This window comes from Actinoplanes sp. NPDC026623 (assembly GCF_040638275.1).
Classification (GTDB): Bacteria; Actinomycetota; Actinomycetes; order Mycobacteriales; family Micromonosporaceae; genus Actinoplanes.
This window is the reverse complement of sequence record NZ_JBEZXZ010000069.1, coordinates 1-40,567: the sequence shown is the minus strand read 5'-3', so window position 1 is coordinate 40,567 and position 40,567 is coordinate 1. Positions and strand designations below refer to the sequence as shown.

Sequence of the window (40,567 nt, the reverse complement as noted above, 5' to 3'; positions counted from 1 at the left end):
TTGCCGAGGCCGTCGTTGGCGGCGAGCACGCCCTTGATGTTCTTGTTCTCGGTCAGCATCTGCTCGAAGATGGTGCCGCCCTGCGCGTTGTCCCAGTCCGGAACGGACTGGTCCGGGCCCTTCACGAAGTCACCCGACGCGAACTTGGGATCGAGGACCGAGTCGTAGCCCTCCTTGAACAGGGTGGCGTTGTTGTCGGTGGGCGAGCCGTTCAGCCGGGCCACGACGGGCTTGACCGCCTTCATTTCGGTCAGGCACTTGACCAGGCCGTCGCCCTGGAGCTTGCCGACCGCCACGTTGTCGAAGCTGACGTAGTAGTTCGCGTTGCCGCCGAGGGTGAGCCGGTCGTAGTCGATGGTCGCGATGCCGGCCGCCCGGGCCTTGTCGAGGACCGCCTTGCCGGTACCGGAGTCCAGGTTGACGATCATGAGCACCTTGACGCCGCTGGAGATCATGCCGTCCGCGATCGTCTGGAACTGGCTCTTGTCGCCCTGGGCGTTCTGGATGTCGACCGGCACGCCGGCCGCGTCGAACGCCGCCTTAAGGAACTTGGGGTCGTCGGTGCCCCACCGCTGGGAGCTTGCGGTGTCCGGCAGGATGACGCCCACCTTGCCGACGGACGAGCCGCCGTTGCTGCCTGAGTCGTCACCGCTGTCGTCACCGCATGCAGTCAAACTGCTGGTGGCCAGCAGGCCGACCGCGGCAAGGGCGAAGATTCCCTTACGCATTCCTCGAGTCCTTTCGGATCAATCCGGACCTTGCATCGGATCCTCGCGGATCAATCCGGACCTTGCTTCGGATTCTGGTGTGCGCTGCCGGGAATGTCACTCATCCGATCCGCTGCGGAATCGGACACTCTGTTGTATCGGAGCAGCGAAATTCCCGGTGCTGGACGTGGCGCGACGGGCCTGATCGCTAGGTCCCGCAGGCCGCGTAAACGGCTGCACGACGACGTCAGGTCACGTTCCGCCATGGAGTCGCTCCACAACGTGACGCTAGGTCACTTCGGGTCGCCGGAATGCCGGATCCGGATAACGGTGTCGTAACGGACGGTTCGGACACGGCTTCTGCCGCTCTATGTCCGAATCTTGGCGGTTTTTGCGTCCGTGAGCCGGATCAGGTCAGCCGGGGCCATCGAGACCTGCAGGCCGCGACGCCCGGCCGAGACGTACATCAGGTCGAGGCCGGCGGCCGAGTCGTCGATGACCGTCGGCAGCCGCCGGCGCTGCCCGAGCGGGCTGATCCCGCCGCGGACGTAGCCGCTGCTGCGCTCGGCCGCCGCCCGATCCGCCAGCGCCGCGCGCTTGCCGCCCGCGGCGCTCGCCAGCGCCTTGAGGTCCAACTCGCCGGTCACCGGGACGACGGCGACGGTGAGCCGCCCGTCGACCTCGGCGATCAGCGTCTTGAAGACCGCCGCCGGCGCCACCCCGATGGCCTCGGCGACCAGCGCGCCGTAGTCGTGGGCGTCCGCCGGGACGTCGTACGGGTGCAGCTCGTGCGCGACCCGCTGCGCGGTGAGCAATACGGTGGCCGGGGTGCCGGCAGCCTTCTTCGCCACGAGGAACAACCCTAAGGGCCGTCCCTACCGGCACAGCAGCACCGTCGGCGCTCCCGCAACGCGGGTCAGCACCAGCGACGCCGCGGCGCTGCCGCTGAGCCGCAGGTCCCGGCGGAGCTGCTCGGGCTCGAGCGCGGAGCCGCGTTTGCGGATCTCCAGCCGCCCGACGCCGCGCTCGCGCAGCAGCGACCGCAGCCGCTTCAGCGAGAACGGCAGCACGTCGGTGATCTCGAGTCGCCGGCCGAACACGGTGTCGACGGCGGCGTCGGTGTAGACGTACGCGATGTCGGGGTCGGCGATCCGGCCGCCGATCGCCTCGGCGAACTCGGCCACGAGGTGCGAGCGGACCACGGCCGGGTCCGGGTCGTACAGGAAGGAGCCGACCGGGCCGAGGCGTGCGGCCTCGACCCCCGAGCCGGTGAGCTCGGCCCCCGACGGCAGCAGGACCGCGCGCCGGGCGGACCGCGCCAGCGGGCCGCACCAGAACGCGGCCTCGACCAGATCGCCGCCGACGCTGACCCACTCGCCTTCGGCGCCCGGCGGCAGCAGCGCGTGGTCGATGCCGGGCGCCAGCTTGAGCACCGTGCGCGGCACCCGGCCGGGCAGGGCGGCGATGAAGTCCCACGGCGGCGACCACGAGCGCGGGTCCATCAGCCGGCCGCGGCCCGCCCGCCGGCGCGCCGGGTCGGCGAAGACCGCGTCGAACCGCTCCACCGGCACGCTCGTCGCGTCCGCGCACTCCACGGTCACCAGGTGGGCCAGCCCGGCGGCCTCGGCGTTCGCGGCGGCGAGCGCGGCCGTCAGCGGGTCGGCGTCGACGGCGTGCACCCGGATGCCCTGGCGGGCCGCGGCCAGCGCGTCCGAGCCGAGGCCGCAGCCGAGGTCGGCCAGGGTCCCCACGCCGGCCGCCCGCAGCCGCGCGGCGCGCCGGTCGGCCACCACCGCCCGCGTCGCCTGCTCGAGCCCGGCCCGGGTGAAGAACATCTCGGCGCCGGCCGCGCCGAACTTCGCCTCCGCGCGCATCCGCAGGTCGGCCTGCGTGAGCGCGGCGGCGGCCAGTGCGGGCGGCAGCCCGCGCGAGCGCAGGGCCGTGGCCGCGCTGAGCGGGTCCGTGCCGGCGACGCCGGCGGCGGCCGCCAGCGCGGCGGAGCCATCGGCGGTACGCAGGGCGGAGAGCAGTTCGAGGTCCACGGAAGTCATTCTGCTGGAAGCTGACGTGTTGGCACTCTGGTTGACGGAGTGCTAGTTCCGGCATAACCTCCGATTAGCACTCTCAACCTGAGGGTGCCAGCGTGCTCCCGTTTTTGGGGACGTGCGCTTGCGCCAGGCGGACCGGCACCCGCGACGACGGCCCCGCCCGGTGGCATGAGGCATCAGCCCGGCCTGTCAACTGGCCGGCGATAACACCTGTACCCAGGAGGGTATGCCCGTGACTACCGCGACAAAGGTTGCGATCAAGCCGCTCGAGGACCGCATCGTGGTCCAGGCGAACGAGGCCGAGACCACGACGGCGTCGGGCATCGTGATCCCCGACACCGCCAAGGAGAAGCCGCAGGAGGGCACCGTCCTCGCCGTCGGCCCCGGCCGGATCGACGACAAGGGCAACCGCGTTCCGATCGACGTGAAGGTCGGCGACGTCGTCCTTTACTCGAAGTACGGCGGCACCGAGGTCAAGTACGCCGGCGAGGAGTACCTGGTGCTCTCCGCCCGCGACGTCCTCGCGGTCATCGAGAAGTAGACCTGATCTGACAGTGCTGAGCGCCCTGGCCCGGCTCTTCCGGTCCAGGGCGCCGGTGCGTTGAAGGGACCATAAATGGCGAAGATTCTCAGTTTCTCGGACAACGCCCGGCACCTGTTGGAGCACGGCGTCAATACGCTCGCCGACACGGTCAAGGTCACTCTCGGGCCGCGCGGCCGCAACGTCGTCCTCGACAAGAAGTTCGGCGCGCCCACGATCACCAACGACGGTGTCACCATCGCCAAGGAGATCGAGCTCTCCGACCCGTACGAGAACCTCGGTGCCCAGTTGGTCAAGGAGGTGGCGACGAAGACCAACGACGTCGCCGGCGACGGGACCACCACGGCGACCGTGCTCGCCCAGGCGCTGGTCCGCGAGGGCCTGCGCAACGTGACCGCGGGTGCCAACCCGATCGCGCTCAAGCGCGGCATGGACCTGGCCGCCGAGGCCGTCTCCAAGGCCCTGCTGGAGAAGGCGGTCGAGGTCGACGACAAGAAGTCCATCGCGAACGTCGCCACCATCTCGGCGCAGGACGCCACCATCGGCGCGCTCATCGCCGAGGCGATGGAGAAGGTCGGCCGCGACGGCGTCATCACCGTCGAGGAGGGGTCCGTCCTGGACACCGGGCTCGACGTGACCGAGGGTCTGCAGTTCGACAAGGGCTTCATCTCCCCGAACTTCGTGACCGACGCCGAGTCGCAGGAGGCCGTCCTGGAGGACGCCTACCTGCTGATCACGACGCAGAAGATCTCCAGCGTCGAGGAGATGCTGCCGCTGCTGGAGAAGGTTCTCTCCGGCGGCAAGCCGCTGCTCATCGTCGCCGAGGACGTCGAGGGCCAGGCGCTGTCGACGCTTGTCGTCAACGCGCTGCGGAAGACCTTCAAGGTCGTCGCCGTGAAGGCTCCCGGATTCGGTGACCGGCGCAAGGCGATGCTGCAGGACCTCGCGATCGCGACCGGCGGCGAGCTCATCGCCCCCGAGCTCGGTTACAAGATCGACCAGGTCACCCTCGACATGCTGGGCACCGCCCGGCGGGTCGTGGTGGACAAGGAAAGCACGACCATCGTCGACGGTGGCGGCCGCAAGGCCGAGATCGAGGACCGGGTTTCGCAGATCCGCAAGGAGATCGAGGCCTCGGACTCCGACTGGGACCGCGAGAAGCTCTCGGAGCGGCTGGCCAAGCTCTCCGGCGGCATCGCGGTGATCAAGGTCGGCGCCGCGACCGAGGTCGAGATGAAGGAGCGCAAGCACCGCATCGAGGACGCCATCGCGGCGACCAAGGCCGCGGTCGAGGAGGGCACCGTCCCGGGCGGCGGCGCCGCCCTGGCGCAGATCGCCTCGACGCTCGACGGCAACCTCGGCCTCACCGGCGAGGAGGCGGTCGGCGTGCAGATCGTCCGCAAGGCGCTCGTCGAGCCGCTTCGCTGGATCGCGCAGAACGCGGGCCACGACGGTTACGTGGTGGCCGGCAAGTCCGCCGAGCTCGGCTGGGGCCACGGCCTCAACGCGGCCACGGACGAGTACGTCGACCTGGTCGCGGCCGGCATCATCGACCCGGTGAAGGTGACCCGCAGTGCGGTGTCCAACGCCGTCTCGATCGCCGCGCTGCTGCTCACCACGGAGAGCCTCGTGGTGGAGAAGCCGGCCGAGCCGGAGCCCGCCGCTGCAGGCGGCCACGGCCACGGTGGCCACGGCCATCAGCACGGCCCGGGTTTCTGAGTCGAAAGAGTAAAAAGGGCGCGTCGCATTCCGCGGCGCGCCCTTTCTCGTGTGTGATGCGGGGATTCGGGGAAAGAGGCGCGGGATGATCGTCGTGGTGGAAGGTCCGACCGCGGCCGGCAAGACGTCGTGGTGCCGGCGTTACGTCGGCCGTTACGTCGCCGAGTACGCCGCGACCGGCCGGGAGCCGACCGACGCGATGGCCCTGGCCCGGCACTGGGCGCGGGTCAGCATGAGCCGCTGGTCGCAGGCCACCGACCTCGAGCGCGCCGACGGCGTCGCGTTCTGCGACACCGACCCGGTGAAGCTGCACTACGCCTGGGGGATGGCGGCGCTGGGGCTGGCGCCGCGGGCCCGGTTCGATCGCGAGCTGACGGTGACCAGGGAGGCGTTCCGCGCGGGGCGGCTCGGGTTCGCCGACATGGTGCTGGTCGGCCTGCCCGAGGTCGAGACGCTGCAGCGGCGCCGCGACAGCGACGAGACCCGGCGGCGGCGCAACTTCGCGGCGCACGTACAGCTCCGCGAGCCCCTGCAGCAGTGGTACGCCACGCTGGAGCGGCTCGACCCGGGCCGGGTGATCTGGGAGCTGCCCGCCGAGGGCGTGCCCAAGCTGCCGGAGCCCCGCCCCGATCGCTGCGCGGCGGAGTTGCTGGACGAGCTGGTGGCCGCCCTGCCGCCGCTGCGGATGGCCGTCACCGAACCGTAAGGGCTGTTTCGGGTGCGCCGATGCAGGATGGAGGCGTGAACCTCTCGTCGCGGGCCGCGCTGGCCGGTGTCGCCGCGGCCGGTGCCGCCGTCGGCGCCGCCGAGATCGTCTCCGTCCTGACCGGCCCGCTCTCGTCGCCGCTGCTCGCCGTTGGCGGCGTGGTGGTCGACAACGTGCCCGCTTCGGTGAAGGACGCGGGCATCGCCGTCTTCGGTACCCACGACAAGACCGCGCTGATCACCGGCACGGCGATCCTGCTCTGCGGCTACGCCGCGCTGCTCGGCGTCATCGCGCTGCGCAGCTGGGCGCTCGCCATGGCCGGCGTCGCCCTGTTCGGCGCGATCGGGGTGACGGCCGCCGGCACCCGGCACGACGCCGGGTTCACAGCCGTGCTGCCGTCGATCGTCGCCGCCGTCGTCGCGGTGGTGGCGCTGCGCTACCTGGTGAGGCTCGCCGTCGAGGCGGAACCGGCCGGCAGCCCGGCGCTGGCCGGCAGCCCGGCGCTGGTGACGGCCCCCGGCGCGTCCCGGGTGGGCGGTGCCGTCGGGGACAGCCCCGCGGCCTCGGCGGATCCGGCGGCTCAGCCGGAGAGCCGGCGCCGATTCCTGCTCGCGGTGGCCGGCGCCGCCGCGGTGGCCGCCGTGGGCGGCCTCGGCGGCCGGTTCCTGACCTCGCGGCGCGCGGTGACCGCCGCCCGCAACGCCGTCGTGCTGCCGCTGCCGGTGCGGCCGGCCCCCGCCGTGCCGGCCGGCGCCCAGGCGCGGGGTGCGGTCGCCTACGTCACGTCCAACTCCGACTTCTACCGGATCGACACCGCGCTGTATCCACCCCAGATCGACCCGGCGACCTGGGAGCTGCGCATTCACGGAATGGTCCGCAACCCGATCACCATCACCTGGGAGCAGCTGCTGCGGCGCCCGATGGTGCAGCGGTACGTGACGCTGGCCTGCGTGTCCAATGAGGTCGGCGGCGACCTGATCGGCAACGCGCTCTGGCTCGGCACCCCGATCAAGGACCTGCTGGACGAGGCGCAGCCGCTGCCCGACGCGGACCAGGTGGTGCAGCGCTCGGCCGACGGCTGGACCTGCGGCAGCCCGACCGCGGTGCTGCGCGACGGCCGGGACGCCCTGCTCGCGGTCGGCATGAACGGCCGGCCCCTGCCGGTGTCGCACGGCTTCCCGGTGCGCATGGTCGTGCCCGGCCTGTACGGCTACGTCTCGGCCTGTAAGTGGATCACCGAGATCGAGCTGACCCGGTTCTCCGACTTCGACGCCTACTGGGTGCCGCGGGGCTGGTCGGCGCAGGCGCCGATCAAGACCCAGTCGCGGATCGACACGCCCCGCGACGGCGCCGGGCGCAAGGCCGGAGCCGTGACCGTCGCCGGCGTGGCCTGGGCTCAGCACCGCGGCATCGCGCGGGTCGAGGTCCAGATCGACGACGGCCCGTGGGCGCCGGCGACCCTCGCGCCGGCCGTTTCGGCGGACACCTGGGTTCAGTGGTCCTACGTCTGGCAGGCGACGCCGGGTGAGCACGCGGTGCGGGTCCGTGCCACCGACGCCGGCGGCGGCACCCAGACCAGCACCCCCGCGGCGCCGGCCCCGGACGGGGCGACGGGATGGCATTCCGTGCAGGTCACGGTCGACTGACGGGGTCACCCAAAAGCCGCACTTTTGGTCCGACGTCAACCCCAAGTTCGCTCGTACGGTGGCTTGCATGTCCACCGATGCGGCGAACACGCCGTTGAACACGCCGACGTGGTTCCCCGCAGGGAAGCGCGTCGGCAGCTGTGTGGTGCCGCGCGTCGACCGGCGTCAGGCCGCCGGAACCTGCCGTTGTGCCGGGACCGTCGACTTGTGGGGCCGGCCGAGGCGGGCCTCCAGCCGGGCAAGATCGACCCGTCCGTGATGCCGATCGGCAAGGTCCTCCCAGCCGACCGCGAGCAGCCGCAGCCGCTCCGCTTCGCTGAAACCTCCCCATACCCCGTAGGGCTCACGGACAGCCAGTGCGTGAGCAGCGCACTCGGCCCGGACCGGACAGGCACCGCACATGGTCTTGGCGTTCGCCTCCCGACGGTTGCGGGACGAACCACGCTCACCGTCCGGGTGGAAGAACTGGGCGCTGTCGCGCCCTCTGCACAGGCCGAGTCGTTGCCATTCCCAAAGGTCGGCGATGGGCCCGGGCAGTCTGCGAACGTTCGACATCAACACCCTCCTCCCGCGCGGCACCGCGGAGTGCTGTTAGTGAGGGGCCTTACTCAGGCCTGCCGCCCGTGTACCCCGGCGAACGCCGGATCACACCCGACTTGTCGATGTCTTCGCCAGCCGTATCTCATCGGTGCTCCAAGCAGTACCGATGTTTCCTAATTTTTCCATCTAAAGCGCGTAATGCTGCGGCCGTTGCGTGATCTCCTCTGAGAGAGAAGGAGGATCACTGTGCGTACCGTCCTCGTGTGCGTCCGAACCCCACTTGCGGCCCAGACCGTCGCCTCTACCGCGGCCCGGCTCGGGATGACCGGGGTCGTGCGGACGGCGGTCAGCGAGACCGAGGCCATGATCCGACTGGCTGAAAGGCCGGCCGAGGTTGTCCTGGCCGACACCGCCGTGACCCGTCCCGACAGCGTCGGTTTCACCCGTCGCGTCCTCGCCCGCGCCCCGCAGGCGCAGGTCGTACTCTTCGGCGCCGAAGACCCCCGGGTCGCCGCGGCCGCCGTCGCCGCCGGCGCCAGAGGTGTCATCCGCGGCGTCGAGCACGATCTGGTCAGCGTCGTCGCCAAGGCGCTGCTGCTCCTGCTCTTGCCGGTGCGGCCGCAGGGAATGCCGATCAACGGAGCGAACGCCCAGCCCGCCACGGTCGGCGGCGCGGGGCGCAACAACAACTCGGCGGCCGCTCGCGGCCTGCACCGCGACGGTCTGGCCATGGCCGGAACGCCGAACGGTGCCGGCGTACCCGCGATGCTGCCGAACTCACCGATGGTCCCCGCCCAGCGAGGCGACGGATCGGACATCGACCCGGCCACCGGCCGGCCGATGGTGTGGCCGGGTAACGACACCGGCCGGACCGACGCACCCACGGGCCGGCGGCTCACGCTCACCGAGCGGGAGTTGCAGGTGTTGCGGGGGATGGCCGACGGCAAGAGCAATGCGGAGATCGGGCGCGAGCTCTTCGTCTCCGAGGACACCGTCAAGACCCACGCTCGGCGGCTCTTCCGCAAGCTGGGCGCCCGCGACCGGGCGCATGCGGTGGCCGCCGGCTTCCGGGCCGGTCTGGTCGCCTAAACGTAAGGCGTTTGCACCCGGGGGCCCGGACGGCGATCAGGAAGCGTCGTCGTCCGTGCCCTCGGTCAGTGTGTCGTGCACCCCGTCGGCGTAGCCGCGGGCGTATTCCCAGGTCACGTAGTGGTCCGGGTCGGGGTCGTAGGCCGGCTCGTGCACCCGCGGGCGGCCGTTGCTCAGCAGGTGGCGCAGGTTGCCCCGGAGCAGATCCCAGTCGAAGTAGTGCGGCTCGTGGCAGTCCTCGCACTCGATCACCAGGCCGCGGATGCCCGTCGGACTCAGCAACGCCTGGTAGATCTCCAGGTCGGAGAGGTCCTCGAGGACGTCCTGCCGCTCGGGCTCGGTCAGCGGATCACTCTCGGCGTCCTCCGAGAGGTCGTCGAGACCGGCGGCCGGGTCGGCGGGGTCGCCGTTGAACGGGTCGATCGGCTCTTCTTGCACGATGTCTACCGTACCCATGTGCGGCCGATGTGTGCTGGCCCGCACGCGCTGTCCGCCCGACAGAAGGCCCTGACCGGATGGGTAGGATGAACACTCCGCCTCTTCGCTAGGGATGATCTGTGGATAACGAGTCGGCCCGCACGGTTCCGCTGGGTCTCACCTTCGACGACGTGTTGCTCCAGCCGGGCGAATCGGACGTCGTGCCGAGCCGCGTCAACACGATCACCCGGTTGACCCGAAACGTCGAGCTCTCCATCCCGCTGATCTCCAGCGCCATGGACACGGTGACCGAGGCGCGGATGGCGATCGCGATGGCCCGCCAGGGCGGCATCGGCGTGCTGCACCGCAACCTCTCGCTCGAGGACCAGGCCGCCCAGGTCGACCTCGTGAAGCGCTCCGAGTCCGGGATGATCACCAACCCGGTCACCTGCAGCCCCGACGACACCCTGCGCGAGGTGGACCAGCTCTGCGGGCGCTACCGCATCTCCGGGCTGCCGGTCGTCGACGCCGACGGCGTGCTCGTCGGCATCGTCACCAACCGCGACATGCGTTTCGTCACCGACGACAGCGTCAAGGTGCGCGAGGTCATGACCAAGGCGCCGTTGATCTCCGCGCCGGTCGGCGTCGGCAAGGAAGAGGCCCTGGCGCTGCTGCAGCGGCACAAGGTGGAGAAGCTGCCGCTGCTCGACGACGCGGGCCGGCTGCGCGGGCTGATCACGGTCAAGGACTTCACCAAGAGCGAGCAGTACCCGAACGCCACCAAGGACCCGCAGGGCCGGCTCCGGGTCGCCGCCGCGGTCGGCGTCGGCGACGACGCCTACAAGCGGGCCCGCACCCTGATCGACGCCGGCGTCGACGTGGTCATCGTGGACACCGCGCACGGGCACCAGCGCGCCGTGCTGGAGATGGTCGCCCTGCTGAAGAAGGACACCGCGGTCGACATCGTCGGCGGCAACATCGCGACGTACGCGGGCGCCAAGGCCCTCGTCGACGCGGGCGCCGACGCGGTCAAGGTGGGCGTGGGCCCCGGCGCGATCTGCACCACCCGGATCGTCGCGGGTGTCGGCGTCCCGCAGATCACCGCGGTCATGGAGGCCTCCCGGGCCTGCCGCCCCGCCGGCGTGCCGGTCATCGCCGACGGCGGCATCCAATACTCGGGCGACATCGCCAAGGCGATCGTGGCCGGCGCCGACACCGTGATGCTCGGCGGCCTGCTGGCCGGCTCCGAGGAGAGCCCCGGCGACCTGATCTTCATCAACGGCAAGCAGTTCAAGACCTACCGCGGCATGGGCTCACTGGGCGCCATGCAGTCGCGCGGCCAGGCGAAGTCCTACTCCAAGGACCGCTACTTCCAGCAGGACGTCACCGAGGACAAGCTGGTACCCGAGGGCGTCGAGGGCCAGGTACCCTACCGCGGCCCGCTGTCGCGCGTGGCGCACCAGCTGATCGGTGGCCTGCGCGCGGCGATGGGTTACGTCGGCGCCGAGACGATCCCCGATCTGCAGGAGCGGGGCCAGCTCATCAGGATCACCGCCGCGGGTCTCAAGGAGAGCCACCCGCACGACATCCAGATGACCGTCGAGGCACCCAACTACCACTCCCGTTAACCCGTTAAGAGGTAACCCGACATGCGTGACGTGGTGGAGATCGGTCTCGGCAAGACCGCCCAACGCGGCTACCACCTGGACGACATCGCGATCGTCCCGAGCCGCCGCACCCGCGACGTGGACGACGTGTCCACCGACTGGCGCCTCGATGCGTACCCGTTCAAGATCCCCTGTGTCGCGCACCCTTCGGACGCGACGATGAGCCCGGAGTCGGCGATCGCCCTGGGCCGCCTCGGCGGCCTGGGCGTGCTCAACGCCGAGGGCCTCTGGACCCGCTACGAGGACCCGACCAAGATCCTCGAGGAGCTGGCCTCGCTCGACGAGGAGGCGGACGCCACCAAGCGCCTCCAGGAGGTCTACTCCGAGCCGATCCGGCCCGAGCTGATCGCCGAGCGGGTCCGCGCCATGCGCGACGGCGGCGTCACTGTCGCCGTGCGGGTGTCGCCGCAGCACACGCTGGCGCTGGCGCCGGTGATCCTCGACGCGGGCGTCGATCTGCTGGTCATCCAGGGCACCCTGGTCTCGGCCGAGCACGTGTCGACAACGGACGAGCCGCTCAACCTCAAGGAGTTCATCGCCGATCTCGACCTGCCGGTCATCGTCGGCGGCTGCACCGACTACAAGACGGCGCTGCACCTGATGCGCACCGGCGCGGCCGGCGTCATCGTCGGCATCGGGGCGGACGAGTGGTCCACGACGGACACCGTTCTCGGCATCCGGGTCCCGATGGCCACCGCGATCGCCGATGCCGCGGCCGCGCGCCGCGACTACCTGGACGAGACCGGCGGCCGCTACGTGCACCTGATCGCCGACGGCGGCATCCAGACCTCGGGCGACATCGCGAAGGCGATCGGCTGCGGCGCGGACGCGGTCATGCTGGGCGAGCCGCTCTCGCTGGCCGAGGGCGCGCCGGCGGGCGGCGCCTGGTGGCACTCCGCGGCGAGCCACCCGAGCCTGCCGCGCGGGGGCTTCTGCATCGCGGGCGAGCCGGACGGCACCCTCGAGGAGCTCCTGTACGGCCCGGCGGCCCGGCCGGACGGCCAGCTGAACCTCTTCGGCGGACTCCGCCGCGCCATGGCGAAGTGCGGTTACCACGACGTCAAGGAGTTCCAGAAGGTCTCGCTGGTTCTCGACCGCTGAGGATCGGACACCCATGCGCAGGGCACGAACGGCCGTCGCGGCCGTCGCGGTGCTGGCGTTGGCCGGCTGCACCGCCGACGACGACGGCGGGCCGGCGACGACCCCCTCGTCCACGTCCGCGCCCAGCTTCGCGGCGGGGGCCGAGGGGGCCGGCGATCCGTACTTTCCGACGTACGGCAACGGCGGCTACGACGTCGGCGGCTACGACCTGAAGGTGCGGTACGACCCGGCCGGAGGCGAGCTGCGCGGCACGGCGACGATCACCGCCACCGCCACGCAGGCGCTCTCGCGGTTCAACCTCGATCTCGCGCATCTCGCCGCGAGCAAGGTGACAGTCGACGGCCGCGCCGCCACCAGCCGGGCCGACGGCAACGAACTGGTGGTCACGCCCGCGGCCGGCCTCGCCGACGGCGCGGCCTTCACCGTCGTCGTCGAATACGGCGGCAGGCCGCAGGCGCTGAACAACGAGACGCTGGGCGTCGGTGGCTGGCTGCGCACCAAGGACGGTGCCTTCGCGCTCGGCCAGCCGGAGTCGGCCAGCACGTGGTTCCCGGTCAACGACCACCCGTCCGACAAGGCCACGTTCTCGCTGGCCATCACCGTTCCCGACGGGGTGCAGGCGATCGGCAACGGCGTGCCGGGCGCGCGCCGCACCGTCGCCGGCTGGACCACCTGGACCTGGAGGGAGCGGAACCCGCTCGCCAGCTACCTGGCGTTCGTGGTGATCGGGCACTACCGGGTCAAGGTCGGCACGCACGACGGCAAACCGATGATCACCGCGATTCCGGAGTCGCTGCCCGCGAACGGCAACGCCGCCCGGGCGCTCGGCCGCACCGGCGAGATCGTCGACTATCTCGCCACCCAGTTCGGCCCGTACCCGTTCGACGCCAGCGGCGGGGTCGTCCTCGACGACGACCGGGTCGGCTACGCCCTGGAGACGCAGTCGCGGCCGGTGTACGGCAACACCTTCTTCCGCGGCCAGGCGAACGCCACGGTGGTCGCGCACGAGCTGGCACACCAGTGGTTCGGCGACAGCGTCTCCCTGCGCCGCTGGCAGGACATCTGGCTCAACGAGGGCTTCGCCACGTACGGGGAGTGGCTGTGGCAGGAGCACCAGGGCGAGCGGACCGTCCAGGAGTCCTTCGACCGGGCGTACGCGTCCTTCGACTGGACTGTCCCGACCGGCGACCCGGGCGTCGACAACCTGTTCGGCGACGCGGTCTACCTGCGTGGCGCGATGACCGTGCAGGCCCTGCGCCACGCGATCGGCGACGACGCCTTCTTCGCGCTGCTCAAGTCGTGGCCGGCCGAGCACCGCGACGGCAACGTGACCACAGAGGACTTCATCGCGGCGGCCGAGAAGGCGTCCGGCCGGGATCTCGGCGACTTCTTCGAGGCGTGGCTGTTCGGCGACCGGAAACCTACTTATTGATCAGCTCGGGGTGCTCCTTGAGATACGGCCCGGGCCGGCCGGCCGCCATCGCCTTGAGGAAGCCGCGGCCGGTCGAGGTCAGCTGCTCGCCGATGTAGCGGCCGTTGCTGGAGACCGAGCCGCCCGGCAGCCCGACCAGGGTGAGCCGCGCCGGGTCGAGGTCGCGCAGCGCGTACGCGTACTCGGCCGGGCTGCGGTCGCCGGAGACGACCAGGGTGTCGCCGAGCGCGGTCAGCATCGACCGCACCCGGGTCTGGTCGGCGGGCAGCCCCGCGTCCTCGGCCCGGGCCAGCAGCGCCCTGACGAGCTGGCGCTGGTGGCGCTGGCGGGTGTAGTCGCCGCCGGCCGTGTAGCGCTGGCGGGCGTAGTCGATCGCCTGCCAGCCGACGAGCTTGCGGGTGCCGGGCAGGTAGGTGGCCTGCGGGCCGACGTACCCGCCGCCGCCGGAGCGCAGCGTGCGCTCGGTGCCGTCGGGGCGGCGGTGCTGCGAGACGACCTTCTGATCGATCTTCAGGGTGACGCCGCCGAGGGCGTCGGTCAGCTTGCTGAGTCCCCGGAAGGTCAGGATCGCGCCCGCGTCGAATTCCTTGATGCCGGTGTAGTCCGAGATCGTCCGCGCGAGCAACTTGTAGCCCTGCGCGACGTCGGCCTTGTCGGTGCCGCGGACCACGGCGCCGGCGCTCATCGCCTCGGTGAGCTTGCGCCGCCCGCCGTCGTACCCGTTGGGCGCGAACGCCGGAACGTCCACGCGCAGGTCGCGGGGGAGCGAGAAGAGATAGCCGGACTTGAGATCGGCATTGACGTGCAGCAGCATGATGGCGTCCGCGTGCGGCTGCCAGTCCGCGATGCTCACCCGGGTGTCGACGCCGATCACCAGCAGGTCGAGCGGGCCGGTGATGTCGGCGCCGGGCGACGGTGCGGGGGCGGCCGACGCGGGCGGCGCCGCGGACGGGCCGGCACTCGCGAGGGCCGCCGGTGCGGGCCCGCCGGAACCGCTGCGGTGGGTCGCCGCGAGGCCCACTGCGCCCAGCAACAGCACGGCGGCCGACCCGGCCGCCGCCCAGACGAGCTTTGATGTCCGCATGCTGGAACAGTAGGCGACGACTTCACACTGCTCAATGCCCCAAGATCTCGCTTGTTGGAATGGGGGGTGGAATTCGGGAAGATCGCCCGTACTCTGACCGCCGCGATTCGCCGAGGCGGTGGGTCGAAAACGGGGAGGCGCGACCCATATGAAGTTCGTCTCGCGGCGGGTAACCGTCGGTGCACTCTCAGCAGCGGTAGTGGTGACGATGGCCGGGGTTTCGACCTGGGCCCTCGCGGGAGAACCCCCCGCCGCCGGGCCCGTGCGGCTCGTCGTCGGCCTCAAGAGCGACGCCCCGGCGTCCGCCACGGCCGCGGGCGCCGTCGCCTCGATGGGCGTGCGGTCCATGGACGCCGCCGGTCCGGCGCAGAAGTCCATGTCGGAGCTGCGCGCGCACACCATGGAGGTCCCGGCCTCTCGCCAGGCCTCGATCATGGCGACGCTCATGACCGACCCGAACGTCGCGTACGTCGAGGTCGACCACGTGCGCAAGACCTCCGACGTGACCCCCAACGACCCGATGTACACCGAGGGCCGACAGCCCGAGGTCGACCAGGTCAAGCTCCCGGCCTCGTGGGAACACAGCACGGGCAGCGCCGTCAAGGTCGCCGTGCTGGACACGGGCGTGACCGCCGTCGGCGACCTCGCGGGTGCGGTACTGCCCGGCTACAACTACGTGAGCAACACCACCAACACCACGGACGACTACGGCCACGGCACCATGGTGTCCTCGCTGATCGCCGCCCGCGGCAACAACGACGTCGGCATCGCCGGCGCCTGCTGGACCTGCGTCATCCTGCCGGTGAAGGTGCTCAACTCGGCCGGCAGCGGATACGACTCCGACGTCGCCAAGGGCATCGTCTGGGCCACCAACAACGGCGCCAAGATCATCAACATGTCGCTCGGCGGCGCCGAGACCAGCCAGGTCCTCAGCGACGCCGTCGCGTACGCCAACATGAAGGGCGTGCTCGTCGTCGCCGCGGCGGGCAACGAGAACTCGGCCGCCAAGCACTACCCGGCGGCACTGACCGACGTCGTCGCCGTCGGCGCCACCGAGCGCGGCTCCGAGACCCGCGCACCGTACTCCAACTACGGCTCCACCTGGGTCGACATGGTCGCCCCCGGCAACGTCACGGTCATGGACCGGTTCGGCAACTACCACTCCGGCCTGCAGGGCACGTCGTTCGCGGCGCCGATGGTCGCCGGCGCGGCCGCCCTGGTCAAGACCGAGCACCCCGACTTCAGCGGCTGGTCGCTGGGTCACGCGGTCACGGTCGGGGCCCGCCCGATCTCGGGCGGCAGCTGGGCGCATTACGGCATGCTCGACGCCGACAAGAGCCTGACCATCGGCACCGACTCGATCGCGCCGACGATCACCGGCGTCTCGAACCCGGGTTCGGGCTGGCGCGTGCACGGCATCGTCAACGTCACGCCGACCGGCGTCGCCGACACCTCGGGTTCCGGGGTCCGCACCGTCGTGCTCTACGCGGACGACGTCTACGTCACGCAGGACGGCACCGCGCCGTACTCGCTGCCGTACAACACCATCGGCCGCAACGGCCCGGTCAAGCTGCAGGTGCGGGTCTACGACAAGGCCGGCAACCGCGCCGACTTCGACCGCACGTTCATCGCGGACAACACCGGGCCGACGGTGAAGATCACCAGCGCGCCGAAGGACGGTGCGAAGGTCTCGGGCACGGTGAAGATCGCGGTCACCGCCACCGACACGTACGGCATGCGCCGGGTCGAGCTGCTGATCAACGGCAAGGTGATCCAGACGGACACCACCTCGCCCTACAACTTCAGCTTCAACGCGGCGTCGCAGGCCACGAAGATGAAGGTCCAGATCCGGGCGATCGACATCGCCAACAACACCAAGTACGAGGCGACGCGCAACTACACGCGCTGACCCGTCGTCCTTCCAGAAAGCCCTCACCGAGCGCTCCCGGTGAGGGCTTTCTGCTACCCGGTCGCACCCGGCGGGGTACGGCGCCGCCAACGGGCGGGGCGCACCTTTACTGGATGACTCTTCGGGCTCTGGCTGTCGGTGTCGTGGTGGGTGCCATCGCTGTGACGGGCGCTCCGGCCGCAGCAGCGCCGGCGCAGGAGGCACCCGTCTCGCTGATCGTCGGCCTGCGCGGCGACGCCGACGTCGTCGCCGGCCTCGAGCGCCGCGTCGACGTCCTCGACAGCGAGCGGCTCGCCGGTGCGGTCACCGTCGATGTCCCCGCCGGTCAGGTCGGCGAGGCCGCGGACGCGCTGCGTGCCGACCCCGCCGTCGCGTACGTCGAGCGGGACCAGGTCGCCCGGATCGCCGCCGTCAGGCCCGACGACCCGTACTACTCCGGCCAGTGGGGCATCACCCGCACCCAGGTCGACCGCGCCTGGGACACCACCCGGGGCGCCGGCGACGTGGTCGTCGCCGTGGTCGACACCGGCGTGAAGAAGCTTCCCGACCTCGCCGGCCGGGTGCTGGCCGGCCACGACTTCGTCAACGACGACGGCAACGCCGACGACGACCAGGGGCACGGCACCATGACCGCCGGCGTGATCGCCGCGAGCGGCGACAACGGCGTCGGCATCGCCGGTATCTGCTGGTCCTGCAAGATCCTCCCGGTCAAGGTGCTCGACGCCAACGGCAGCGGCAGCTACAGCGACATCGCCGAGGGCATCCGCTGGTCCGCCGACAACGGCGCGGACATCATCAACCTGTCGCTGGGCGGGCCGGAGGACAGCCGGCTGCTCAGCGACGCCGTGGCCTACGCCACCGGCAAGGGCGCGCTCGTGATCGCGGCGGCCGGCAACAGCGGCGAATCCAAGCCGAGCTACCCGGCGGCGATTCCGGCCGCGCTCGCCGTCGGCGCCGCCACCTCCGGCGACGCCCGCTACTCCTGGTCGAACTACGGCAGCGGCTGGGTCGACATCGCGGCGCCCGGCTGCAACCCGGCGCAGGCGCGCGACGGCGTCGTCGGCCAGTTCTGCGGCACCTCGTCGGCCACCCCGTTCGTCGCCGGCGTCGCCGCCCTGCTCGCCTCGACGACCCCGGCGCCGACGGCCGCCATCATTCGAACGGCGCTGACGACGTCCGCCACCAGGATCTCCGGCGGCTGGGTCGCCGCCTCGTCCGGCCGGGTCGACGCCGCGGCCGCGCTCGCCGCCCTGCCGGCCGCCGACGACCACGCGGCCCCGGTCGCGTCCATCACCTCGCCGGGCGGCAACGCCCTGGTACGCGGGACGGTAAGCGTCACGGCCCGCGCCACCGACGACGCCGGCATCGCCAAGGTCGAGTTGCTCGCCGACGGCGTCGTCGTCGGCACCGACCGGGTGGCGCCGTACGCCTTCTCGTGGCGCACCTCCGGCCGGGGCGCCGCCGTGCGGCTCGGGCTGCGCGCGTACGACCGGGGCGGCAATGTGGCGAACGCCACCCGTACGGTGACCGTCGACAACTGGGGCCCCTCGGTCCGGATCGCCGGTTCCTCGGCATCGGTCACCCACCGGGTCCGCAAGACCAGGTACCTCGCCGTGACGGCCGCCGACGCACACGGGATCAGCCGGATGGAACTGCTGGTCAACAACAGGGTCGTCCAGCGTTACGCGGGCGGCGCCCACCGGTTCGGCGTGCAGACGTGGAAGTACGGCAAGGTCATGACCGTGCGGGTGCGGGCGTACGACAAGGCCGGCAACGTGCGGTACGCCCCGGCCCGGAAGTGGTATCGCTGACGCCGGTAAACTCGCGCGTCATGAGTACACCGCGTCCCGTTCTAGTCGTCGACTTCGGCGCACAGTACGCCCAGTTGATCGCCCGGCGGGTCCGCGAGGCGCGGGTCTACTCGGAGATCGTGCCGCACTCCATGCCGGTCGCGGAGATGCTCGCCAGGAACCCGGCGGCGATCATCCTGTCCGGCGGGCCGTCGAGCGTCTACGAGGCGGGTGCGCCGTCGCTCGACCCGGCGCTGTTCGACAACGAGGTGCCCGTCTTCGGCATCTGCTACGGCTTCCAGGCGATGGCGCAGGCGCTGGGCGGCACGGTCGCCCACACCGGCGCCCGGGAGTACGGCCGCACCGCGCTCTCGCCGCTGGCCGAGCCCGGCACGCTGCTGCGCGAGCTTCCCGCGGACCTGCCGGTCTGGATGTCGCACGGCGACGCGGTGACCGAGGCCCCGGCGGGCTTCGCCGTCACCGCCTCCTCGCCGGGCGCGCCGGTGGCCGCGTTCGAGAGTCTGGCGACCCGGCGGGCGGGCGTGCAGTTCCACCCCGAGGTGGCGCACACCCGGCAGGGGCAGGAGATGCTCCGGCGCTTCCTCTACGACATCGCCGGCATCGAGCCGACCTGGACCTCGTCCAACATCATCGACGACCAGGTCGCCGCGATCCGCGAGCAGGTCGGCGACCGGCAGGTCATCTGCGGCCTGTCCGGCGGCGTCGACTCGGCGGTGGCCGCGGCGCTGGTGCACAAGGCGATCGGTGACCAGCTCACCTGCGTCTTCGTCGACCACGGGCTGCTGCGCGCCGGCGAGGCGGAGCAGGTCGAGAAGGACTACGTGGCGGCGACCGGCATCCGGCTCAAGGTCGTCGACGCCGCCGAGTCCTTCCTGGGTCACCTGGCCGGCGTCATCGACCCCGAGCAGAAGCGCAAGATCATCGGCCGCGAGTTCATCCGCACGTTCGAGGCGGCGGCCCGCGAGCTGGACGCCGAGCGGCACATCGAGTTCCTGGTGCAGGGCACGCTCTACCCGGACGTGGTCGAGTCCGGCGGCGGCACGGGTACGGCGAACATCAAGTCGCACCACAACGTCGGCGGCCTGCCGGACGACCTGCAGTTCGCGCTGATCGAGCCGCTGCGCACCCTGTTCAAGGACGAGGTGCGCGCGCTCGGGGCCGAGCTGGGGCTGCCCGAGGAGATCGTCCAGCGGCACCCGTTCCCGGGCCCCGGCCTGGCGATCCGGATCATCGGGGCCGTCGACCGGGACCGGCTCGACGTGCTGCGCGCCGCGGACCTGATCGCCCGCGAGGAGCTCACCGCGGCCGGCCTGGATCGCGACGTGTGGCAGTTCCCGGTGGTCCTGCTGGCCGACGTGCGCAGCGTGGGCGTGCAGGGCGACGGCCGGACCTACGGGCACCCCGTCGTGCTGCGGCCGGTCTCCAGCGAGGACGCCATGACGGCGGACTGGTCGCGCCTGCCGTACGAGGTCATCGCCAAGATCTCGACCCGCATCACCAACGAGGTGCCCGAGGTCAACCGGGTTGTCCTCGACGTGACCAGCAAGCCGCCGGGCACCATCGAGTGGGAGTAGGTGGGGGGCGCCTCCGGCCCGGTCACGCGACCGGCGGCTGACCCCAGGTCGGGTCGGCCGGGTCGCGCCACGGCGGGGCGGCCGGCGCGGGCTCCTCGGGCATCAGGAACCAGGCGATCGGGTACGCGAGCAGCGCCGTGCCCCAGGTGAGTACGGCGAGCACCGCGAACCCCACCCGGATCAGCACGGGGTCGATGCCGAGGTATCGGCCGATACCGCTGCAGACACCCGCCACGATGCGGTCGTCGAGCGGTCGGCGGAGCTGCTTGTACGGGGCGATGGTCGGTTGAGTCATGTCCCAAGAGTGCGGCGGGAGGGCCCCTCGCCGCCTCGGTGAGAGCCCCGATTCCGACCCTGATTCGGCGCCCTGAGATGGGTGATTCGGGTGATTGCTGTCTGTTACTACCCGGGTGCGTTCGGTGCGGAGAACCGCCCTGATCAGCGATTACTGTGGGCTATCGTCCTGTCAGGAATCCGACAGTCGATTTCTGAAGGTCACATAATCCGGGCAGAATGCCGCCCGTGACCCCCGCTCTGGAGCCGCTTCGCAGGATCGCGGCCTACGCCGTCGCGACCGATCCCCAAGGCCGCGTCCTACTCGTCCGCGCCTCGAGTAGTTCCGGCACGCCCGGCGTCTGGTCGCTGCCCGGCGGCGCCGTCGACCATGGCGAGGACCCGAACCACACCGTCGTGCGTGAGACCGCCGCCGAGACGGGGCTCTCCGTGGCCGTCAGCGGCCTGCGCGACGTCCTGGCCGACATGAGGTCCCTGCCGCACCGCGGCGTGACCATCCACACCGACCGCCTCGTCTACGAGGTGTCGATCCGTGGGGGCAACCTCTACGACCGCGTGGGCCAGCCGACCGACCTGGCCCGCTGGCACACCCTGGAGGAGGCGGAGAAACTGCGGCTGCGGCCGTTCACCGCCGCCGCGCTGGGGCTCTCGGCCGCCTCGGCCGACCTGCGGCCCGAGGAGGCGCCGGACTTCCCGTCCTTCTACGCCGTCGCCGGGCCGGACGGGCTGCACCGCGCGCAGCGTTTCGCGGCGTACGCGATCGCCACCGACCCGCACGAGCGCCTGCTGCTCACCCGCATCGCGCCGGGATATCCCGGCGCCGGCCGCTGGCACCTGCCCGGCGGCGGCACCGACTACGGCGAGCAGCCCGGCACCGCGCTGATCCGCGAACTGGTGGAGGAGACCGGGCAGGTGGGCCGCCTGGTCGAGCTGCTCGGCGTCGCCAGCCACCGCGACGCGGCGTCGCTGGGCCCGGAGGGCTATCCGATCGACTGGCACGGGGTCCGCGCCTTCTACCGGGTCGTCGTGGACGCGCCGACCGAGGTGATCGTCAAGGACGTCGGGGGCTCGACCTCCGAGGCGTGCTGGATGGCGCTCAAGGCGGCCGCCGAGCTGCCCGCGGACCAGGTGACCGAGGTGACGGCGGAGGCGCTGCGGGCGGCGAGGCTAGCCTGAGCGGCGTGAAGGTCCGACGAATCGGCGCATACGGCGTGTGCCGCGACGACGCCGGCCGGGTGCTGCTCGCCCGCAACTCCGGCCTTTCGTCGTTCCCCGGGTTGTGGACGCTGCCGGGCGGCGGCGTCGAGCAGGGCGAGGACCCGGACGACACGGTGGTCCGGGAGTTCGCCGAGGAGACCGGGCTGTCCGTGCGCGTGGCGGGCCTGCTTTCGGTGACGTCGGACGTGTTCCGGCTGCCGGAGACCAATACGTGGGAACACACCGATCGGATCATCTACGACGTGGAACCGGCCGGCGGCGAGCTGCGCGACGAGGCCGAGGGGACCACCGAGGCCGTCGACTGGGTGGTGCCGGGGCGGCTGCCGCTGATGCCGTTCACCGCCCGCGTCCTGGGCCTGCCCGGCGCCGCGTCGGACGTGCCGGACCACCCGGGCGCCGTCGCCCGCACCCCGGGACGCGGCCAGCGCTTCGGGGCGTACGGGCTGGTCACCGACCCGGACGGGCGGATCCTGCTCACCAAGATCGCGACCGGCTATCCGGGTGCCGGAAGCTGGCACCTGCCCGGCGGCGGCACCGAGTTCGGCGAGTCGCCCGAGGCGGCCGTGGCCCGGGAGCTGATCGAGGAGACCGGACAACACGGGCGGGTGACCGGGCTGCTCGGCACCTCGCACCGGCACGACCCGGCCGCGCTCGGCCCGGAAGGGGTGCCGATCGACTGGCATGTCGTCCGCGTCCTGTTCAGGATTCTCGTCGACAGGCCGACAGAAACAGTGGTGACCGAAGCAGGCGGATCCACGGTCGCAGCGGGGTGGTTCGATGCCACCACGGTGCGTGATCTCCCGCTGACCGAGGTCGCGAGGGCCGCCGTCCAGCGCCTGGCGGAGGAGACAGCTCACCGGGGATCGGCCTAGGCGGCTGGTGATCGGCCTAGGAGGCTTCGGTTAGAATCGTCACAGTGCCAGGCAGTGCGGGTGCCTCCCGCGTTCGTCGGCGGAACAGAACTCAAGAGGATGTCGTTGCACGAGACGCTGAAGAGGTCTTCGAGGTCTATCGCCAAGATCGCTCGGCTATGCGATTGTGTAACCCGCCTAACATGACTGTCCGTAGACGTACGGGCGAAGGGCAGCACCCCGGACCGGCTCTAGCCGCCGGGGATACCGACCCCAAGATGGAGGAGCACGTGCCGAGAACCCCTTGGCGCCGGCGGCGCACGACGGATAGTCCCCGTCCCGCCGGGCGTCGTTGGGCAGGTCGGTTGCGCCGCGGCGGAACGATTGCGCGGCAAGCCCTTCTGGTGCGCGTGGGACGCAGGTCCGGCGACGCCGGCCGCGCCGCCACCGCAACCCGGGCCGAGGTGATTTACACCGGCACCGAGCTTCTCCCCGCCCCCTATGCCCGCAGTCGTGCGGTCGCCACCTCCGGCAGCCACGGCCCCGCGCCGACGGCGGCTCCGGTCATCGTCGAGGCCGACTCGGCCTCGCTGCTGCCCGGCGAGCACACCCTGCGCCGCCGCATCAGCTTCGCGCTGGTCAACGCCTGCACCCTGGCCAGCCTCGGCCTCGGCCTGCTCGCGATCTTCCTGGCCATGCAGGGCGACACCCGCATCGCGGCCGCCTGCCTGGTGGCCTGCGTCGGCTTCGACGGCCTCGACGGCGCCCTGGCCCGCAAGCTGGGCGTCTCCAGCCCGTTCGGCGCGCAGATGGACTCGCTGGCCGACATGTGCTCGTTCGGCCTGGCCGCGCCGGTCGTGGTCTACGCCTCGTTCGCGCACACCGTGCCGACCGCGTTCGCCGCGGTGGCCTGCATCCTGGTGACCGGCTGCGCCGCGATCCGGCTGGCCCGGTTCAACGTCTCGCCGAAGGACGGCCGGTTCTTCTCCGGCGTGCCGACGACGATGGCCGCCGCGGTGCTGGCGCTCGCCGTGCTGATCGGCCTGCCGCTGCCCGGCGTCGTGGTGCTCGGCGGGGTGGCGCTGATGGCGTTCGCGATGGTCTCCAGCTTCCCTTACGCGAAGCTGGCCCGGCTCGTGAAGCTCCCGCCGTGGCTGTGGCTGCTCCCGATCGTCGGCGCCCTGGTCAACGCGCGCCTGACGTTCGTGCTGGTCGTGGCCGCGTACCTGGTCAGCGGCCCGCTCCTGTGGCTGCGGACCCGCCGCACCGCCTAAAGCTCCGAGTTGTAGCGAAAGGCCGCCTTCCCCGTTTGGGGAGGCGGCCTTTCGACGTTGGTAGGTAAGCCGGGTGATGCGGACCGGCGGCTCCGCCGATCCGCACGTACCGGTTAGAGCCAGCGGGCGATGACCGAGCCGCCGCCGATGACCTTGTCGCCGACCGCGACCCGGGCCTCGGCCCGGTCGGCCGGCAGGTAGACGTCCGTGCGGGAGCCGAAGCGGATCAGCCCCATCCGCTCGCCCCGGGCCACCAGCGTGCCCACCGGGGTGCGCTGCACGATCCGGCGGGCGATCAGGCCCGTCCGCTGCGCCACCGCGACCGTGCCGTGGTCGGTGTCCAGCACCGTGTACGCCGCCACGTTGTGCTCGGCGGCCGCAGTCATCGCGTTGGCGTAGCCGCCGTCGATCACGAAGTAGTCCGTGACCCGGCCGGCCACCGGCATCCGGTTGACGTGCACGTCCAGCACCGACAGGAAGACCGCGATGCGGAGGAACTCGCCCTCGCCGAGGCGCTCGTCGGTCAGGCGCTCCACCGACAGCACCCGGCCGTCGCTGGCCGCCACGATCGCGTTCGGGTCGGCGGGGATGTCGCGCTCGGGGTCGCGGAAGAAGGCCGCCACGGGGAACGCGGCCAGGGCCGGGATCAGCCACAGCTTCGACTTGGGCCGGGCGCTGCGGGCCAGCGCGGCCAGGCCGAGCGCGATGCCCGCCGCGGCGACGCCGTTGGAGTCGATGTGCATCGTGCGGGTGACCGGCACGCTGGACGGGCGGTAGGCCGGCGCCAGCGTCGCGGCCACCCTGGTGTCGGCCTGGCTGAAGCGCAGCCGGTGCACGCGCAGCGGCGGCTGGTTGCGGGCCACCAGGTCGGTGCCGACCCCGAACAGCGCGCTCTGCCGGAACAACTCGGCGGCCGCGCCGCCGGTGCGTCCGGGCACGGCGGGGGTCGCCACGGAGACGACCGCGCCCTCGGTCAGGTATTTGCCCAGGCTGTCCAGCACCGCGCGGGTCTCGTCGGCGGTGCCGGTCAGCGGCTCGCCCAGGATGACCACGTCGGCCGGGGAGGCCTCGGCGAGCGAGTCCAGGATCCGGACCCGGTCCGAGACCCAGCTGCCCAGCCCGGCGATGTGGTCGCGGAGCAGGTCGGCGGTGCTGCGAACGCCCGCGACCAGGGTGAGGTTGTCGCCGGGCAGCAGCGCCTCGATGGCAGCGGCGACCACGGCCGACGCGTGGTCGGCCCCGATGACCAGGGCCGTGGTGGCGGCGTTGTGCCGGGCGAACTCGGCGGTAAGCGCGCGTGCGGCGCGTGGGCCGACGCCGGTCACAGGCGCGGTGGACACGGCGGGAAACGGCGTCATGGCGGTACGGGCTCCTCGCGCTGTCGGATTTCCTCTGCTCGAAGAGCATATGGCGCCGCCCGCAGGTCTCACCCGTTGGTGTGACCTGCGGACGGCGTGTTAGCTGTCAGTCGCGCTGCGGTAGCTCGCCGGTGTCCTCGTCCGCCGTCGCCGCCGGTGCCTGCGGTGCCTGCGGTGCCTGCGGTGCCTGCGGTGCCTGCGATGCCGGTGCCGGCGGTGCCGAGGCCGGCTTCGGGGCGGGGGGAGCCGGTGATTCCGCGGCCGGCGGCGTGGTGACCGGGTGCCGCAGGTACGCCGGGTTCAGGTCGGTCCGGTCCGCCGGGTTGTCGAGCAGCTCGCGGACGATGTCGGCGTGCATGCCGGGTGGCAGGTCGCCGGGCGTCTCCACCTGGGCCTCCGCCTGCACCGGGGCGGGCACCTCGGCCCGCTTGCCGGAGCGGATCGCGCCGAGCAGCCCGATCACGCCGAACAGGATCAGGCCGCCGGCCACCAGCCAGCCCACGGCGGGCAGCTGGACCGAGATCACCCGGGTGATCGCCCACCAGACCGCGATCAGCAGGAAGATCAGGCCGAAACTCAGCGAGATGCCGTCTGTACGGTGCGGCTTCATCGGGCCACCTCCACGTCGCCGGTGTTCATTTCGATGTTCAGCCGCAGCTTGCCGCCCCCGGCGCCGTCCGCACCGAGATCCGTGATCTCCTGCGAGCCGAGGTCGTTGCCCTCCCACGAGCGGCCGAAGATCCGTGCCCGGCCGCCGTCCATCCGGACGGTGGCGGTGGCGTCGACGTTGTCGGGCAGCAGGATCCGCACCTGGCCGACCTTCATCGAGACCGTGGTGATCTGCTCCTTGCCGGTGAAGTCGACCGCGCGCAGGTCCAGGGTGGCGGAGCCGATGGTGAAGTCGTAGCGGTCGGCGATCGCGCCGATGGTCCGCGGCCGGTACGAGCTGTTGCCCAGTTCGCCGCCCCAGGTCTCGGCGCCGCTGGAGACGGCGAGGCCGAAGCTGGCGAGCACCGCCAGGAAGATGAGCCCGCGGGCCCGGCCGAACCAGGCGCCCACGATCAGGCCGAGGGCGATCGTGGTGAGCGCGGCCGCGAAGTACGCCGAGACCGAGACGTTCACGCCGGCCAGGTCGATCAGGGTCAGGAGGCCCATGACCATCACGATCATGAAGAACGTGATCCGGCCGAGCTTCGAGCGCTCCCGGCGCTGCTTGGGCGGCCGGGGCGGCCGGGGCGGCCTCGGCGGGTGCACCGCCGGTCCGGCGCCCTGGTGCGCCCAGGGGCCGTGCGGGGCGAACGGCGGCCGGTAGCCACCCGTCGGCGGCGCGTACGACGTGCTGGGCGGGATGTACGCCGCGTGCGTGTAGCTCGGCGGCGTGACGCCGGGCCCGGCCGGGGCCGGCGGGCTGTAGTTCGGGGGCCGGGGCGGCAGCGGCGGGGTCACCGGCTCGCCGGCCGGTGCGGCCGAGGCCGGGAACGCCGCGGTCCGCTCGTCGCCCGGCGTCCCGGCGGCGGGCGCCGCGGGTGCCGATGCCGGCGGAAACGGGGCGGCGCTCGCCGCCGACCAGGGATCGGCCGGTGCCGGGCCCGGCTCGGTGGCGTTCCGGTTCGCGTTCAGCCGGCCGTTGCGCTTGACGACCAGCGCGCCGCCGACCAGGACCGCCGCGGCCAGCAGGGTCGCCCGGAAGCCGTCGCCGACGACGAACGCGAAGGTCAGCACCGCGGCCGCGCCGACCAGCACGATCGACAGCGGCGCCATCGCCGAGCGGCCGCGGCCGAGCAGCGACTCGATCGGGGAGGCGGTGTCGCCCTCGGCCGGGATCAGCAGCCAGCCGACCAGGTAGACCAGCACGCCGATGCCGCCGAAGAAGCCGAGCACGGCCAGCAGCACGCGCCAGAGCACGGGGTCGGTGTTGGTGGCGTTGGCGATCGCGCCGGAGACGCCGGCGATGTATCGGCCGCGGGCGGGCCGGATCAGCCGCTCGCGGGCAAACACGGGCCCGTCCGGCGCGCCGAACCATGGCGGCGGCTGTGCACCGGGTGGCGGCGGCTGCGCACCGGGAGGCGGTTGGGCACCGGGAGGCGGCTGGGCGCCCGGTGGCGGCTCGGCGCCGGGAGGCGCGGCGGCACCGGGCGGCGGCGGAGGGGGCGGGTCTGCCGCGGTGGGCGCGTCCGCGGCCGGCGGCTCGTAGGCCGCGGGCGGTGCGTCGGACGCCGAAGGTACGGCGGAAGGTGCCGGAGCGTCCTGCGACGACCCGGAAGCTTCGCGGGACTGGGCAGCTTCGTCGGTCATGCCTTCGATACTGGGGGCACCCCTACCCGAGCCGCCTCAGGCGGCGACCCTGACGCCACCCTGAGATCTCCAGGGCCCGCGGATAGGGGAGTTACCCCGTGGTCGTCACCGGCCGCGCGTGTGACGATCGAACGGGCCGGATTTTCCGCCGTGCCCCGAGCCTGGAGGAGGAGCGATCACCGCCGCCGCCGCACCACAGCCGCGCCGCCTGTACCGGCCGCGCGATCACCGTGTCATCGCCGGTGTCGCCTCCGGTATCGCGCGTCACCTGCGCGTACCGGTCACCGCGGTGCGTATCGCCCTGGTGCTCCTGCTCGGTTTCAACGGCCTCGGCCTGATGCTCTACGCGGTCTTCTGGGCCGTGCTGCCGCAGCAGCTTCCCACCGGCACCCAGCGCACCCGCCGGGACCTGGCGCTCCTGCTGCCGTTCGGCGCGATCGGCCTCGGCGTCATCCTGCTGCAGGCCCTGGCCTTCGGCGGCAACGGCGTCGCCGGCACGGCGGGCTGGCTGGTCGCGGTCACGGCGGTCGGCGCCGGGGTGATCTGGCACCAGTCCGATCCGACCCGCCGGGGCGAGGGCGCGGACGACACGCGGGCGCCCTGGCTCGCCGCCGTCGTGGCGGAGAGTGACCGTCGCTCGTTCCTGTTCAGGTTCATCGGCGGCGGCGTGCTGGTCGCGGTCGGGGTCATCGGGGTGCTGGCCGTCTACGCACCCGCCGGCAATCTCAGCACCGTCTTCAACGGCGTGATCTTCGCGCTGGTCGGCCTGCTCGGCGTCGGTGTCGTGGTGGCCCCGCTGCTCTGGCGCACGTTCAGCCAGCTGCGCTCGGAGCGCGAGGGCCGCATCCGCGAGCAGGAGCGTGCCGAGGTCGCGGCCATGATTCACGATCAGGTGCTGCACACGCTCGCCCTGATCCAGCGCAACTCCGCGGACATCAAAGAGGTGCAGCGGCTGGCCCGGGGCCAGGAACGCAGCCTCCGCAACTGGCTGTACAAGCCGATGGCTTCGCCCACCGAACGGTTCGCGGCGGCGCTCGAGCAGGCGGCCGCCGAGGTCGAGGACACCTACGCGATCTCGGTCGAGGCGGTGGTGGTCGGTGATACGGAGTGTGACGAAAGGGTCGCCGCGCTGGTCGCCGCCGCGCGCGAGGCGCTGGTGAACGCGGCCCGGCACGCCGGGGTGGAGACCGTGTCGCTCTATGCCGAGGTCGAGGCCGACGAGTTGAGTGTGTTCGTTCGTGACCGGGGTGCCGGTTTCGACCCCGCCGAGGTGGAGGATACGAGGCACGGCGTCCGCGGCTCGATCGTCGGGAGGATGCGGCGGCACGGCGGCAAGGCCGAGATCCGCAGCGCGCCCGGCGACGGCACCGAGGTACGCCTGACGCTGCCCGCTTCGCGGGAGAGCGTCTCCGCCGGAAAGGAGACTGCACGATGACCGAGCCTGTAGCCGAGGAGAACCGGCGGCTGACCGTCTTCCTGGTCGACGACCACGCGATGTTCCGGGCCGGCGTCCGCGCCGAGCTGGGCGCGCACGTGGACGTGGTCGGCGAGGCCAGTTCGGTGGCGGAGGCAGTCGCCCGGATCGCCGCGACCTCCCCCGACGTGGTCCTGCTCGACGTGCACATGCCCGACGGCGGCGGCCGTGCCGTGCTGGACGCGATGCGGCGCACGCATCCGCAGGTCAAGTTCCTGGCCCTGTCCGTCTCCGACGCCGCCGAGGACGTCATCGGCCTGATCCGGGCCGGTGCCCGCGGCTACGTGACGAAGACGATCTCGCCGGACGAGCTCGCCGCGGCGATCAAGCGGGTGGCCGAGGGCGACGCGGTGTTCAGCCCGCGGCTCGCCGGTTTCGTGCTGGACGCGTTCGCGTCGCGCCCGGACGTGCCCGTCGCGGACCCCGAGCTGGATCAGCTCACCAACCGCGAGCGCGAGGTGCTGCGGCTGCTCGCCCGGGGCTACGCCTACAAGGAGATCGCCAAGGAGCTGTTCATCTCGATCAAAACGGTGGAGACGCACGTGTCGAACGTCCTGCGGAAGCTGCAGATGTCCAACCGTTACGAGCTGTCGAGGTGGGCGGCAGATCGCCGACTCGTCTAGTGGCAGGCTAACCGTCCGGACAGGTATTTTTGCCCTATGCCCGGCAAAGCGGGCGTACCGGATACTCAAAGTTACTGAGCCACTACAGTGAACCTTAAACGCGAGGTCAGTGGCATGAAGCTGGCCGAACAGATGATCTTTGTGCAGCGACGGAGCCGCATCAGGCGAATATCGGCTTGATAACGGCGCAGCCATGGCCTAGTGGCCCTGTGCGAAGGTGTCCTCTACTCACACAACCCCTCGTGAGCGCCCTTGAAGGAGTAACTCCCATGCTCGGGAATCGTCCATGGAAGATGGCGGTCGGCGCGACCGCCATCGCCTTGTTGGCCGCTGGCTGCTCTGGTGGTGGGTCGGAGGACACCGACTCCACCTCCAACACCATCGTCATTGGTATCTCAGAGCCGCAGCACCTGATTCCGTCGAACACGACTGAGTCGAGCGGCGCCCAGGTACTCGCCTCGCTGTTCTACCCCCTCATCGACTTCGACGCGCAGAGCAAGCCGATCGAGGTCGGCGCCGAGTCGGTCACCTCGGACGACAACAAGGTCTGGACGGTGAAGCTGAAGCCGGGCTTCACGTTCAGCAACGGCGAGCCCGTCATCGCCGATAACTTCATCGACGCCTGGAACTACGGCGCCTACGGCCCCAACGGCCAGGGCGCGTCGTACTTCTACGAGCGCATCGAGGGCTACGCCGACCTGCAGTCGGTCGACCCGGACGAGGACGGCCCGAAGAAGGCCCCCGAGCCCAAGGCCAAGACCCTGACCGGTCTGAAGAAGGTCGACGACACCACCTTCACGGTGACCCTGTCGGCGCCCTTCGCCGGTTGGGAGTCGGTCATGGGCTACAACGCCTTCCTGCCGCTGCCGAAGGCCGCCTTCTCCGCCCCCGGCGTCATCGCCGACGGCTTCGAGGACGCGATCATCGGTAACGGTCCCTTCAAGATGAAGGGCACCTGGCAGCACGACTCCCAGATCGTGGTCGAGAAGGTCGACGGCTTCAAGGGCACCGCCCCCAAGATCGACGGCGTGACCTGGAAGATCTACCAGGACCAGAAGGCCGAGTACGCCGACCTCCTCGCGGAGAACGTCGACGTGCAGACGACCATCCCGATCGAGAGCCTGGCCGCCGCGCCCGGCGACCTGGGTGACCGTTTCCAGAAGAGCCCGAGCTCCTACTTCGCGTTCGTCGGCTTCCCGACGTTCGACAAGAACTTCGCCAACAAGGACGTCCGGCGCGCCCTCTCCATGGCGGTCAACCGCCAGGAGATGACCGACCAGATCTTCTACGGCTCGCAGACGCCGGCCACGTCGTTCGTGTCCCCGGTGGTTGCCGGTTACCGCGACAACACCTGCGGTGACAACTGCAAGTACGACCCGGCGAAGGCCAAGGAGCTCTACACCGCCGCCAAGGGTCCTGCGAAGATCCAGATCACCTACAACGCCGATGGTGGCCACAAGGCGTGGGTCGACGCCATGTGCAACCAGATCAAGGCGTCGCTCGGCATCGAGTGCACGGGCGTCGGCGAGCCCAAGTTCGCCGACCTCCTCACCAAGGTCGAGAAGAAGGACCCGGTCGGCCTCATCCGCCTCGCCTGGGGCATGGACTACCCGCTGATGGAGAACTACCTCGGCCCGCTGTACGGCACCGGTGGTTCCTCCAACTACTACGGCTACTCCAACCCGGCGTTCGACAGCCTGGTCAAGGAGGGTTCGGCGGCCAAGACGACCGACGAGGCCATTGCCAAGTGGCAGGCGGCCGAGGATATTCTCGCCCAGGACATGCCGGTCATCCCGCTGCGCTTCGGTCAGAACGTGTTCGGCCACTCGCAGAAGGTCAAGAACGTCAGCATGGACCTGTTCTCGAAGGTCGATCTTTACAAGATCGAAGTTAGTAACTGATCCAGGCCGTTAGTGCAGTAGTGGCGCCACGGATTATGTGAAACCGTGGCGCCACCGCTGTGTTCCCCTACTTATAGCCGCCGCGCCCACAAGGCTCGGCGGCGCATCTTCCGCGGAAGAGGCTAAATCCGTATGTTCCGCTACATCGTGCGGCGCCTACTTCAGATGGTTCTGACGTTTTTCGGAGCCACCTTCATCGTGTATGCGCTGATGTTCGCCAACCAGGACAACCCCCTCCAAGCGTTGGTGGGCGAGAAGCCCTTGACCGAGAACGTGCGTATCGCGCTGACCGAGCGCTACCACCTCGACGAGCCCTTCCTCGTTCAGTACTGGTACTACATGAAGGGCATGCTGCAGGGCGATTTCGGCACCTCGCTGACCGGTCGGAAGATCAGCGAGATGATGGCGCAGGCCTGGCCGGTGACCATCCGGCTGGCGATCATCGCGATGGTCATCGCCGCGACGATCGCGGTCGTAGCCGGCGTCATCTCCGGCATCCGCCGGGGCAGCACGTTCGACAACGTGACCCTGGTGATCACGCTGATCATCCTCTCCCTGCCGATCGTGGTGCTCGCACCGGTCTCGCAGCTGCTCTTCGCCGTCAAGCTGGGCTGGTTCCCGCCGACCGCCGGAGCGAATCCGACGTTCTGGGCGCTGTTGCTGCCCGCGTTGGTCCTCGGCAGCCTCGTGATCGCGACCGAGCTGCGGGTCACCCGCTCGTCGGTCGCCGAGAACCTGCGCTCCGACTACGTTCGCACGGCCCGGGCCAAGGGTCTGTCCCGCAAGCGGGTGATCGGCGTGCACGTATTGCGAAACTCGCTCATCCCCGTGGTTACGCTCATCGGTGTTGACATCGGCGGCCTGATGTCCGGCGCCATCGTCACCGAGAAGATCTTCAACATCCCCGGCGTCGGGTTCAATCTCTTCCGAGGTATCACGACGGAGGACGGGCCGCTGGTTGTCGGCTTCGTCAGCATCCTCGTCATCGTCTTCCTGGTCGTGAACCTGCTGGTGGACCTGCTGTACGCCGTACTGGACCCGAGGATTCGTTATGAGTGATCTTGAAGCGGTAATGGCGGCCGAAGGCCCGATCGGGCAGCTTCAGGAGCCGAAGCACGCCGGCAAGCGCGACAAGCCGCGCAGCCTCGCCGGCGACGCCTGGATCGATCTGCGGCGCAACAAGATCTTCTGGTTCTCGGCCGTCCTGGTCGTGATCATCCTGGCGATGTCGGCCTTCCCGTCGCTGTTCGGCGCGGGGGATCCGCGTGACTGTGCGCTGAGCCGCCAGCACGCCCCGGCCAGCGGCAACGCGTTCTTCGGCTACGACTTCCAGGGCTGCGACGTCTACGCCAAGACCATCTACGGCGCTCGCGCCTCGATCGTGGTCGGCGTGCTCGCCACGCTGCTCTCGGGAATCATCGGCCTGGCCTTCGGGCTCAGCTCCGGTTATGCCGGAGGCTGGCTCGACGCGCTGCTGTCCCGCGGCATCGACATCGTCCTCGGCGTGCCGTTCCTGCTCGCCGCGATCGTCCTCGCGCGGCGCCTGTCGGCGGACCCGAACAGCACCGGCATCGTCGCCGTGACCGTCACGCTGGGCGTGCTGGGCTGGACGACGGCCGCCCGCATCATGCGGTCCGCGGTGATCACGTCGAAGAATCAGGACTACGTCGCGGCCGCCCGGATGCTCGGCGCCGGTCCGGGCCGCATCATGATGCGGCACGTCCTGCCGAACTCGATCGCCTCGTTCATCGTGGTGCTGACGATCCTGCTGGGTACGAACATCGCCACCGAGGCCACGCTGTCGTTCCTCGGCATCGGGCTCAAGAACGGCGCCATCTCCTGGGGCATCGCGATCGCCGAGGCCGGTCCGTACGTCCGGACCGCGTCCGCCCCGCTGATCTGGCCTTCCGTATTCCTCGCGGCCACTGTGCTGGCCTTCATCATGCTGGGCGACGCCATCCGCGACGCCTTCGACCCGAAGCTGCGGTGACCGCGACATGACCGATATCAAGGCGCAGATCGACGTCCTGCCCGGCCTCGATCCGCACGCACCGCTGCTCGAGATCAACGACCTGCACGTGGAGTTCCGCACCCAGTACGGCGTCGCGCGCGCCGTCAACGGTGCGAACTTCGTGCTGTCGCCCGGCGAGACCCTCGCCATCCTCGGCGAGTCCGGCTGCGGCAAGTCCGTGACCGCGCAGGCGATCATGGGCATCCTCGAGAGCCCGCCCGGCTTCATCACCAAGGGCGAGGTCAAGTACCGCGGCATCGACCTGCTGAAGCTGCCCGAGAACGAGCGCCGCAAGGTGCGCGCCAACCAGATCGCGATGATCTTCCAGGACGCGCTGTCGGCACTGAACCCGGTGTTCTCCATCGGCTATCAGATGTCCGAGCTGTTCCGGGTGCACCGCGGCATGTCCCGGGCCGACGCCAAGCGGCGCTCCATCGAGCTGCTCGACCAGGTCAAGATTCCGGCCGCGAAGACCCGGATCGGCGACTACCCGCACCAGTTCTCCGGCGGTATGCGCCAGCGCGTGATGATCGCGATGGCGCTGGCGCTTGACCCCGAGGTGCTGATCGCCGACGAGCCCACCACGGCGCTCGACGTGACCGTGCAGGCGCAGATCATGGGCCTGCTGGCCGACCTGCAGCGCCAGCGCAACATGGGCCTCATCCTCATCACCCACGACATGGGCGTGGTCGCCGACGTCGCGGACCGCATCTCGGTGATGTACGCGGGCCGGGTCGTCGAGGAGGCGCCGGTCTACGACATCTACGCGCGACCGGCGCACCCGTACACGAAGGCGCTGCTCGAGTCGATCCCGCGGCTCGACATGAAGGGCCGCGAGCTCAAGGTCATCAAGGGCCTCCCGCCCGCGCTGACCGACATCCCTAAGGGCTGCGCCTTCAACCCGCGCTGCACCTACACCCAGGATATCTGCCGGCAGAACCCGGCGCCGGAGCCGTACTTCGTCGCGCCGGGCCGCACGGCCCGTTGCCACTTCTGGAGGGAGGTCGTGGGCGAATGAGCGACCGCAATGAAGTAGTGCTCGAGACCAAGGGTCTGGTGAAGCACTTCCCGATCACCCAGGGCATCGTCTTCAAGTCGAAGGTCGGCGCGGTCCGCGCGGTCGACGGCGTGGACATCCAGCTGGGCCGGGGCGAGACGCTCGGCGTCGTGGGCGAGTCGGGCTGTGGCAAGTCGACCCTGGCCAAGCTGCTGGTCGGCCTCGAGAAGCCGACCTCGGGCGAGATCAAGGTCCGCGGCGAGGACATGGTCAAGCTCAGCGGCGGCAAGCTGCGCCGGGCCCGCCGCAACATCCAGATGGTGCTGCAGGACCCTTACACGTCGCTGAACCCCCGCATGACGGTCGGCGACATCATCGGCGAGCCCTTCGAGATCCACCCCGAGGTCACGCCCCGCAAGGGTCGCGGCCGGGCGGTGCAGGACCTGCTCGACACGGTCGGCCTCAACCCCGACCACGTCAACCGGTACCCGCACCAGTTCTCGGGCGGCCAGCGTCAGCGCATCGGCATCGCCCGCGCGCTGGCCCTGAAGCCGGAGATCATCGTCTGCGACGAGCCCGTCTCGGCGCTCGACGTGTCCATCCAGGCCCAGGTCATGAACCTGCTGGAGGGCCTGCAGAAGGACTTCGGCCTGTCCTACATCTTCATCGCCCACGACCTGTCCGTGGTCCGGCACATCTCGAGCCGGGTCGCGGTCATGTACCTGGGCAAGATCGTGGAGATCGGCAACGACGAGCAGATCTACGAGCAGCCGACCCACCCTTACACCCAGGCGCTGCTGTCCGCGGTGCCGGTCCCGGACCCGCGGCTGCGCGGGCGCCGCGACGAGATCGTGCTGGAGGGCGACGTCCCGTCGCCGGCCAACCCGCCGTCGGGTTGCCGGTTCCGGACCCGTTGCTGGAAGGCCCGGTCGGTCTGCGCCGAGCAGGAGCCCCTGCTGCAGATCCGGGAGCGCTCGTCGCACCCGAGCGCCTGCCACTTCGCGGAACCCCGCGACGTGGTGCACGCAATCTGAGAATCGCGTTCCAGGAAGGGGCCTGCCGATCCGGCGGGCCCCTTCTCTTACCCATCAAATGATCGGGTACGGGGTCAAAGGGGTCCGCGACCGGAGCGGAGCAGCAACAACGCCACCTGGGTGCCGTCCGGGCCCAGGGCCTCGCGGAAACGCTCCACGATCTCCCGCTCGCGGCTGAGCACCAGCCGGGTGCCGCCCGATGCCATCCGGGTGCGGCCGACCTGCTGGCTCAGGCGCGAGCGCTCCAGCCACAGGTCGATGAGCGACTGGTCGATCTCGTCGATGCGCTCGCGGATCGCCTTGATCTCCTCCGCGGCCGGCTCCGCGCCGGCGCCGGTGGGCTGGTCGACCAGGTCTGCGTTCATGTCGTGCTCCTCGGGTGCTGACGCCCCGGTCGGCCCGGCCCGGGCAGCATCAAGCCCCGGGCTCGGAAGCCCGGGGCTTGATGTAGGTCTGTCGTTCAGACGCGTCCTACGGTCGCCGGACTTCCGGTGCCGTAGTAAAAAAATCGCGCCTGTTGGATCACGCAGCGAGTATGACCCCGGTCCGGGCCGCTTCGCAAGGAAACGGCCCGAACAGTGGGAATGTCCTGCTCAACCAGCGAATTTGCATTGGTTGCCGCTGCGGGTGGGCTCAGCCCGCCCGCGTGATGCGGTTGGCCGGGCCCGGGGCGACCGGGGCGCCGGCGCCCAGGTAGCCGATCAGGGCGTCGACGTCGAAGCCCGGCGCCGTGGTGCGGCCGGTGCCCAGCGTCAGGTTGGTGAACCCGTCGCCGCCGTTGGCCAGGAAGTCGTTCGTGGTGACCTGGTAGCTGGCCGCGGGGTCGATCGGCGTGCCGTTGAGGGCCAGGTTCGTGACCTTCGAGCCCGCCGCGGCGGTGCTGTTCCAGGTGTAGGTCAGGCTCGCGGACACCTGCAGGATGCGCTGGGTGGTCTGCCCGCCGAAGCCGACGAACTGCTGCTCCAGCACGTCCTTGAGCTGCGCACCGGTGAAGGTCTGCGTCACCACCAGGTTGTTGAACGGCTGGACGGTGAACGCCTCGCCGTACGTGACCTGGCCGTTGGCCTCGCCGCCCGACGACGCCTCGGCGTCGAAGTCGGCGCGGATGCCGCCGGGGTTCATCAGCGCGATCTGGGCGTTGCTGCTCCGGGTCCAGGCGAGCTGCGCGTCGGCGATCACGTCGCCCAGCGGGGACTCGCCGTTGGCGCCGGCCGTGCGGGTGATGTCGCCCGTGATGGTGCCGACCACCCGGTTGGCGAGCGGGGCTACCGCGGCGCGGTACTTGTCGGCGACCTTCTTCGCGTTCGCGTCGACCGTGGCCGGGTTCTTCAGGAAAACGCCGGCGGCGTCCTTGAGCCAGCCGCCCTTGCCGTCGGAGACGCCGTTCTCCACGACCACGTTCTTGGCCGTCACCTCGGCGAAGCGGCCGGTGCGCCGGTCGATCGAGTAGTCGATGTCGGTGATCAGCTGGCCGTTGGTGCCGGCGCTTGTCACGACCGAGGTGCCCGCCGAGTTGGGCAGCGTGCAGGAGTAGAAGCGGTGCGTGTGGCCCGAGACCACCACGCCGAACTCCGGGTTCAGGCCGGCGACGATCGGCGTGATCGCACCGGAGAAGTTGTTGCAGTCGGAGACGCCGGGGACCGGGACCTGCGCGGACGCGCTCTGCGCGCCGCCCTCGTGCACGAGCAGCACCTGCGCCTTGACGCCGAACAGCTTCAGCAGGTCGCCCCACTTGTTGGCCGTCTCGACCTCGTCGGCGAAGCGCACGTTCTTGATGCCGGCCGGGTTGACGATGCCGGCGGTGCCCTCGAGGGTCAGGCCGACGAAGCCGACCGGGACGCCGCCCACGAACTTGATGTCGATCGGCGGGAGGATCGGCAGGCCGGTCTTCTTGCTGATCGTGTTGGCGGCGAGGTAGGTGAACTTCGCGCCCTTGAAGCCGTCGCCGTCCTGGCAGCCGTCGGTCGGGTGGCAGCCGCCGTGCTGCATGCGCAGCAGCTCGTCGACGCCCTCGTCGAACTCGTGGTTGCCGACCGAGCTCACCTGCAGCCCGACCTCGTTCATCAGCTCGATCGTCGGCTCGTCGTGGAACGCCGCGCTGACCAGCGGCGTGCCGCCGATCAGGTCACCGGCGCCGACGGTCAGGGTCGACCGGCCCTCGGCGGCGGCCTCGGCGCGCAGCTTCTTGAGGTAGGTCGCGAGGTATTCGACACCGCCGGCGGGTGTGCCGTTCACGGCCGCACCGCTGCCGCCGGGCGGGTCGATGGCGCCGTGGAAGTCGTTGTAGCTGAGGAACTGGCCTTTGACCGTCTTGCCGGACAGGCCGTAGGAAACGCTGGCGGGCGCCATGCCGGGCAGGTGCTGTGCGGCCTGGGCGGGGTTCTCGGCGCGCGTCATCGGCAGGGTGGCGATGACCGCGAGAGCGAGGGCCGGCACGGCGAGATGACGCGGCGCGGCCCAGCCGCGGCGGCGGGGGTGGTCCATAGTATTGGGTCTCCCGATCGGGTTACGGATCAACCAACTGACACAGCCTGGTGTATCGACGCTGGTCAGCGCTACTACTAATGGGTGACAGCTTGGTTGCGGCGGGGCGTGATGACCAGGGTCGACGACATATGTCCGACCCTCGATCGCGCGGCCGCCCCGGAGAACATTGTCGGTGGTGCGGCATAGACTTGTCCGGCGATGCGAGCCCTTCCGGAAAACTCCCAGCCCCTGTTCGCGATGCCGCCTGTCCGGGAGGAAGGATCCCCCGTGCAGCAGGGGCCGCCCCCGCAGAGACCGGCCCGCCGGCTCGATCCCGAGTCGCTGCTCGTCGGCCTCAACACCCCGCAGCGCGACGCCGTTACCCACGCCGGTTCGCCACTGCTGATCGTGGCCGGCGCGGGCTCGGGCAAGACCCGGGTGCTCACCCACCGGATCGCCTATCTGCTCGCCGAGCGGGACGCGCATCCCGGCCAGATCATCGCGATCACCTTCACCAACAAGGCCGCCGGCGAGATGAAGGAGCGGGTCGCCGCGCTCGTCGGCCCGCGGGCCCGGCTCATGTGGGTGTCGACCTTCCACTCGGCGTGCGTGCGCATCCTGCGGGCCGAGCACGAGCACGCCGGGCTGAAGAGCACGTTCTCGATCTACGACGCCGACGACTCGCGCCGGCTGATGCAGATGGTGGCCCGCGAGCTGGATCTCGATCCGAAGCGCTACACCGCTCGCGGCCTCGCCGCCCAGGTGTCGAACCTGAAGAACGAACTGGTCGAGCCCGAGGAGTTCAAGAACCGGGCGAAAGGCCCCAACGAGCGCGCGGTGGCGGAGGCATATGTGCTTTACCAGCGCCGCCTGCTCGAGGCGCACGCGCTGGACTTCGACGACATCATCATGTCGACGGTGCACCTGCTGCAGTCGCACCCGCACGTCGCCGAGGCCTACCGGCGGCGCTTCCGGCACGTGCTCGTCGACGAATACCAGGACACCAACCACGCGCAATACATGCTGGTCAAGGAGCTGGTCGGGCCCGCGGGTGGCGACCTGCCGCCGGGTGAGCTCTGCGTCGTCGGCGACGCCGACCAGTCGATCTACGCGTTCCGCGGCGCGACGATCCGCAACATCCTCGAGTTCGAGCGCGACTACCCGGACGCGCGCACGATCCTGCTGGAGCAGAATTACCGCTCCACCCAGACGATCCTGTCCGCGGCCAACGCGGTCATCGACCGCAACACGTCGCGCAAGCCCAAGCGGCTCTGGAGCGATCAGGGCGCCGGCGAGCAGATCGTCGGCTATGTGGCCGACACCGAGCACGCCGAGGCCGACTGGGTGGCCCGCGAGATCGACCGGCTCGGCGACAACCACGAGGTGCGCCCCGGCGATGTCGCGGTCTTCTACCGCACCAACGCGCAGTCGCGCGTCTTCGAGGAGGTGTTCATCCGCGTCGGTCTGCCCTACAAGGTGGTCGGCGGGGTGCGCTTCTACGAGCGCAAGGAGGTCCGCGACGCGCTGGCCTACCTGCGCGCGGTGGTCAACGACGACGACACGGTCAGCATCCGCCGGGTGCTCAACACCCCGCGCCGCGGCATCGGCGACCGGGCCGAGGCCTGCGTCGAGGCGCTGTCCACTCGCGACCGCATCTCCTTCGGCCAGGCCCTGCGCGGCGCCAGGAACGCGCCGGGCATCTCGACCCGCGCGGCCAACAGCATCGCCGACTTCGTGCAACTCCTCGACGACCTGCGCGAGCAGTCCACGACGGCGCCGCCCGAGGAGGTGCTCGAGGCGGCCCTGCAGCGCTCGGGCCTGCTGTCCGAACTGGAGGACAGCCTCGACCCGCAGGACCAGGGCCGGGTGGAAAACCTGCAGGAGCTGGTCAGCGTCGCCCGCGAATACACCGAGCGGGTCGAGGCGCTGGCCGCGGAGGACGACGACGCGCCGGCGGCCACCCTGGCCGGCTTCCTCGAGCAGGTCGCGCTCGTCGCCGACGCCGATCAGATCCCCAGCGACGACCCCGACCACCAGGGCGTGGTCACCCTGATGACGCTGCACACGGCGAAGGGCCTCGAGTTCCCGGTGGTCTTCCTGACCGGTCTCGAGGACGGCGTCTTCCCGCACATGCGCGCGCTCGGCGACAACGCCGAGCTCGAGGAGGAGCGCCGGCTCGCCTACGTCGGCATCACCCGGGCCCGGCAGCGGCTCTACCTGTCCCGCGCGGTGACCCGGTCGGCGTGGGGCCAGCCGCAGTACAACCCGCCCTCGCGCTTCACCGACGAGTTGCCGCCCGAGCTGGTGCGCTGGGAGCGCACCGCCGGGTCCTACACGTCGTGGTCCGGCACGGGCGGCGGCGTCGGCGGGCGCGGCGGGGGAGACCGCGGGCGCGGCGGCGGCTTCGCCGGTGGCACGCCCAAGGCCCAGCAGCTGGCGTCGCGCCTCGGCGTCGACGCCAGCAGGCTGACGACGGCGAGCGAGATGAAGCAGACGCCGAAGGTGTCGGCCGGCGACCGGGTCAACCACCAGCGCTACGGCCTGGGCCGGGTCGTGACGGTCGAGGGCCACGGTCCATCGGCGCGCGCCCAGATCGACTTCGGCGATCAGGTGATGTGGCTGGTGCTGCGCCACGCACCGGTCGAGAAGCTCTAGTGTGGCGTGTCTGAAGTGATTTGACGGTGGGGGTGCGGGACAATGGGGCATGTCTGTTGCCGCCGCGTTGGTTCTTTGTCCCGGTGACGGCGCTCGGCTCCGGGAGTTGACCCGGTCGTCGACCG

At 70.8% G+C, this 40,567-nt stretch carries 34 protein-coding genes; 22 read left to right on the top strand and 12 right to left on the bottom strand.

The genetic code is table 11. The features are described from left to right. The 3 genes from AB0F10_RS21365 to AB0F10_RS21355 form a co-directional block, all read right to left on the bottom strand. Positions 1–728 (bottom strand): substrate-binding domain-containing protein (locus tag AB0F10_RS21365; RefSeq protein ID WP_360627547.1); only part of this gene is annotated, 728 nt, incomplete at its 3' end. A gap of 347 nt (positions 729–1,075) precedes the next feature. Beyond that, positions 1,076–1,558, bottom strand: a complete 483-nt coding sequence (gene ybaK, locus AB0F10_RS21360) for a Cys-tRNA(Pro) deacylase (protein WP_360627544.1) — start codon at positions 1,556–1,558, stop codon at positions 1,076–1,078. Positions 1,559–1,582: 24 nt separating this feature from the next. Next, positions 1,583–2,749, bottom strand: a complete 1,167-nt coding sequence (locus tag AB0F10_RS21355; protein WP_360627556.1) for a class I SAM-dependent methyltransferase — start codon at positions 2,747–2,749, stop codon at positions 1,583–1,585. Between the two features lie 232 nt (positions 2,750–2,981). On the opposite strand from AB0F10_RS21355, the gene groES reads away from it, so the two are divergent. The 4 genes from groES to AB0F10_RS21335 all read left to right on the top strand — a co-directional run bounded on the left by groES (position 2,982) and on the right by AB0F10_RS21335 (position 7,367). Then, on the top strand, positions 2,982–3,296 hold the full coding sequence (gene groES / locus AB0F10_RS21350; RefSeq protein WP_360627541.1) for a co-chaperone GroES: 315 nt from the start codon (positions 2,982–2,984) through the stop codon (positions 3,294–3,296). Positions 3,297–3,371: 75 nt separating this feature from the next. Then, positions 3,372–5,015: a chaperonin GroEL gene (gene groL, locus AB0F10_RS21345; RefSeq protein WP_360627539.1), complete on the top strand. Its 1,644-nt coding sequence runs from the start codon at positions 3,372–3,374 to the stop codon at positions 5,013–5,015. Between the two features lie 85 nt (positions 5,016–5,100). Next, positions 5,101–5,721 carry a hypothetical protein gene (locus tag AB0F10_RS21340; protein ID WP_360627536.1) on the top strand — a complete coding sequence of 207 codons (621 nt, stop codon included), beginning with the start codon at positions 5,101–5,103 and terminating at the stop codon, positions 5,719–5,721. A 35-nt stretch (positions 5,722–5,756) separates the two neighbouring features. Continuing rightward, positions 5,757–7,367 (top strand): molybdopterin-dependent oxidoreductase, encoded by a 1,611-nt coding sequence (locus AB0F10_RS21335; RefSeq protein ID WP_360627533.1) that lies wholly within the window; start codon positions 5,757–5,759, stop codon positions 7,365–7,367. Between the two features lie 165 nt (positions 7,368–7,532). On the opposite strand, the gene AB0F10_RS21330 is transcribed toward AB0F10_RS21335, so the two are convergent. Next, entirely contained in the window at positions 7,533–7,922 is a 390-nt protein-coding gene (locus AB0F10_RS21330) for a WhiB family transcriptional regulator (RefSeq protein WP_360627530.1), read from the bottom strand. Positions 7,923–8,153: 231 nt separating this feature from the next. On the opposite strand from AB0F10_RS21330, the gene AB0F10_RS21325 reads away from it, so the two are divergent. After that, entirely contained in the window at positions 8,154–8,996 is an 843-nt protein-coding gene (locus AB0F10_RS21325) for a response regulator transcription factor (protein WP_360627527.1), read from the top strand. A gap of 36 nt (positions 8,997–9,032) precedes the next feature. Here the strand turns inward: AB0F10_RS21325 and AB0F10_RS21320 are convergent, their stop codons facing one another. Then, complete coding sequence (locus tag AB0F10_RS21320; protein WP_360234955.1) at positions 9,033–9,434, bottom strand: DUF5319 domain-containing protein; 402 nt, start codon at positions 9,432–9,434, stop codon at positions 9,033–9,035. 119 nt (positions 9,435–9,553) lie between these two features. Between AB0F10_RS21320 and guaB the strand changes: the two genes are divergently transcribed. Genes guaB through AB0F10_RS21305 form a run of 3 tightly spaced genes read left to right on the top strand, consistent with a single transcriptional unit; the run spans position 9,554 to position 13,613 of the window. Beyond that, a complete protein-coding gene (gene guaB, locus AB0F10_RS21315) occupies positions 9,554–11,041 on the top strand; it encodes an IMP dehydrogenase (RefSeq protein WP_360627524.1) in 1,488 nt (495 codons plus the stop codon). 21 nt (positions 11,042–11,062) lie between these two features. Next, a complete protein-coding gene (locus tag AB0F10_RS21310; RefSeq protein WP_360627521.1) occupies positions 11,063–12,181 on the top strand; it encodes a GuaB3 family IMP dehydrogenase-related protein in 1,119 nt (372 codons plus the stop codon). 13 nt (positions 12,182–12,194) lie between these two features. Beyond that, a complete protein-coding gene (locus tag AB0F10_RS21305; RefSeq protein ID WP_360627518.1) occupies positions 12,195–13,613 on the top strand; it encodes a M1 family metallopeptidase in 1,419 nt (472 codons plus the stop codon). On the opposite strand, the gene AB0F10_RS21300 is transcribed toward AB0F10_RS21305, so the two are convergent. Continuing rightward, positions 13,603–14,697, bottom strand: coding sequence for an LCP family protein (locus AB0F10_RS21300; protein ID WP_360627515.1), 1,095 nt, complete (start codon positions 14,695–14,697; stop codon positions 13,603–13,605). The genes AB0F10_RS21305 and AB0F10_RS21300 overlap by 11 nt on opposite strands. 208 nt (positions 14,698–14,905) lie before the next feature. Between AB0F10_RS21300 and AB0F10_RS21295 the strand changes: the two genes are divergently transcribed. The 3 genes from AB0F10_RS21295 (at position 14,906) to guaA (ending at position 19,991) form a co-directional block, all read left to right on the top strand. Next, positions 14,906–16,606 (top strand): S8 family serine peptidase, encoded by a 1,701-nt coding sequence (locus tag AB0F10_RS21295; protein ID WP_360627512.1) that lies wholly within the window; start codon positions 14,906–14,908, stop codon positions 16,604–16,606. Between the two features lie 113 nt (positions 16,607–16,719). Then, positions 16,720–18,417 carry a S8 family serine peptidase gene (locus tag AB0F10_RS21290; RefSeq protein WP_360627509.1) on the top strand — a complete coding sequence of 566 codons (1,698 nt, stop codon included), beginning with the start codon at positions 16,720–16,722 and terminating at the stop codon, positions 18,415–18,417. Between the two features lie 20 nt (positions 18,418–18,437). Further along, positions 18,438–19,991 (top strand): glutamine-hydrolyzing GMP synthase, encoded by a 1,554-nt coding sequence (guaA, locus tag AB0F10_RS21285; protein ID WP_360627506.1) that lies wholly within the window; start codon positions 18,438–18,440, stop codon positions 19,989–19,991. A 22-nt stretch (positions 19,992–20,013) separates the two neighbouring features. Here guaA and AB0F10_RS21280 read toward each other — a convergent pair whose 3' ends face one another. Next, positions 20,014–20,286, bottom strand: coding sequence for a PspC domain-containing protein (locus AB0F10_RS21280; protein WP_360627503.1), 273 nt, complete (start codon positions 20,284–20,286; stop codon positions 20,014–20,016). Between the two features lie 227 nt (positions 20,287–20,513). On the opposite strand from AB0F10_RS21280, the gene AB0F10_RS21275 reads away from it, so the two are divergent. The 3 genes from AB0F10_RS21275 to AB0F10_RS21265 all read left to right on the top strand — a co-directional run bounded on the left by AB0F10_RS21275 (position 20,514) and on the right by AB0F10_RS21265 (position 23,628). Then, positions 20,514–21,461 (top strand): NUDIX domain-containing protein, encoded by a 948-nt coding sequence (locus AB0F10_RS21275; protein WP_360627500.1) that lies wholly within the window; start codon positions 20,514–20,516, stop codon positions 21,459–21,461. A 5-nt stretch (positions 21,462–21,466) separates the two neighbouring features. After that, entirely contained in the window at positions 21,467–22,375 is a 909-nt protein-coding gene (locus AB0F10_RS21270; RefSeq protein ID WP_360627497.1) for an NUDIX domain-containing protein, read from the top strand. Between the two features lie 344 nt (positions 22,376–22,719). Next, positions 22,720–23,628 (top strand): CDP-alcohol phosphatidyltransferase family protein, encoded by a 909-nt coding sequence (locus AB0F10_RS21265; protein WP_360627494.1) that lies wholly within the window; start codon positions 22,720–22,722, stop codon positions 23,626–23,628. 113 nt (positions 23,629–23,741) lie between these two features. Here AB0F10_RS21265 and AB0F10_RS21260 read toward each other — a convergent pair whose 3' ends face one another. The 3 genes from AB0F10_RS21260 to AB0F10_RS21250 form a co-directional block, all read right to left on the bottom strand. Next, the gene (locus AB0F10_RS21260) at positions 23,742–24,986 is read right to left on the bottom strand and encodes a phosphatidylserine decarboxylase (protein WP_360627491.1); all 1,245 of its coding nucleotides are present in this window, start codon (positions 24,984–24,986) and stop codon (positions 23,742–23,744) included. A gap of 106 nt (positions 24,987–25,092) precedes the next feature. Next, positions 25,093–25,596 carry a hypothetical protein gene (locus AB0F10_RS21255; RefSeq protein ID WP_360627488.1) on the bottom strand — a complete coding sequence of 168 codons (504 nt, stop codon included), beginning with the start codon at positions 25,594–25,596 and terminating at the stop codon, positions 25,093–25,095. After that, entirely contained in the window at positions 25,593–26,984 is a 1,392-nt protein-coding gene (locus AB0F10_RS21250) for a PspC domain-containing protein (protein WP_360627485.1), read from the bottom strand. The genes AB0F10_RS21255 and AB0F10_RS21250 overlap by 4 nt, the downstream gene beginning before the upstream one ends. 505 nt (positions 26,985–27,489) lie before the next feature. Between AB0F10_RS21250 and AB0F10_RS21245 the strand changes: the two genes are divergently transcribed. The 7 genes from AB0F10_RS21245 to AB0F10_RS21215 all read left to right on the top strand — a co-directional run bounded on the left by AB0F10_RS21245 (position 27,490) and on the right by AB0F10_RS21215 (position 35,321). Further along, a complete protein-coding gene (locus AB0F10_RS21245) occupies positions 27,490–28,716 on the top strand; it encodes a PspC domain-containing protein (RefSeq protein WP_360627553.1) in 1,227 nt (408 codons plus the stop codon). Further along, positions 28,713–29,378 carry a response regulator transcription factor gene (locus AB0F10_RS21240; protein WP_360627481.1) on the top strand — a complete coding sequence of 222 codons (666 nt, stop codon included), beginning with the start codon at positions 28,713–28,715 and terminating at the stop codon, positions 29,376–29,378. Before AB0F10_RS21245 ends, AB0F10_RS21240 begins: the two co-directional genes overlap by 4 nt. Before the next feature lie 269 nt (positions 29,379–29,647). Beyond that, the gene (locus tag AB0F10_RS21235) at positions 29,648–31,279 is read left to right on the top strand and encodes an ABC transporter substrate-binding protein (RefSeq protein WP_360627478.1); all 1,632 of its coding nucleotides are present in this window, start codon (positions 29,648–29,650) and stop codon (positions 31,277–31,279) included. Between the two features lie 132 nt (positions 31,280–31,411). Further along, entirely contained in the window at positions 31,412–32,338 is a 927-nt protein-coding gene (locus AB0F10_RS21230; protein ID WP_360627475.1) for an ABC transporter permease, read from the top strand. Next, entirely contained in the window at positions 32,331–33,269 is a 939-nt protein-coding gene (locus tag AB0F10_RS21225) for an ABC transporter permease (RefSeq protein WP_360627472.1), read from the top strand. Before AB0F10_RS21230 ends, AB0F10_RS21225 begins: the two co-directional genes overlap by 8 nt. 7 nt (positions 33,270–33,276) lie before the next feature. Continuing rightward, positions 33,277–34,308 carry an ABC transporter ATP-binding protein gene (locus tag AB0F10_RS21220; RefSeq protein WP_360627469.1) on the top strand — a complete coding sequence of 344 codons (1,032 nt, stop codon included), beginning with the start codon at positions 33,277–33,279 and terminating at the stop codon, positions 34,306–34,308. Further along, a complete protein-coding gene (locus AB0F10_RS21215; protein ID WP_360627466.1) occupies positions 34,305–35,321 on the top strand; it encodes a dipeptide ABC transporter ATP-binding protein in 1,017 nt (338 codons plus the stop codon). The genes AB0F10_RS21220 and AB0F10_RS21215 overlap by 4 nt, the downstream gene beginning before the upstream one ends. Before the next feature lie 74 nt (positions 35,322–35,395). On the opposite strand, the gene AB0F10_RS21210 is transcribed toward AB0F10_RS21215, so the two are convergent. Both AB0F10_RS21210 and AB0F10_RS21205 read right to left on the bottom strand, forming a co-directional pair. Next, the gene (locus tag AB0F10_RS21210) at positions 35,396–35,686 is read right to left on the bottom strand and encodes a chorismate mutase (RefSeq protein WP_360627463.1); all 291 of its coding nucleotides are present in this window, start codon (positions 35,684–35,686) and stop codon (positions 35,396–35,398) included. A 268-nt stretch (positions 35,687–35,954) separates the two neighbouring features. Then, complete coding sequence (locus AB0F10_RS21205; RefSeq protein WP_360627460.1) at positions 35,955–37,805, bottom strand: bifunctional metallophosphatase/5'-nucleotidase; 1,851 nt, start codon at positions 37,803–37,805, stop codon at positions 35,955–35,957. A gap of 240 nt (positions 37,806–38,045) precedes the next feature. Here AB0F10_RS21205 and pcrA point away from each other — a divergent pair, with 240 nt between their 5' ends. After that, positions 38,046–40,442: a DNA helicase PcrA gene (pcrA, locus tag AB0F10_RS21200; protein ID WP_360627550.1), complete on the top strand. Its 2,397-nt coding sequence runs from the start codon at positions 38,046–38,048 to the stop codon at positions 40,440–40,442. Positions 40,443–40,567: the final 125 nt, after the last annotated feature.

What these genes read in the sequence shown, in the direction of transcription:
- AB0F10_RS21260 (WP_360627491.1), bottom strand. Translation starts at nt 24,986, where the DNA reads ATGACGCCGTTTCCCGCCGTGTCCACCGCGCCTGTGACCGGCGTCGGC.
- AB0F10_RS21210 (WP_360627463.1), bottom strand. Translation starts at nt 35,686, where the DNA reads ATGAACGCAGACCTGGTCGACCAGCCCACCGGCGCCGGCGCGGAGCCG.
- AB0F10_RS21305 (WP_360627518.1), top strand. Translation starts at nt 12,195, where the DNA reads ATGCGCAGGGCACGAACGGCCGTCGCGGCCGTCGCGGTGCTGGCGTTG.
- AB0F10_RS21340 (WP_360627536.1), top strand. Translation starts at nt 5,101, where the DNA reads ATGATCGTCGTGGTGGAAGGTCCGACCGCGGCCGGCAAGACGTCGTGG.
- AB0F10_RS21255 (WP_360627488.1), bottom strand. Translation starts at nt 25,596, where the DNA reads ATGAAGCCGCACCGTACAGACGGCATCTCGCTGAGTTTCGGCCTGATC.
- AB0F10_RS21330 (WP_360627530.1), bottom strand. Translation starts at nt 7,922, where the DNA reads ATGTCGAACGTTCGCAGACTGCCCGGGCCCATCGCCGACCTTTGGGAA.
- AB0F10_RS21215 (WP_360627466.1), top strand. Translation starts at nt 34,305, where the DNA reads ATGAGCGACCGCAATGAAGTAGTGCTCGAGACCAAGGGTCTGGTGAAG.
- groL (WP_360627539.1), top strand. Translation starts at nt 3,372, where the DNA reads ATGGCGAAGATTCTCAGTTTCTCGGACAACGCCCGGCACCTGTTGGAG.
- AB0F10_RS21205 (WP_360627460.1), bottom strand. Translation starts at nt 37,805, where the DNA reads ATGGACCACCCCCGCCGCCGCGGCTGGGCCGCGCCGCGTCATCTCGCC.
- guaA (WP_360627506.1), top strand. Translation starts at nt 18,438, where the DNA reads ATGAGTACACCGCGTCCCGTTCTAGTCGTCGACTTCGGCGCACAGTAC.
- AB0F10_RS21240 (WP_360627481.1), top strand. Translation starts at nt 28,713, where the DNA reads ATGACCGAGCCTGTAGCCGAGGAGAACCGGCGGCTGACCGTCTTCCTG.
- AB0F10_RS21280 (WP_360627503.1), bottom strand. Translation starts at nt 20,286, where the DNA reads ATGACTCAACCGACCATCGCCCCGTACAAGCAGCTCCGCCGACCGCTC.
- AB0F10_RS21300 (WP_360627515.1), bottom strand. Translation starts at nt 14,697, where the DNA reads ATGCGGACATCAAAGCTCGTCTGGGCGGCGGCCGGGTCGGCCGCCGTG.
- AB0F10_RS21235 (WP_360627478.1), top strand. Translation starts at nt 29,648, where the DNA reads ATGCTCGGGAATCGTCCATGGAAGATGGCGGTCGGCGCGACCGCCATC.
- groES (WP_360627541.1), top strand. Translation starts at nt 2,982, where the DNA reads ATGCCCGTGACTACCGCGACAAAGGTTGCGATCAAGCCGCTCGAGGAC.
- AB0F10_RS21310 (WP_360627521.1), top strand. Translation starts at nt 11,063, where the DNA reads ATGCGTGACGTGGTGGAGATCGGTCTCGGCAAGACCGCCCAACGCGGC.
- AB0F10_RS21225 (WP_360627472.1), top strand. Translation starts at nt 32,331, where the DNA reads ATGAGTGATCTTGAAGCGGTAATGGCGGCCGAAGGCCCGATCGGGCAG.
- AB0F10_RS21230 (WP_360627475.1), top strand. Translation starts at nt 31,412, where the DNA reads ATGTTCCGCTACATCGTGCGGCGCCTACTTCAGATGGTTCTGACGTTT.
- AB0F10_RS21220 (WP_360627469.1), top strand. Translation starts at nt 33,277, where the DNA reads ATGACCGATATCAAGGCGCAGATCGACGTCCTGCCCGGCCTCGATCCG.
- AB0F10_RS21290 (WP_360627509.1), top strand. Translation starts at nt 16,720, where the DNA reads ATGACTCTTCGGGCTCTGGCTGTCGGTGTCGTGGTGGGTGCCATCGCT.
- pcrA (WP_360627550.1), top strand. Translation starts at nt 38,046, where the DNA reads ATGCCGCCTGTCCGGGAGGAAGGATCCCCCGTGCAGCAGGGGCCGCCC.
- AB0F10_RS21295 (WP_360627512.1), top strand. Translation starts at nt 14,906, where the DNA reads ATGGCCGGGGTTTCGACCTGGGCCCTCGCGGGAGAACCCCCCGCCGCC.